Here is a 54,646-nt window from a genome sequence, read left to right on the forward strand (position 1 = left end):
AGTCCTTTGCACCCGAAGCTCTGGTAGGGACGCTGAATGGCTATGAACACCCCTTAGTCCACTAGCTCAAGCAACAACACAACCTTGATGTCATTGTCTGCAAGCTCGCCCTTCAAGACCGGGAGGAAACCTGTTTGGTGGGCAATCTCGATGCCTTCGCGATCGCGGATGAGCTGCCGCTAGAAACCTTTGGGCAGTGGTTGCCAGCTTGCCTCGATTGGAATGCTGGACAAGACCCAGACCGCTTCCCAACTGTGACGGCGGCTGAGGTGCTCTCTTTCCTCGCTCCCTACCACGACTAAAGCCACAGACAAGGAAAGTCTGGCTTGGGCAAGACATAGTTCAGATCTCAAGGTTGACCTGCTTGAGTTTGCAGAATCGCAAGGCACTCGTGCACAAACGCTTCTAGGGGTCAGCCCGATCGCTCCAAACACCAACTCGCTGTTGTCTCGCCCGCTGCTCGACCAGTGCGATCGTCTCCCAGGCTGGACAAGCTTTTGCTGTCGTCGGGTCTGCCAGCAATAATCCAGCTTCAACTAACGTTAGCTGAAGTAGCTCGCCTGAGAGCGAATGCACCAAGACGGTCTGTTCGCCATCCAAGTAGACCTGATTGCCAAGTTGTTGGAGCCTTTCAGTCAATTGCTGCTTCGCCCGATTGCGCCAGCGCTGCTGTTGGGGCAGCACAACACAAGCAAGACGCACCTGTCTCTTAACACTCTTTGCATCTGCCACGAGCATCGCATCACCCGCAAGCACCTGCATCACGTCATAAGCAGCCGGGTTTCGCTCCACCCTGGTTTCTGAAGCTTGCTGCCTTCGCATCCAGAGAGAGGCGAGAAAGAGGAGCAACAACAACGCAGGCAGTTTAAGACTGTGAAAGCTTTTTGATACCATTTTGAAGCCAGAAAAGGTCATTAAAAGATACAACCCTTAAACCATAGTGATACCCAATGGGGAGACATTAGAACACCGTTCTAACCGTCAACAACTGGCACCATGCTAGTATCACTCCGGTATCACTTAGATATTTAAATAATTATCGGAGTGATACCGCATTGATACCTAGATGGCATCATTACAACCCAGACTCTTCGCGCTCTAAATAAGAGAGCATCGCTTCCAGAATCCAATAATGCCTGCTAGTCTTCAGAGGTCGGTTCTGCACCACAGCATCGACCCGTGTTAACAGCGCTGTTGGCACCCTCAGCCGTAACGATTGGATCTCTTCCTCTTGGTCTTGTTTCGCTGAAGTCTGTGGCGGCTCAGCCTGTCCAACGACAGACCCACCCTTACTGATAAACGATTCTATGGGATCGACCGCTGTCACTTTTGGGGACGATCGGGACGCTCTGGGCTTAATTGGCATAACTACTACTTCCCCTTACGATACCGCCATGATACCTTAATGGCTTCATTTTGACTTCGCTTTGATTCCTTTGCGATTCCCTTTCGGTGCCTCTGTAACACCAAAAACATAGCGATAGAGCGCTTCCATTTCCGCGATCGCCTTCTTATCCTTTGCCTTGAGTTCCGAAACGGCTAACCCCTCCCCTCCTGTATTACGGAAAGCGCGACGGTTGACGATCGGCAGATCAACGTACTGGAGTTCTGGCGCTTCCTGCTTCGCCAGGTCTGCTGCCTGCTGGTTCTCTGATCCTCGCGCATCCGCCTTATTCAGAACGCAGTAAGCTACCAGGTCTGGATTAATCACCCGCGCCTCCCTCACAAGCTCCGAGAACGGTGCCAGCGTCCACACATCGTAGGAGCCAGGAAGAAACGGCACCAGATAGACATTGCCCACCAGCAACGCCGCTCTCTGACTGCCCGTATCCCGACCGCCCACGTCGATCACAATATCGTCATACTTTTCCTTGAGATTTAGCACCTCGGAGCGGACAGCCGCACCATAAAGCTGGACGGCTGTAAAACCAGCCCTACCTAAAAGCTCATTCCGTTGGAGCACGAAATCAGAAGCGCTGCCCTGCTCATCCGCATCCACCAGCATCACCTCATACCGTTGCCCCCCCGCTTTCGGCTCCAAAGAACGCAAAACAGTGAGGTTGGTCGCAATGGTCGTCTTACCAACGCCTCCCTTTGTCCCACCGACCACAATGATCATTTCTGCACCTTTGATACTATTGTGATACCGCGATGGTATCTTTTTTATCTATTTGACGTACCAGATTGGAGTCAAATATAGACCATAGCAAGCCGCACTGAAAGTTTTTACAGTGACACCAAGCAAAAAAGGAGTCCAGGCTATAGCTAAACTCCCCACACGAACTACTACCTTTTGCAAAGGAAAAAGCTCATCGATCCCTTGACCAGAGATCCCAGAGCGTTTGGGCTGTACGCGCTGGCACACCGAAGCGCTTGAGATTAGCAGCAGAGCCAAAAGCACCACAAACCCATCTAACAACCTGCCAGCGACCAGCAGACTGCTTGAGAATAGCTTGTCCACCTATATTCTCAGTAGACCAACTTAGGAGTGCATAACCATCAGACACAACAACACGATCCACCTTGACACTCCCCGCTCTAAAGAGACGGGGATTCTTAAGCAATCCAGAATCGGACTCTTAAAGGCGAAGTCAAAGCGCACTGGTTGGCATCCGTAACTTGTCATTCCCCTTTTGCCTCGTCTTCGAGTTGCTGGATATAGCGTTCGGTTTTTGGCTTCGGAAGTAGCCGCAAAAGCACAATGTCATGAATCTTTGCAGCGGAAATGAATTCTGGATGCGCTTGATGTGCGTAGAACTGTGCGGCGCTTAAAATCTCGCTGATTTCGTAAGGATCGTTTTGCAAATACGCGGGAACGTGCTGAAGGGTCTCTTGGGTTACTTGATACAAAACCGCCTCCAAATCTAAACCCTCACTAAGCAATTCTTTAACTCGTTGAGCCATCTCAGAACCTTCAATCATTTGTCGTTATCCTTGCTACTATCGACATAAGACTACTATAACAGCTAAAATGGAATTGTCGATATGTTGGTAGAAAACTACAAAGATTTCATGAGAAAGCAGAGCTTTGAATACCAGCACTACAACCATTCCGTAGGTTTAGCTATTGTCCATTTTGTCTTCGTGCCAAAGCGTCGTAAGCCTGTCTTGCGGGGTGAGGTCAGAAACAGGCTTACGACGCTTTGGCAAGAGTTAGCGATTGAGAAAAAATGGAATATCAGGGCTTGCGAGATTGCGCCTGACCACATCCATTTGTTTGTTGAGATTCATCCCACAGACCCGATTCACTTGGTTGTGAAGGCGTTTAAGGGTCGATCTTCTTTCTATCTACGGAAGGAGTTTCCTGAATTGTTGAAACTGCCTAGCCTATGGAGCAAAAGCTACTTCTTCAGCACGGCTGGCAACGTGAGTGCGATTACCATTCAGAAATACATCGAAGATCCACACCATCATTGAATACAGGCGGCTCAAGCCGCTAGTTGGGCTTTCCACCTCGCTCTAAAGAGACGAGGCTACCAGCCCTATCAGCTATTTCTGGTGTTGTTGATCTAGCTTCTTGCCACTCAACCGGGACGGCTTGGTGCTATGCAGCCTGAGCAATCAAAACCGCCATCACACTTGCTGGCAAGAGGTTTGCCTGCATCACCCCATCCCAGACTGTAAGCACAGGCGTTTCACCGTGACTCACAATAAAATTGCCAACCGCTCCAGAAAGAAGCAACTCTGCATTCAAGCCTGGGAAGGAAAGCGACCCAACCTCAAGAGCCGCCTCTAAAGCCGGGATGAGTAAGGCACTAGCAGACTCCAAATCCGCCTCGTAAATGGCTCTCAAGCGTCCCAACCGCGATTGCATTTCAGCCGTCAAACCGCCCACCTCACGCAAGGTACGATCGTCCACCTCATAGCCGTGATGTTGGAATTTAGCGATGAAATCGCCAATGCGTCCGAGTTTGTCAGTATCAAACGGTTCGAGCACGCTCACGATCGTTTTCCAGGTTCGCAGTTTGGAAGCCGTCAGACGATTGCGAAACGCGATAATATCCTGCGTTTCAGCCGTGTTAGGGGCAGGCACAAACTTCGATTCTGCCTGCGGTTTGGGAGAGTTGGCATAGCGCTCTTGCTTTTGGGCTTTTTCGTCCGCTGTCCGCTGCACCATGCGCTTAGTAGTAGCGGGACAGGTTGCCTCATAAAGATCGGGAGCAATCTCCCGCAGTCTCGCCCAGACACCTTCTTCGCGCTGAGGCGTATACATGAGCGCTGGGGCACAATGCGTCACATCAAGCTTGCTCAGTGTCTCTTGCCGAAAGTCATCCGAGATCTCCAACTCTAGACCTGCCTGGTCAATGAGACTCAATGCCGCTGCATCGTGGGGAATGTGGCGTTCAGAGCAAAATTGCTGCCAACCAAAGACATCCGTCAGCAAGGCATAGAAAGCCTCCCCGTTTGTACGCTGTACTTGCATTGACTTGTCCCCAACTATCTGATTTTTGGAGCCAAAAATACCGCGTACTGCCTGCTGGGACTTGCGGGCACTCAGTTGAGCGATCGAGACGGCTGTGAGCGTGAGCGCTTCCTTTTCGGGAGTAGCAACCATGATGTTTGATCCTTTGGGTAAGGTTAAGGTTAATTAGTGAGCAGAGAAAACCGGGTTCAAGTCGTTTTCGACTTCTTTGGGGCAGTTGTCCTACCAGGGGATTTGGTACTGGTAGCCTTGCTCCTACCAGCAGGCTTCGTTGCACTGCCAGCAAGCTTTTCGGTCATCGGTTCAGCTTCCAATTTGAAGCTCCAGAACCCACCCTTTTTACTTTGGAAGTAGACCGAAAGCTCCTTCTTTTGCGGGTCTTTGCCACAGTCGCCAGAGCAACGCAGCATGAGCTTGCTGGCACCCTCTTTGCTATAGGCAAACTCTTCTAGGGGCTTGCCACAACACTGGCAGACGAACGTTGTGAGCTTGCCTGGAGTCTTCGGCACACCGCTCGACTCACCCTTTTGCAGCCACTTAGCAGCCTTGTCATTCCAGAACATGACCAGATCGGCACAGGTCATGCATTTGAGGAAGAAGGGTTTGGAACTAAAGGTTTGAGCCTTGCGGTACGGCACCTGACTGAGCGGCTGGCTGCAACCGGGACAGGAGACATCAGACTTCGCATATGCCCTCGGTTGCTCCACGGCATCAATATCAATGCCAGCCTTGAGCAGCGCCGGACGAAAGAATTTGAAATCAAAGGCGATCAGGTATTGCTCCCATTCCTTCTCCCCTGCCGCAATGAGATCCAAATCGGTTTCCATCTTGGCGGTAAACTTGCTGTCAATCACTGCCGGGAAGACTTTAGCGAGGATATCAGTTGTCTTCATCCCCAAAGATGTAGGCACCATCGACTTTTTCTGAAAAGTGACGTATTCCCGGTCTTTCAACGTTTTGATGATGTTGGCAAACGTACTGGGTCGTCCAATCCCCAACCTTTCGAGGGTTTGCACTAACGAAGGCTCCGTAAACCGACCAGGGGGACTGGTCTTTTTCGCTTCGTGCCACACCTTCTGCACTGTCAAGGCTTGACCCTCTTGCACTGCCGGGAGTTGAGTGTCACCGCCCAGGTCAGAGAGGATTGTGGTGTAACCAGGTGCTTTGAGGATCGAGCCACGCGCTTCCCAAAACGTTGTACCCGACTGAATCACGATCCGGCTTTTGTCCAGTTGAGCAGGCGCACACTGAGAGGCAACCGCTCGCTGCCAGATCAAGGTATACAGCTTCAATTGGTCGTCGGAAAGAAAGGACTGCATCGCCTCTGGCGTAAACTTCACTTCCACCGGACGGATCGCTTCGTGGGCACCCTGAGAGCCTTCTTTTGCCTTGTGCTTGGTCGTTTTAGTCGGCACCAAAGCGGGATGTTGCTCACTCAACCAGTGGCGCACCTCCTCACAAAATTCAGGTGATAGGTCAACCGAGTCCGTCCGGTGATAGGTGATCGCACCATGCCGGGAACCATCGGGCAATGGCACCCCTTCAAATAACTCCTGAGCAAGGCTCATCGAGCGATCGCTACTAAACCCATACTTCACCCCTGCTGCCTGCTGGAGTGCTGAAGTAGTGAGTGCTGGTGGCGGTGCTTTCTGCGTGTTGCGACTGGTGCACTCGGTAATCCGGTGGGGGTTGGCACAAGCAATACCCACCAGTCGATCGGCTTCGGCTAAACTCGTCACCCGTTGCCGAGCTTCCGACGCTCCTGACTCTGCCGGATCAGCCGCATCATCAACGGCAGCGCTCTCCGCTTCGACTTCAGCGATCGCTTCCGAACCCAAATAGGAAGCGGTAAACCCCTCACCATACCGCGCACTCAGCGACCAGTAGGGCACAGGCTTAAAGTTTTCAATCTGCCGTTCACGCGCCACCAACAGTTGCAAAGCTGCCGACTGCACTCGTCCAGCCGACTTACCACCACCACCGTTTTGCACAATGCGCGATAGCTTGAACCCGACTCGCTTATCGAGACATTGCCGGGACCGCTGCGCGTTGATCAATGCCATATCCAGTTGCCGAGGATTAGCGATCGCAGCTTTGACGGCTGCTTCCGTAATCTGGGTGTAGGTCACACGATGGATGGGTTTTTTCCCACAGATTTGCTGTTGAAGGTGCCACGCGATCGCCTCACCTTCCCGGTCGGGGTCAGTGGCTAACCAAATGCTGTCCGCTCGACTGGCTAACCCCTTAAGCTTTTTGATCACGCTCTCACCACGTTCCCCATTGGCAACGTAGCGACACACCACACTTTTCTCTGTAATTTCAAACCCCAAGTTCTCGTTGCCATCACTGGCAAGCGTCGTAATATGCCCGACGCTGGCAGCAACTTCCCAATCAGCACCGAGAAACCCTTTAATCGACTTCACCTTGTTCGGTGACTCAACAATGAGTAATTTAGACATGATCTTTTCCAGTTTGTGTGCATGAATAACTGGAGAGGGGGCGACTCCGATTGAATTGACTTGAAACCTTTGCTGTAAGCCGTTTGGCGCTTACTTTATTCCTTTTAGTCTTCCCACCTGGAGGGCTTAAACTCGTGTGTGGGATTGCTTCACCGTGGCTTTACCGCTGTGCCAGCTCTTCTGGATCGTATTGATAAATAAGCTTTGCCATGACTGTCAACCAGTGAAAAATTTTACAGTGGACATGAACTAACGGGCATTTGCGACTTTTTGCGTCTGCGCGTGTTTTTGGAGCACAGCACTGAAAGCCTTGAAGGTCTGGTGATCCAGGTTGGTCACGGCTGAATTTTCGTGGTCTACCTTGCCTTTCACAATAGACAGAATCGTTTGATTCCGACTCTTATCAAACACCACCAAAGTTTGCGTTTTACGGTCTTCAGAGAGCCGAAAACGTCCCTTCTCACCACGATCGAAGACAACCTGACCACCAGGTTCCCGCTTACCGACTGACCGTAGAATCTGCACACTCATTGCCGCTACCTCTAGATTGCGGACTTGCGTTTGATCACGAGTCATCGCTTTCACCGCCGCCTCTGAGAGCGTAAATTCAGCATGGCTGAAAGTTACATCCCGTTCGGCAATCGGCTTGAACACTTCATCGCTATTTCTGAGCAAGTCATCACTCAGAGTGCGAATCCGATCGAGATAGGCACGATCACGCCCCAGATCTTTCGCATTGACCAGCCAATCCCGCATTTCACCCAGAGAAGGACTATAACGATCGCTCTTGGCTGGAGCTTGCCGCATCACGTTCACTGTCTCCGGATCATGCTGCTCCATCAACTGCTGTGTGACCAACAGCGCGGGTAGGGGCTGCTCCACGGTTGGCTGTAAAGGCTGGACTGCAACGATCAGCGCTGACTCCACTGCTTGAGATTCAACCGCTGGCTCCACAACAACAGCGATCGGCTCTGGTGTCGCCTGCACAGGTTCAACGGCTTCAGCTTCCACTATGGGGATGACTGGCGCTTGTGAAACTGCTAACTCATCGGTAAACAGCACGTTATAACCAGCCGCCTCCAAGCGTGGCACCACAACAGACAGATCTTCTTTGGGAAAGCCTGCCATCGGCACACAGAGATGGGCTGTCTCTGGTGTAGTGGCTCTAGTGGTAAGACTTGCACCAATCACATCAGCCACGATCGCCGCATCTTCAAAAAATCCTTCATAGAAAGACCCAATCGGCTTCAGCAAGAGGCTATCGGGATGTTGATCCTTAAAGGACAAATACTCTTGCAGTTCGGGAGAAAGTAGCGTCCGATCCACTAATTGCGAGTTGGTAAACTCAGGCTGTAGCTGCTGGCGACCAAAAGAGAACTGTTCGGCAACCCGTTTGGCATCCGCTTGCAGACTGGAAACAGGCTCAACTGCCTCAACGGTCGGCACTGGTACCGCTTCGACCAGTGGCGCAATCGCCTCAACCTCAGCCTGAATCGCCTCCACTGTGGGCACAGGTTCCAGTGCTTCATTACCCCTCAGCCTGTTTTGTGTCGGCGTATCGTAGGTAAGGTAGTCCAACGCAAAATGGGTCTGAGTCTCACCCTTTTCACCCGATCGCTTCTCCCAGGACTTGAGATAACTTGTCTCCGCTGTCAGTGCCAACTGCCCCGACGTGATCGCCTCTCTCACCGCACTGGTATAAGTAGGTAAGTAAAAGCTGTTAACAGAGTTTTGAGCATAGCCCTCTTCTAGAAGGGCAATCTCTGCCTGACAGAGTGACTGGATCTCTGCCTGAGACTGAAGTGGCTGCAACGCCTCCACAAAATGTTCAATCAGTTGTTGCCGCTCTGCCTTCGTCAACTTCGTGCGATCGCCATTCACAATCCGCTCACGATAGGTTGCAACCAGATCGTCACGGGACGGTTTTGATTCCTTTTCGGTATCAAATTGACTTATTTCTGATACCGGAATTGTATTAATTTGGTTTCTTTCTGGTATCGGAACAGTATCGATCTGATTCATGGCTGGTGCCACTTCAGGCACTTGAACACCACCGTCTTGAACCTGTACAACCGCTGGCACTGGAGACTCGCCAACCGCTTGCTCTGCGATCGCGGCAACAACCGCATCCACATCCACCTCAAGGTCAAGGTCTGGGGCAATTGCTGCCTCTGCAACTGTTTCGACTACAGGCTGTACGAGGGCAGCTTCAGCCTCCACAGCTTCAATCACTGCATCCACATCAAGCTCGTCCTCTACTGCCACAGGCTCAGCTTCCACAGCTTCAGCTTCCACAGCTTCAATCACTGCATCCACATCAAGCTCGTCCTCTACTGCCACAGGCTCAGCTTCCGCTGCCACGGCTACAGCTTCAGGCTGAATGACAGCAAGTAGCGCATAGGGCACTTCACTATCAAGCCAGTCTTGCAGATAGGCGGTCCCGCTTTTGGGTGCAAAGGCAGAGTTACCCTTAATGTCCGTGCCCACTAGCAGCAGTGTGTTATCGGGCTGAATCTGGAAGCGAAGCGACAGGGCATCAACCCCAACGCCATCGGCTAGAGACTGCTCAAATTGCAGCGTTTCACCCGTCCTGGAAACAACGAGCGGGTGTCTGCCCTTCGGGGTTTCAAACTCTAGGCGAAAATCCGACCCAAAGGATATCGCTGGGTCTGCCTTTTCATTGACCATTGCCAAAAATTGAGCGACCTTATCTGCCGTCTCTTCAGCCGCGTTCGCGTTGACTTGAGCCATGAAGCTTTCTGGACTGATAGCCTCTAGTCCTAACTCACGAATCGACGCATCACCTCGAACAACGCTGTATGTCTCCGTGGAGCCTAAAGCAGCGTCAAGTGCAAAATCAGCCGCCTCATCACGGCTCTCAAACTCACCGATCGCCTGTTCTTCCGCCCAAAGCAGTAGATAGTAAGCGTCAATGTTCTCCGCCGCTACTGCCACAGGTGACGGTTGCGCTTCAGCTCCAAGAGCTTCAATCACTGCATCGACATCAATCTCTTCCTCTACTGCCACCGCATCAAGGCTGGCTGCTTCTACTGCTGCCTGTTCTACGGCTTGCTGTTGCAACACGGCTGCTAGGCGCTGTGGATAGCCTTCGTCAATCCAGTCAGAAAGCGGTACAATCGCCACCCCAGGCGCATACTGCCGACTGCCATTGATAAAGGTAGCCGTCAAGTTGATGCCATCATCCAGCATTCTGAACTGAAGGGCGATCGAGTCACCCACACCAGCCGTTTGCTCCAGTGTCAGCACCCCATCGGTCAGGAAGGCTGACAGCGACACGCCATCACTAGCAGCCGGGATGACCACCGCAAAATTGGGCTGATCAACCAGGTTGGCTAGATCAATGCCACTTGCCGCAAAGAACTGTTGACCGAACTGTTGACCCAACGTGTCCGCGATCTTCTGTTCATAGTCAGCAGCCGTCAAACCAGAGGATGTAGTCACCGGAAGCTCAGTTCCAAGAGGCGTTGCAATTGTAAGCTGCTCAGCCGCAGGGATAGTTTGCCCTTCCGGTGTCACAGACGGCAAATCGAACATCCGTTGTAAATTCTTCGCCGCAACCACCGGATCACCCACCTCAATCGGTGGAGCCATCGACGCTAACATCTCATCCGTCAGCGCTTCCAGCTTGGGAATTTCCACGCCTAAGAACTGTCGAGCACCTTCCAATTCGCTGTAGGCACTGAGTCCAATGCCTTGCTGATAGAGCGCGTTCATCACGTCCGCTGCCCGCTCTGCGCTGACCGTCATCGCCATCTGATTGCCCATCGAGTAGAACTCATTTTGAGCCGCTTCCAGCACGATCGGGTTGTTGTAGTAGCGTCCACCTGTGTCCTTCGGTCTGGGTGTCGTGAGTACCAAATCGCCATTGCTGTAGCGCATCACGGTCATGTTCTGATCAGCCGTTTTGAGTTCATGCCGTGACGCGATCGATAGGAAGGCTAGAGCCTGTGAAGCCGATGGCATTTTGACGGGTGCTTTAGCCAACTCTTTCTCAATTTCAAAGCCTTTCCGCATCAGCAACCCCTGACGGACATTGCCCTGATAGTCCTTGTAATTGACCAGCTTCCCTTTGAAGTTAGAGAACGCACGAATGACATTACCCGTGAAGATCTGTCGTTTCTCGCGTGAGGCGTTCTGCCGCAAGTCAAAGGTGGTGTAAATGTCATTGCCGCTGTAGTCGGCAGCCTGCGCTTCCACGCGGATCGCGCCTCTGCTACTGGTATTAACCTTGGTGAAGGGCACCGTAATTTGACGCGCACCATCAGCTACCTGGATCTGGAGCCGCCAGTTGCCCGGAGTCGCAGGGTTGCCTTTGCCTTCTGACTTATCAACGACTTTCTGCACCACCCCGTAGTAGATCGTGCCGTCCTTCCCCACCACACGCACTGTTTTACCGATTTCAAAGTCCTGAAGAAGCTGACGAATAGCGCTGTACTGCCGTTTAATCTTGTCGTCAAACTTTGAGATCCGGGCTGCAATGTTGGCTTCCGTTTTCGCCTTGCTCTCCAGTTGCTCAGGGGTCAACGCCTCACCCTCTGCCACTGCGTAGGCTTTTAGCCCTGTCTCCTGACGCGCCACATAGCGACGGCGATAGTCATTCGTCCGCTCGGAGAAGCTACGAATCGTGGCGACCCGCCGCGCTTCGGCTGCATCTGCCAGCGCATTGAAGTCATGGTCATCCACAGAAGCGACAGGCTCTAACTCCAACTCAGACCGGATCAGATTCACGACTGCCAACTGCGGTAGGGGCATTCGGGGTGATTTACAATCCACCACATCCAGATAAACCGCACCCGCAAACGGTGAACTGTTGCCTTCGATCGCTGGGAGCAAATCCATCCGAGCCAGAGGCTTGGCATCCAGATCGAGCGTTTCGGCTTCCAGGATGGATTGCCCCATCGCCTGCTCACGCTCTACCAGGTCGTTATAATCCCGCTCAATCAGGGCATACAGCTTCTCTTGTTCAGCCACAGGGAGAGATGGAATCCGTCCCGTGACTTTGCGGATCGCGCCTTCTGCCTCCATTTGTTCAACATCAGAGTCTTCAGTCAAGCCGTCGATCGGGGAACCCAGGCGCATGTGCAACTCTGGGTTGTTGCCCATGATTTCCAGTACCACCTGATCGCCGTACTCATTCATGAAATCGGTGACACCATCCATCTCGAAATTACTGTCACGCGAGGCTGTCGTGTTGGCATTGAGCGATGCCATTTTCTTCATCAGGATGGCAGTCGGACGCTTTTCGGCTGGCACGTCACCAGTGAGGATGGTATAGCGCGGCTGTACCACCTGTCCGGTACGATTGACCCGCCCCAAGGTTTGCATGAAGGTATCAATGTTTAGCTCTGGCTGCGCGACGATCAACCGTCTGGGACGTTGATCCGCCACTTTTTCAGAGGCATGAAGACTAATACCTGTGGAGCCAGAACGGTTGAGAATCAAGACATCCAGCTTGCCATCGTTAAAGCCATTGATCGATTGAATATCCTTAAATTCAGACTTACTACGCTTCTGATACGTCTGAGTGCCATCGGCTTCGTACTGAATGCAGTCCGTGCGACCCGTGATTTCATCAACAACCACTCCTTCCTGCTGCAACCGCTGTTCAATATAGTCGATCGGTGAAACAGGCAGACCACTCCAGTCCATGTCTGCAATCATCTCCATCGTCTCGTCATACAGCGTGACGGCATCATAACCAAGCTCTCCATTGGTGAGCTGTCGTCGTTCCGTGGTGCCAAACGCATCCTTAGTTCGCACATCCCGCGAGCGCTCCAGGTATTTCCGCATCAGGTCGCCAAACGAGATATCGATCGCGTCCCCAACTTGCAAATTCTGGTCGTCGGCTGTATCGCCAATAAAGCTACCCATCGTATTGGAGAGGGCAAGGACAGGCTTTTCACCATTACGGACACTTTCTAATGCCTCCTGCACCGATGCTTCTGCCTTGATGGACAACAGCGATTGACCAATGACGTTGTGCATCAAGCTGGAAAAGTTAGTCGATTCTGCGCCCGCACCGCCTACAGAGGAGTCACCCGCAAGCCGCTTAGCATCATTTCTGATGTCTTTCTTCAAGGTTTTAACCGCCGACTGCTTGAGTTCATCAAACTCCAAGATCCGGCTCATCACGGATGCCAGATTGTCTGCCATCTGGTGCTCTACGGGTGCCACCTTCACCTTGAACTCAATGCCATCAAACGAGCGTTCCCGACGAATGTATTGCCCGGACTCCGCAAGCTTGGCAGCAATCATCTGTTGGAGCGGTACACCGCCCTCTTCAATCATCTCCGTCAGCGATTTAGCACTGTTCTCATCCTGCGCGAACCGCATTCCTGTCTTGCTGGCATACAAGCCCATGACATGTGGATTCTTCGCATAGGTCGCTGACGAAAAAATCACCCCACCCGCTGCCTTAGCCACCAACGAACGAGTGAAATCCGATCGATCCAGCGGACCCGCTGACCCAAATCCCTTTGCCGACCCACCCGCATTGTGGCTTTCATCCAGCACCAACATGCAGCGCCCAGCCGCCCAGGACAGAAACTCACGCCGGGGCGTGTCTTCACCTTTCACGGTCTGCAACTGGCTGTAGGTCGTAAAAATAATGTCCACATCTTTGAGGTCATTACCCGCCATTAGCTCTTTGAGCTTGTCTGACTGGTTCGCACCCGTTCGTACAATATCGCCGTTAGGCAACAGAATCTTGGCGCTATTGGCAGTGGGCAGAATGTTGTAGTGTGCGCCCAGATCAGTCAAATCCCGCACGATATCTGCTAGAAGTTTCGGCTTCTCCGTGCAAAAAATGACGGGATACCCCCGCTCTCTGGCGTACTTGATGGCACCAGCCAGCTGAAAACCTTTACCAATCCCGGTTTGATCGCCCAGGATAAAACCCTCACCTTTTTCCAGGTTGGCAATCCCCAGCGCAATCCCATCGACCTGTTCCGCCATGAACTGCTGAGGCATGTCTTCGGGCTTGATCCGCAGGCGATCGTACACATAATCATCCAACGAACCATACTGCGCTTCGAGACGTTTGAGCGCACTGGTGACAGACGTTTGCATATTGACAGGTAGGAGCGTTCCACCTGGTTTTGCTCGGCTCACAGCCTGATACGCAACTTGTTTCGCTTGTGGTCTTTCGTCTGCCATGCTGATAACCCTATCCTTCGGTGGTGTTTCAAAAGTTGTGAATGGTGTTTGTCGCTCTAGTCCGTCCGGCTCAGGTCTACCATCAGATCCAGCCAAGCGCTCAGCGTCGTGGTTTGAATCACGTCCTGTACCTGCGCCACTTGCTCCAGTTCGCTGGTCGTCGGACTCGGAAAGTTGAAGAGGTAATCCTTCGCGTCTAAGGGCTTCACTGCTTGCAATGCCTCCTGGAACTCCAGGTTGTGCAGTGTCATTGCTTCTGCCCATGCCGTCGATCCCGGCAACTCGTCCGGCTCCAACCCCGCTGTCTGTGGGAGTTGAATCGCGTCCAGTTGTGCCCGTCGCACGGCGTTCCGCATCAGCTCCCAGGCTGCTTCCTGACTCTCTTCTTGCAGAATCAGCCAGTCCACTCGCAGCAGCAGCAGGTTCATGTAATGCTGCCAGCGTTGGATCGACTTCAGATCGTTCGGCACCAGGATCGCGGCTACCTGCATCGTCGCGCTGTCCTCGGTCGCTGGTTGCCACACGGTTTGGGTTGCGAGGTAAAGAGACATTGGGTACTAACTCCTTTAAAGTTTCATAGGATGAGTAAACTTGGGGCAATTCAGCAGCAGGAAGCCGTCTTGAGGACTTACCCCGACCGTCAACGACAATTACATCAACGGGATAGCTCGTACCCTGACGGGCATACAAGTTGCCCGTCAGGGTGAAGTGCTGCGTCACGTTGTAGTTGTCGTACAAGCTTTTATAAAACGCGACATATTGCCCTCCGTTGTAGGTCGTAGCGGCTGCTTCCTGATTGCCAGTCTTTTGACCCATCGGAGCACCCAACACCAGCACTGCCCGTCCCTCGTCCTTCAACGACTGAAGGGAATGCAGCGCGATCGCGTGGTCAATATTGGTGGTTCTGTACGCCGGAGTTGCAGCCCCACCCCGTACCAGCCACTCTTTTGAAACACCACCGATACTCACCGCACCAAAAGGCGGATTCATGACGATGACATCCACTGGTTGCTTCGGTTTATAAGACGACGCATCCTGCTCCGTCACCTGAAAACCCTGCGCTCTTAAATCAGCCGCACGGACTGGATCAATTTCATTGACGATCGCTGTCTCTCGATTCGCCTCGACCAGCAAGGCACCATGCCCACCCGTAGGCTCATAGACCACTGACTCAGGCGTAATGCCAGCTAATGCCGACACCAGATAACCCAACGGCACCGGGGTACTGTACGCCTGGTTCTGAATGCTGGTAGACGAACGAGTCGAGAGGTTGGGTTGACGTTCGTACAAGTCCACTAGCCGCTCGTAGGCTTGTCCTGGTGTTTCTGCTGTGTCCACCAGCAGACGGGCAGTACGCACCAAACTCGCCTCAATGGTTTCCTCGGTTGCCTTTGCTTCCTTTGTGCCCCGCTCCACCGTGGCACCAAGCAGTTCAGACGCATAGCTTCGCGCCTCCACGATCGAGTTGAAACGCCCACCCTTGAGGAAGTAGTCAGAAAAAGCATCAATCAGGGCAGCATTCGACATTTTATGCACCCACTGCTTGCGCTTGAGGCACTACTTCTGTGATCACCAGCGACTCAAACCGCAGACGAATTTGATTCACTTCAACCACACCATCCCGCAGGGCATAGACAAGCTGGTCATCCCAACAGATTTCCAGCAAGCTGGGGGACTTAGACACCATCACCCCATACACGACTCCATCGACAATCCGCACAACTTCGCGTCCATCGTGGCGGATTGATACTACTCTCGGTTCGACAAATTTAGTTTCCATGACTCCCAATCACTGCGTTGACCGTTAACAAGCGAACCAGACCTAGCGACCAGCCGCAGTTTTGCCAGCTTTTTTAGTCGCTGCCTGCGTTTTAGCTAACACCTTGCCGCTACTGGTGAAATCGTTTAAATCCTTGTCGGTCAGCCTACTTTGCGTCCCGCTTTGATCTTTCCGAAACACTTCACCTTGACCATCTTTGCCAAAAATGCGCGTCACACCGAGGGCTTCAAAGAACTGATACCGTGCCCCACGAAAGGTTTTGCCAGCAGGCGATTCGACTGCACCTTGACTGTTGGTTAACGCATGGGCGATCGCTGCCACTTGCTGATGCTGCCACTCTCGCAACTTTTCTTTGGTGCCTTCCGGAGCCAGGTTTGCGAGTCCTTGCGCCATTTGCTGCAACCGATCGCCTGTCGTTTTTGCCGCCGCTACGGTTTTGTCTGCGACCACCTGACCACCCGCTCGGATCACGTCATACTGCTGATTGAGCGGCATTTGATTTTTGGTAATTTCAACACCACGAATGCCATTGTGTTGAAACTCCAGCAGCGCTTTCCCGTCACGGTCTTCCATGACATAGGTATTCATCTTGTTCACATCTTGCAGCCGCAAAGCCTTGTCGTCTTGGGGTTTCAAGCGCATAGTGAAGTCTTCAGTCTGGTAAACGGTTTCGACCTTACTCGCGTTACCTTGCACCACACCAAACTCTTTCACCAGCGTCATGACGCTATCGCAAAGTGCGCGCTCGCGTGTCTGCCGGGGTAGTTGCTGCAATGCCTTCAATCCCTCACGAGCCGCCGCTGCACCTTTGGTCTTCAGCTCTTCACCCAGTCCCGATGCAGCGACTTCCTGAAACCGATCGCGTAGCCAGTTGCGGGTTGGCTCCTTGAGCTGCTCGTGCAACTCAATCATGGCGATCGCCATTGCTGGAACTTTAGTGGTCATGTCTTCCACAGCCTGAGCAACACCATCCTTGAGTCGCTTAGCCGTTTGAGACGGCTTCGCAGCAGGTTCAGTCGCTGGGACTGGGACTGTTATCGGCTCTGGTAAGTACTCAATCAGAATTAATTACACAAATAGACATTATAATCAATAAGACCATAAAGTTGTGTAGTGAATGAGGTCTTAGATGCTTTTCATTCGAGAAATAAACCCACTGTCGTTGAAGCTGCTGGAACGGATCTACCGCCAAAGCCGACATCATCAAGTACGGCAAAGAGCGCCTTGCTTAATGTTGGCTTCGCAAGGCATCAAGGTGGAAAAACTTATGACCACTTTAAATGCGAGCTATAAAACAATCTACAACTGGCTCAAGCGCTGGGAAACTGAGGGCATGATAGGACTGTATAACAAACCCGGTAGAGGGCGTAAGCGCACCTTTAATCAGGCACAAGAAGAAACCATTAGAGCATGGGCTAAACAAGAACCAAGACCATTAAAGCAAGTGCAACAGAAAGTCAAAGCAGCATGGAACATTGAAACCAGTACCGAAACGATTAAAAGAATACTTAAAACCTTCTCGATGAGTTGGCATCGGCTGCGGCGTGCTGTTGGTGGAGAGCCAGAACCGAGACAATACGAGGAGAAGAAGGCACAGCTAGAAGCCTTGAAGCGGTTAGAAAATGAGGGCAAGATCAACCTCTATTTCTTAGATCAAACAGGCTTTTGTTTAAGTCCTTCTGTACCCTATGGCTGGCAAGATAAGGGTGAATACTTAACCATTAAGAGTCGCCGTAGTCCACGCTTAAATGTCTTAGGTCTGATGAATCGAAAAAATCATCTTGAAGCTTATGTTTCCACTCAAAGTATTAATTCTGATGTCGTGATTACTTGTATCGATACGTTCTTCCCCGTCGTCAATAAGCCAGCCGTTATTGTTGCCGACCAAGCCTCGATTCATACAAGTCATGCGGTTCCATTGAGTTTTGAGAATGAGAGAGTGGGTGGAAAGGGAATTTTCTGGGCATCTCATCATCTCATCACCTCAAAATAGGTTGATTCACCTTTCGGCTTCCTATTGCTCAATCAACTGCTCTCCTTTTTCTATATTGCGATCGGCATGTTCCCAGATCGCGTCGAACGCTGTTTTTTCCTTGGCTGATTCGAGTCTAACTGCCAAACCTTTCCTGGTAAGCTCCTGATTAGCATGGTAGAAATCACTCAACTTTCTGTAGAACTGATGAGAAGTGGGGAGCAAATACACATCGTTATCCAACACGCCAGTGAAGCACTCATTCGATGTCTCACAGATAGTCAACATAATTAAAAGTCTTTGACTAAATTGATAATCCGTTAGAGCCTCCTGAAAGTATCTGAGCGCGGGATGTTGGCTAGTATTTGATGCTTGCTGAAGTAGCTTTAACTCGTTTCCGATACTGTCAATACTAGAAGCAAACTCCGCAGTAGACATGCCTGATTTTAGGGCACTCGAAAGTTGATTGAAACTGGTGGCAAAGTTGCGTAACTTTTGCTTTACGGGTTCATTTATAAACTCATCAAGTGCTTCATTGTAGGTTTTTCTAGTCTTGATTGCCTCTGCGGAAACGGTTGTTCCTTCCGTTGGGATTTTTCTCAGTCGATCAATTGCGCCGCGCAGGTTGGCTTCAGCATCTTTGCGCTTTGTCGCATCTGTGGTGCCTTGATTCGCTGCAAACTGCTGATAGAGACCCTTTGCGTCATTGAAGTTTTGCACCGCAGTATGCTCACGATCACGTTGATTTTGAGCCACTGTGAGGATTTGCTGGTATTCTTTCAGGCGATTTTGGGCATCGCCGAAAATTGGTAACGATGCTTTCAGGTCAACAGGATTGCCGAAACTGTTTTGAATTAGATCTAAATGCTCGATCGCAGCTTCCAGTTTAACTACATGATCTGCCCACTCTTCCTCAGGAAGGACAGGCAATCGCTGAACAGCATCGCGGGCCGCTTCACTCATTGTTGCTGCTTCCTGAAACAACTTCGTCGCATCAATGTTGGTTTTGCAGAGAGCATATTTTGAGGTTAATGCCTGAGCATCCTTAACACCAAAGCCGGGAAATGGAGGAATTCCTTGAAGCTGAGTGGTCGCCTTGTTCCAACCAGCCTCAGCCGTGTTTAAGGCTTCTGCGTCTGAAAGGGTTGTTGTATTACAAGTCTCGCGCAATAAGGTTTCAGCTTGAGCAATTTTATTGTATTGCTCGGTTCTGAAATAGTTGCCTGCGATCGCGCTTCCCACAATAGCGACTGTAATTCCAGAAGCAATAATTGCCATCTTGAGACTGAGCCGATGCTTTGGAACTGTTCGCAGCGCTGGCGCGATCGTGATCTCGGAAGGTGCTTCAGTTACCTGCTCTGCTTCAATTGATGGAGACTGCACAGAGGTGGGAAGAGACCCAAGGGCTGGGCCTGGAGCCAGAGGTGGTAGCGGTGCAACGTCGTCTGGCAATTTAGTCGAACCTTGCGGTTCTAAAGCTTGAGGAACATTCTGACGGTCCGAGTCAAGCGTTTTGTGAGAATTATTAGAATGGATGGTGGCCATGGTGATGCCCTTCCCTGATTTAAGATGTGATACGGGTAGATACGGAAAACGGAAAATATAGCACGTTAAGGAATTGGGGGCTGAGTAGCAATGGAACAGTGGCAGCACTTCCTGTAGCGATGAAATATGGGCGTTACGACACAGTCTGTTGGTGCTCAGAGAGTTGTTGGGGCACCTTCTCTCGGTGGCAGATTAGGACATGTGGATTCATAAGGAATATCATCTCCCATAAACTTTTGCCATTCATCCATTGTGAGATTACGCCATACCTTCTGGCAAACCATCTCAGCCAGCCTATCGGTAGATACAAGCCAGAGGCGAACAGTATTGTCATAGCTACCTGAAGCTAAATATTTGCCATCTGGAGTAAAGGCAACGGATGTGATACTTTGATTATGATTTTCCAGGACAATGGGAAGTACATTGATTTTGATTTTGCCTGACTTCCAATCAATCTGGTTGATGCGCCACAGCCGGATACTGCGATCGAAGCTGCCCGAAGCTAATGTTTTCCCATCTGGACTAAAGGCTACCGAACTTACCCAAGCGCTGTGTCCTTTCAAACGAACATGAACTGGATACTTCGGATCAAGGTTCTCCAAATTCCATACTTGTAGCTCCCAATCATCACTGGCTGAAGCCAGCAACTTTCCATCTGGGCTGAATGCAATTGACCAGACTCTACCATTGTGATTTTGTAGAACAATCGGATCCGTATCGGGTCGTTCTACATTCCAGAGACAAATTTTGCGATCGTTGCCTGCCGATGCCAAGGTCTTGCCATCTGGACTAAATGCAACGGAGGTGATGCCATCTGTGTGCCCTTTTCCTTTGAAAGAGATTGGCTCAGGCTCAAGTTGATTCAAGTTCCAGAGCTTAACCGTGCCATCGATTTTCCAACTGCCCGATGCCAACCATTTTCCATCTGGGCTAAAGGCAACAGAGCTGACCCCATCTCGGTGTCCTTTCAATTCTCTGAGCCAAACATCCGAAGGCTTTCGTAAATCCCACAGACGGATGTTGTTGTCGGCACTGCCTGCGGCTAGTAACTGAGTTTGGCGATCGGCGCTGACAAACAGCGCGACTCCAAATACCTTACCGCAACGCTTAAAGATTTCCAGTTCAGTGATTTTCGGTTCAGTATCAAGTTGGCTGAGCTTCCACAACCGCACCGTACCATCTTCACTCCCCGAAGCTAGCAGTTGATCCGGCCCATCCTGGGAACTGATAGCGATCGAGCGTACTTTTTCTTGATGCCCTTTCAGAATCCTAGGCTGAGCAATGGGGGGATTCAAATCCCAAAGTCGCACAGTATTGTCCGCACTAGCTGAAGCCAAAAACTGACTGTCTGGACTGAAGGCCACTGAGAAGATATCAAAAGTATGTCCGCGAATAACCTGAGGTGCTTTTTCAAATTCATGAGCATCCCAAAGTCGAATGGTTTGGTCATCGCTGGCGGAGGCTAACATTTTGCCATCAGGGCTAAACGCCAGGGTTCGGATCTTTTCTGTATGCGCTGTGAGGACTTCGGGTACGGCTCGATACTGACTCATATCCCAAAGGCGAATGGTACGATCATCGCTGGCAGAAGCCAATGTCTGTCCATCGGGACTAAAGGCGAGAGCATTAACCTGCTCCTCATGACCATAGCGAACAGTGGGTTCTTTATCTGGTGTTTGAGCAGGCTCTTGCACATCCCAAAGCCATATAGATCGGTCAAAACAGCCCACAGCCAACTGAGATCCATCTGGAGATGTATCGGGGCTAAAGGCAAGAGAACAGACACTTCCCATTTCTCCCTTCAAACTATGTTCCTTTAGCACGATAGGGAATTGATCCGGCTGATGCCAATGCTGCCATAGCTTGACTGTTTTATCCTCGCTCCCAGATGCCAGGAGGTTTCCATCTGGACTAAAGGCAATGCATCTTACTCCTTGGTCATGATTTCCGATCACGGTGCAGACGGCATCTTCGTGATGTAAATCCCACAGCCTGATGGTCGTGTTACCGAGATTAGCAGAGGCTAACCAGTGTCCGTCGGGGCTAAAGGCAAGTGAGTAGACCTCTTTTTCGCAAGCACTATTCTCATGCTGATTATCCAGGGTTTTGGGTTTAGAACCATGCTGCGATCGATTCCAGTTCCATAGCCAAATTTTGCCATCTAGGCTAGCCGCAGCTAGTTTTGTGCCATCTGGACTAAAGGCGATCGAGGAAAATGCACTGGTATGCGCTTTCAATATGTTGCTGAAATGAGACGCACTCAGAACTTTTCTCAGTGCATCATCCACCCGATCTAACACTTGAAGTTTATCCTGCTGATTGAAGTGATATGCTTGCCGCGCTAGCAATGCGGCTACTTCATGTTGTTGCAGCAGTTTTTGCTGTAGTGATTGAGCTGCTAATTCTTTTTTAATTGTGTGGGTTCGATTCATTATTTCCTTATTTATTTTTTGTTCATGTTGATGGCGCTCTTGTTCAATGTCTTGCTGATCTTGCTCACGTTGTCGCTGATCTAAATGGCGTTTTTGCCAATCTAGAATTGGCTGAGCGAGAACATCATGACGAATTTCAAATCGTTCCTTGATTGGTTGATTAGGCAACGGATCGACCGTTTTCAAAATACGATAACCTTCACCAGCCAGAAGATTCAATAGATCAATCATCTCAGTACTATCACAATGAATACGCCCTGCTAAATCAGCAGCAGAATGAACACATTTAGTTTTGGAAGGTGTTACCAGATAGTTAAAGACTTTAAAGATGATATCTTTCTGTTTCTCCCCAAGTTTTCCCATAGCTTGATTCAAGTGCTCATTAACAATCTTTTTTACACCACCTAGGTTATTCAAGGTTTGTAGGCACAGGAACTTTAAATCACATTTTATTTTCTCTGCCCAAATGTACTGCATTACCAATTGGAGCAAAGGGGCTTCAAATTCTTCGTTTCCGGAGTTCCCGGAGGTAGATGAGTCGCTAGTTTCATCCTGAGTACCCTCAAGATCCTTTATGGAGAGGGGCCCAAGCTGATCCAAGACCGCCTCAACCAGTTCAGGGTCGATATCGATTGCCTTGGATGGCTGGTGGGTGGGTTCCTCAATGGGTTTGACCAGATCCGCGATCGTTGGATTTTCTCCCAGTTGCTTCATCTGCAAGAGATGGTCGAAAATACTCGGGATATATGCCTCAAAATGTTTGAGTAAATCCCTTGCCTCATCGCGAATAGAGATCAGGAAATGAACTGGCAGTTCAGAATGATTTACTGCACGAGCAAGTTCAGCGACAAAACTGTCCTCTTTCATACTCGGCTGTTGGTACTGGAAAAATTCCTCAAACTGATCGAGAATGATAAACAAGTGTACGTTTTGCTCGTCTCTGGCAAGGCGCTCTGCCCAGCCCTGCAAGGTTTCAGTCAATGAAGCTCGCGGTTCTGGGGCTAAGATATTGGGAAAGCGTTCTTTGAGATCTGTCTCAATCTGCTGAACTAAGTCAGTCACTGGATTGTTTTGCCAGGACTTGAAGGTAATCACCTCGCTGAGGTTACCCGTCCTCTCCCGAAAGACACGCGCGATCTCCTGGAGAACACGACTCTTGCCCGTACCGTTACCAGCGGATAGTACTGTTAGTCGGGAGGTTTGGAAATAGTCGGCGACAATCTGCTGAAGGTTGTATTCCCCAATAGGTTTGACAATTGCATTTTTTGCTGATACGCGATCCAGGTGCTTGAGTTCTAGTCGATCGTCAAGGATATTGAGGATGCGCTCATGGAAACGATCAAGTTTAGCAAGGGCATCTTGGCGCATGGCAATCAGGAAATTGACTAACAGGTCAGATCGGTTGACCCAGCGAGGGAATTCATCAGCGAATGTTCCCGCCCCAGCTTCTCGGGCGTGATACTGGAAGTATTCCTCAAACTGGTCAAGAATGAGGAACAGTTGTCCAAATCCTTGCCCTCCCCCCAACTTTTTCGTCCAAACTTGCAGGCTTTCAGTCGGTGTTGGCTCCATTTGCAAGTGAGTCGGGTTCATGTTCATTGCTTCGGCAACCGAATCCCGAATCTTCTCCAATAGCTCTTTTAAAGGGTTTTGTTGATGCCAGTCCCTAAAGACGACAACCACTAAGTGAGGTTTACCCGCTTCACGCCTCTGCTTGGCATTTCGGTGGACTATAGGTAGAACACCAGCCTCTAGAATTGAACTCTTCCCTACTCCACTTTCCCCCAACAAAACTGTCAGGCGAGAGACATACAAGCTTCTAGCAATCTTTCTTTCTTGCTCTTCTCGTCCAAAAAAGAACCGTGCTTCTTCTTCTGAGAAGGGAGTCAATCCTGGGTAAAGTTGAGGATTCATATTATTATCTCCAATGATTGTAAAGGGATCTCTTCTCCAAAGCTTCTATCTGCTTGGCTAACTCCAGTCGGTACCTTTCCAAGTCGCTGTCGAGTAGCTCTACGTTCCGCCCACTCCAGAACCCTTTATCTAGAGATCCGATTCTTGACTGATGGATCATCCAAGATTTCTGACCTAAAAGCTTCTTGCCCCAAAGCCGATTGACAATGATCCGCAAATTCACATCACTGGGACTATAGCCCATAAACAAAATATTACTGCTTCTCAAAATCTGCAAAATATCTTTTGGAAATGCTCTTTCGATCTCTTGATTGACCAAATAATTAATGTGTTGATCTTCGGTAATGACAAAGTTATTAGTTACGCCATAGAGCTTAAGAATAAGAGGACGATTGCCGTGTAACACTACTTGATCAGAGGTGATGAGACGAGACTCTTCTCCAGAGGGTGTATATCGAAAACGCCCCTGTGTATTTTCTCCATCTGTCTCCGCCACATAGGATAACAAATCAAATAATTGATTGTTTTTTACAAAGGCACTTTCCAACATGTTATCGTAGTTGGTAGTTACTAACAGTTTATAGGGAAGGGGAAACTCTTTCTTTAGCATTTCTCCTGGAAGGGTAGCAAAAAATTTGTGAAATTTGTTGGTGTGAGATCTTTCTCGAAAGAGTCTATCCAACTTTTGATAGACATTATGGAGACTAGACTCAAACGCGATGTGTTGGGCGAGGCATTGGAGCTTTAACTGTGCAACTGCTAGCGCCTGTTCATGTTCCGGACAAGCTATTGCCGCTCCTTCTAGCAAGGTTTTTCTGAGAGGGCAATCTGCTGGAAGATTCTCGTTACTAACTAGGCAAACTGAACAGGGAGATCCCTGTAAATATTGATAGTTATTAGCAAGTTCCAGATCTTGTGCCAAGTAATCTACTAACTCGATGTTACTGATTCTCTCATTCGATGGCTGCCCGTCATCCAAGTTTATCCCCGAACCAAGAAAAGGAATGACTTCACCATTTTTGAAAGCATTAATAACTGAATTGTAGTGAAGGGAATCCGGTAAATCTAGACTCTTTCTTGGCGGAATGGTTGGTTTTTCCAAAAAGATTGGCAGTAAATCGCTCTGTATTCCCTGCAATTCAAGAGCAATGCGACCAAAATTAAAAGCTTCTCTATAGGAACGTTCTGTGATCAGGGTTGCATAAAAATTGGCGGCAAATTGAATAGCTGCGTCGTCTGTAATATCACCTTTCATACCAATCACATATTGGATATGTTTGTGAATTGCCTTAGCCTGATCTTCGCTATGGCAAGCATTCAAGAAAACACACTCAACTGTATCCTTGAATTGCTCAAATAGCCTTCCTAATGTACTTACCTCCACGGATTGAGAGTTTCCAGACTCATTCTCAAAAACCAAACCCCCTTCTTTTCCATGTCCGCAGAAATGGACAATTTGAGGTTCTTTTTCCTGTAGAAGTGGAATTAAATCGTCAGGTTGAACAGCCAATTCAGGGATAATTTCAAACCGATCTCGGTTTTTAGATCGCTCTATTTTTTCTTTGATTTCTTTGATTTCTCTGTCGGCACGCAATTTTACGTTGTCGTTTGGGTTTGATGTCAAAATCAGAATTTTTTTATGCAGCATTGTCATTTCCTCTTTGCTTTCTTATCCGCGCATTGTCTTTCTAGTGGCAGCTTTATTTTTTGATTCCCCTTTTCCCAAGCTAGGCTGAGGTTCTTCCGTTTCCCCTCGCATTATCTTTTTTGTGATGCCTTCTTTTATTTTTATAGAGTCTTCTTTATTTAAAGAAGATACCATTTCTTCTCTTGTGAGAATGGGAACAAGGGCAACTTTTATAGTATGAATATCTTGCCGTTGTGACTTTCCAGACGATTTACCAGTCAATTCTCCTTCACCTAATTTGAGAAGATCAACACCTAAAACATTGATTTTTAAATCGACCTTACCCTTAGCTTGCCCCTCCAGTGAACTTTCCTGAGAAACTGTTACGTGAATCTCTAATTCCACCTTTTCTAAAAAAAAGATTGGCGTTCCTTCCATCGGTTTTAAGTCTTCTTTGACTTTAGCAATGAATTCACCTAATCCAATTTCATTTGACATTTTAGTTCTCCTAAAAATGCGAATAATGATGCGTTTGTCTTTTCACTTATTAGTCTAGAGTTCTCTGTTTTAAAAGACTGCTTCCGAAACAAAAGCACTCCCTTTTACGATGAGATCTCTGTTCTTTGCAGAAAAATTTATTGCTTCAATCACTGCCGATATGGCGATCGGCGATTCATACCCTAACTCAGCAACGCCTGATTTTCAACTTGCGTTTGCCTGACTACTATTGTCATCTTACGTAGCGAGATAATTTCTTTCCTTTATTATTCTGAATGACTACCGTTTGATTTGCTGCTTGAGTTGATTGATTACGGTACAAATCGTAATCAAAAGGAAAAAACCTGAAGGCGCAAAGGCAATCCGCGATCGCAGATTTTTGCAATAGATTCTTTGATCCTCTGACAGTGCCTAGTTTTACTGGGTTGCCCACCGTTTATGCTGATCGGTGATGAACCCCAAAAGAAGCTTAGCGTTGGAGGAAGAATTCTTTCATGGCACGATCGCCTCGTGATGCAAGCTTACGGCTTCAGCGATAGCGACGCTATCCTGGAGAAACTCCTCACCCTGAATCTGGAACTGTCAGAGAAAGAAAAACAGGATGAATCTGTCATTAGTCCCTGGGCACCTCAAGAGCGGTGATGGGTATAGCCCGTGGGTGGTTCATAATGCTACAACCCCAAGCAGTACCTGACGGCATTTTCAACCTCAATCATTTTTTCGTTTGAGAGTTTACCCGCTGGCGCGTCAGGAAATCGTTTTGCATCCAGTGATCGCACCTGAAACCCTAAAAAGACTGTTTCAAGCGGTAAACCACTATCTTCTGGCAGCACCCGCACATTTGTGGAGTAATCTTTCGGAATGTTGCTGCCCTTCGTACCAACTACAACCGTGATGACAAGGGGTAAGCGATTAATCGCATTGATGGAGAGGACAAGTACAGGTCTTTGTCCAGCTTGCTCTCTGCCTTGAACTGGATTCAAATTAACAAAGTAAAGCTCAGACCGCTCTATACTCATGCGCTCTGCAACCCATCCATCTCCGTCAAGGCAAACTCCTGCTCAATTGCGATAATCTCAGCCTGTATTGCTAGATCGCTGGCCATATTTGATAATTCAACTTCATCCGGTTCTCTAAGCTGGCGGGCAATCCGTTCCAGAAGCCAGAGCTTTTCCCTGCTAGATAAAGTGGCGATCGCTCGTTCGATCTCTAATAGGTGCTTTGAAGCCATGACAACAATATCGGATTTTGGCACATACCATAACGATAACACGGCGGGAAGGCAGCAAACAGTGGACTTAAACTTGATGGGTCGCGCCGTCTTCTTGAAGGTGAATCGGCATCAATTTAAGTGTGCTCCTTGCGGTAAGCCGTTCAGTGAGACCTTTACTTTTTTGGGTCAGCAACGCAAGCAGACAGATCGCTTTGCCGCCATGATTGTGGAGCAAGTGATCCATCGCGACTTGCACAATGTCGGGCAACAAAATGACTGAACGGATGAGGCAGTGAAACCCAACGCTGGTCTCTTGGTCGGAAATGATTACCTGAAATCGCTAACACCAGGATTGCTCTCCGGGCGGATTGTGCAGCAACTCCTGGATATTCGCTTCGATCACGCGGTAACCCACGTTGCCATTCAGCCGTTGCCGTCCCTCATTAAAAATCAGGGTAGGGCTAACAGACACCGTATGTTCCTTTACCAGGTCAAAATCTTTGGCGAGCTGGGCATAAGCCTCACCGCGATCGATCTGCTTCTGAATCATGGAAACTGGCAGTCCTAGCTTCTCTGCAATGGCAAATTGTACGGTGCGATCGCTCACATTTGCCAGTTTGGTAAAAAATGCTTCTCGAAATGCCCAGGTTGCCTTTTCAAACACCTTGTCGTGTGGTTCGACAATTCCCTTGATTTCCAGCAATTGAATCGCATGGAGAAACAAATGACAGGACATGGATGAGGAGGGAATGGCTCCCATCCAAATATCGGGATGAACGGTGATGTGTTCAAACTTTTTGGCAACGTTCTGAACGTGATCGCTATAGCCCTTTAAGCTCCCCTTATCGCGCCAATTCTTCTCTAACTTTTCATGGGCATTGCCAAAAACTGAGACGAAGTGATAATCGATCGCAATCTTGTCTTGAAAAGTCGTTTTCAACTCATCTAGCCGAATTTGAGCAATATATGCCCAGACGCAGAGAACATCAGAAAAGTAGGAGATATGAATAGGTTGCATTGTTACTTCAGTAGTTGCTAATACGAGGAAATTATTCACCCTTTTACAATCCTATATCTTTGCCTCACTTAATACCTAGCTGCCAAGGCTTCATGCAATCCCTATCACAATCAATAGTCAGTTCACAAGGAAGTTTCGTGTTACAAATTTTAGCCTTCTTTAGCTGATCAATAGTAATTTTTGTTTCAATAAAAATGGTGTTAAATAGGTTGGTTCCAGTTAGATTAATGTTATGCCAACTGGAGCCACTGAGATCGGCATTAGAAAGATTAGCCTCATTGAAATCAGCATTATTAAGATCAGCATTTCTAATATTAGCAGAACCTAGTTTTGTGAAGTGAATAATAGAATCACTCAAATCAGCATTGGCTAGATTTACAGCGTACAAGCTAGCGTGACTGAGATTAGCATGATTAAGGTTTATATCACTCATGTCTGCCCCAGAAAAGTTACTTAATTGGAGCAATGCGCCGCCGAGATTGGCACGATGAAGATTTGCTCCTTTGTACTCTTCATTTTGAGTTTTTAATGGATCAAGCTTTCCCCAAGATTTTCTGACATATCTCTCTATTGCTTCGCTAATAGGCTCTCCGTCAAGAGTTGTATGATTGATTCTAGCTTCACGAAAATCAGCCACTCTAAGTTTTTCTCTATAAAGCTTAGTAGAATAAAAGGCATCATCAATATCAGCTTTTTCAAGACCAACACATTCTAGAAACAAAGAAGAATCGCAGCCCTCTAGAAATGACAAAATAAGGGCTTCAGCGCAATTAAGTGACTCTAACTCTCCAGCAGAGAGGTCAGCTACTCGAAGATCTGAATTTTTCAGGTTAGCATCACGAAGATCAGCTTGGCGTAGGTCTGCAAGTCTAAGATCAGCCCCATCTAAATTTGAGTCACTAAGATCTGCGTTGCATAAATTGGCGTAACGTAAATTAGCACAGTGGAGGTTAGCTAAGCTGAGATTAGCGTTGCAAAGGTTAGCATTATGTAGGTCTATCCGGCGAAGATCTGCACGGCGTAAATCTGCTCCATCAAGATTTGCCCCACTTAAATTTATGCCACTTAGATTAATTAATCCTAAATTTGCTCCACTCAAATCTGAATAACTTAAATCAATTTCATTGATAATAGTAGAGTCTTTTAAAAACCTGATTAATAAGCCCTTGCGAAATCCATCAAGTTCCTGTAACGCTACCAACGTTCTAGCGCGTATAATTGCCCGCTGTTTAACTTTATCTTCTTCCAGCCCATTCATATCTAAAAACAACCTTGCTATTTGCTCTATATATCCTTTAAGTGCTTCTTGATGTAAACGATTCAGTGCAATCTCCTCTTCTTGCCTTCTTCTTGCTTTCTCTTGTTCCTCTATCAATTGTTTACGCTTCTCCTCCTTTACGTTTAAATATTTCTCATGTCTCTTTGCTTGAAACTCTAAGAATCTTTTGATTGCGAAACCACCGCTAGCTAGTAGAAGAGGGACTATTAAAAGTTCCATCCAATCCCAAATTGATTTTCCCAAAAATTCTATTTTTGTTAAATCTGCTGATCTATTTGCATTCAAGATTGTGATCCAAGTCCAGTTCCGGAAATCATTTTTAGTTAGAGTTAAAATGATAAATGCAACCGAGATAAATAAAGCTGTAAGCCATCTTAATTTTCTTCGTCCGATTTTTGAAAATAACATCTCAATACTTCTCCCATATAGGACTGAAATTTGATTCCGAATAAATCCAAAGAGCATTATTAGATCATCCCATCACTCGTTATCTTGGCGACAGATTCTTCTACTTCAACTTTAGAGTTTTTCTGATTCCCTTTGCGGTTACGCCAGAGTTTGTAATAGAGAATGGGCACCGCCGATCGCGACAGCAACAACGAAGCCACTTCACCTGCCATCAGCGAGATCGCTAACCCCTGGAAGATTGGGTCAGCCAGGATAATGGCCGAACCAACCACCACAGCCGCCGCAGTTAAGAGCATAGGACGGAAGCGCACCGCTCCGGCATCAATTACCGCTTCTTCTAGGGGCATGCCTTCCTTCAGGCGTAACTCGATGAAATCCACCAGGATGATGGAGTTCCGCACCACAATGCCTGCTCCAGCGATAAAGCCGATCATGGACGTGGCTGTAAAAAATGATCCCATCAGCCAGTGAGCGGGCATAATGCCGATGAACGAAAAGGGAATCGCTGCCATAATCACTAACGGCGTGGCAAAGGACTGAAACCAACCCACCATCAGGACATAAATCAGCAACAGTACCACCGCAAAGGCAATCCCCAAATCACGGAAGACTTCATACGTCACCTGCCATTCGCCATCCCACTTGATCGCGTAGGTTTCAGTCGTTGGGGGTTGTTCAGTGAGATAGGTTTGAATGGTAGCTCCCGTGGCTGGAACGAGTTGATTGATCTGTGGTTGCAGATTGAGCATGGCATAGACTGAGCTTTCGACTCTGCCAGAAACATCACCCAAGACATAGACAACGGGCTGTAGGTTTTTGTGGTAAATGCTCGTGTCTGCTGTTGTTGTGTCTGTCTTCACCAGGCTGCTCAAAGGGACTAAATTACCATTGGTGCCCTTGAGGTTCAGGGCTTTCAAATCATCCAGGCTGGTGCGGCTCGACTGACTGAAGCGTAGATTAATGGCGACATCTTCCCGCGCGTTTTCGTCATGTAACAGTCCCACATTTTGTCCAGCGAGTGCCATTTGCAAGACTTGTGAAATCTGAGTCGGGCTGATGCCGTTCAGCGCTGCTTTCTCGCGATCGATAACCAATCGGTAATCAGTCTGTGGCGCTTCCATATACCAATCCACATCAACAACACCATCGGTTGACTGATATAACTGGCGAATTTTGGTCGCGAGGTCAATCTGTCCTTGATAATCGGGACCATACACTTCAGTCACCAGGGTTTGCAGCACCGGAGGACCAGGAGGGATTTCGGCAACCTGAATCCGGGCACTGTAGCGATCGCCAATTTCCTTCAGTTGGGGACGAATCGCTTTGGCAATCTCATGGCTCTGACGATGGCGATCGCCCCTGGGCAAAAAGTTCACCTGAATATCGGCAACATTAGTACCCGATCGCAAAAAGTAATGCCGCACCAAGCCGTTGAAATTGTAAGGAGAAGACGTGCCGATGTAACTTTGATAGTTAATGACTTCGGGAACCGTCGCCAGATATTGTCCCATCTCGCGGGTGGCTCTAGCCGTCTGCTCCAGGGTCGTACCTTCTGGCAGATTGACGACGACCTGCAACTCGCTCTTGTTGTCAAACGGCAGCATTTTGAGAATCACCAGCTTAAAGCCTGCGAATCCACCGACAATGAAGATCAGGGCTAACACCGTGGCGACCAGAAACGTGGTTCCTCGACGTGGATAATGCACGAGTGGAAGCATAAACCGACGATACAGGCGGCTCAGGGCATCCTCGCCGTGATCATGGGCAGCGTGGCTGGCACCACTAAAGACTCGCATCGTTGTCCAGGGAACGACAATAAAGGCGACCAGTGCCGAAAAGATCATGGCAGCAGAAGCACCGAGCGGGATGGGCAGCATGTAGGGGCCCATCAAGCCGCCGACAAACGCCATGGGCAGGATTGCCGCAATTACCGCTAAGGTTGCCAGAATGGTCGGATTACCTACCTCATCCACTGCTTCCAAGATAATCTGCTGTAAGGTGCGCCGCCGATTGGTCGAGAGTTGCAAGCGGGTTTTATTTTCTGGCAATTGCAGATGACGACCGACATTTTCGACCACGACGATCGCGTCATCTACCAGAATCCCAATGGAAAAAATCAGCGCAAAGAACGTGACGCGATTTAGCGTGAAGTGATAAAAGACAAAGCTGGCAAGCGTGAGTGCTAAGGTCACGGGAATTGACACCGCCACCACCATTGCCTCTTTTCTACCCATCACAAACCACATCAGCAGGGTCACAGAACCGACTGCAATCAGCATGTGAAACAGCAGTTCATTGGAACGTTCGGCGGCAGTTTCACCATAGTCCCGTGTAACCGTCAGATTGACGTTGTTAGGAATGTAGTTCCGTTTAATTTGGTCGAGCTTATGCAGCACATGATGAGAGACTTGAATCGCATTGGCTCCAGAGCGTTTGGCGATCGCGATCGTCACCGCTTCGGTTTCTCCAACAGGCGTTCCTGATTGGCGCTGATTATTTTCGCGTTGTTCTCCCTGCCCAAAAAACACATAACTGGCAGGTTCTTCTGAACCATCTATAACGGTTGCCACATCGCGCAAGTAGACAGGTTGATTGTTCGCAACCGCAACCACAAGTCCTTTCGCATCTTCCGCCGATCGGATAAAACTTTGGGTTCTGACTAAAAACGATTGATTGTTTTGATTTAAGGCACCGCTAGCCAGTTCAGTATTCTGAGCTTGAAGCGCTTTAGAAATTTCTAAAGGCGTGATGCCAAAGGCATTGAGTCGGGTTGGATCAAGATCGACTCGCAGTTGCCGTTTCTGTCCACCAATCAGTGTCGTTTCTGAAACATCTGGTACTTGCTTAATTTGTTCATCTAATTGCGCTGCAATTTGCCGTAATTCTGCTCCCGTACTGTGTTCACCCCATAAGGTCAAAGTGAGAATCGGAACATCATCAATTGACCGTGATTTAATCAGGGGTTGAGAAACACCGGGTGGAATCTTGTCAAAGTTAGCATAGAGCTTGTTGTAAAGCTGAACAATAGAGGTTTCTGTGTTTTGTCCTACGAGAAAACGCACAATCACCAGGGAGGAACCGGGACGCGAGGTGGAATAAACGTATTCCACTCCTGGAAGCTCTTTGATCAGCTTCTCCATTGGCGCAGTAACACGCTGTTCCACGTCTTTTGCAGACGCTCCCGGCATTTGCACAAACACATCGGCCATCGGTACGGTGATTTGCGGTTCCTCTTCCCGTGGCAAAATCAGGGTCGCGCCAATCCCCAATAGCAGCGACACCAGAATGATCAGCGGTGTCAGCTTGGAATCGATGAATTTCTTGGCTAGATTGCCGACGAAACCTAGTCTGTGAGGTTTTGCAGGATCTCGGTCAGTATGTGCGCCATTGTTCATGTCTACCTCATCCTCCCGTTCATCATGGCAGGCATTCCTTGCTCTGCAAACTGGGCCACTTCCCGCGCGTGTTCTCGAATGACGGCGACCAGCTCAGGATTGTCAGATGTTTCTGTGACTGCAATGCCTTTAGCGGTAAGCTGAATTCGCCGCTGATATTTATTTGCCGACTGGGACAGGGTCGGCAACGTAGAACTCATCCCAATCATGGGAATGGGTTGATTTTTATTGACGCGATCGTACATTTTAGAGGCATGGGCTTGAATCAAAGCCACAACTTGAGGGCTATCTGATTCAGTCACAGCACGAATACCACCAGAAATTTCTTCTACAGTGCGATGAATTTGATTGTGGTAAGCAAAGAGTTGATGAATTGTTTGGGCATCGCCACCCCCTCCCATGCCCGGATTGCCCATCATTCCTGGAGATCTTCCCATCTGACCATTCACAACTTGGGGAATTGCTAAAACCACAACTAAAGCCAGAATGGAAAGCCATACTAAAATTCTGCGTTGCATTGGAAACCTCCTGAAGAATTTAAGGCTGTGTTGTAATGGGCTGTCCGTCGCTCAGTTGCTCGATGTGATTCGTAATGATGCGATCGCCTGTCGTCAAGCCTGAAACAATCTCGACTTTTCCATCACGTTGTTGCCCTGTTTTGACCCAACGCAAAACAGCAGTCGATTGATTCGATGTATTTGTGTTCACAACATACACTCCCTGTAATTGCCCCCGCTGAATTAGCGCGGTCGAGGGAATGAGAATCGTGTCTTGTTTTCCATTGACTGGTAAGGCAATCCGTCCAAACATGCCAGAGATCAAGCGACCAGAATTATTTATGGGAATCTTGACCAGAAAACTCCGAGAGTTAGCGTCTGCGGCTGGAACAATCTGCTGAATCGTGGCTTTTAAGGTTTGACTGGCGGACTCCACCCGTACCTGAACCGATTGACCCACCCGCACGAAGCGTAAGTTCGCTTCTGGCACAGAGATCTCTAGCTGGAGCCGATCGGGATTTTCAATCTTCAGCAAGGCCGTACCGTTCATGGAGTAGGGATTCGTCGTCTCACCCAAAGATGCCAGCTTTTCAGTCACGATGCCATCAAAGGGAGCGATCACAGTGCCGTAGCTCTCATTCATTGAAGCGGCTGTGACCCCCGATTTTGCTTGATTGATCGCCGCCTGGGACTGAGCGATCGCCGCCTGGGACTGCTGGATACCTGCTTCTGCCTGGGCGACTTGTGCTCTAGCTTGATCCAGCGCCGTATTGGTCTCATCCAGGTTTGCTTGCGAGACGGCTCCCGCTGCTCTCAGTTGAGCAGACCGAGTTTGGTTAATTTGTGCCTGTCGGAGTGCTGCCTGAGCGGACAACTTCTGAGATCTTAATTGGCTTAAAGATGCCTGGGAGCGCGCCAATTCGGCTTGCGCTTGGGCAACGCCCGCTTGAGCCTGATTAGTCTGAGCCGCGATGTCCTGCACATCAATGCGGGCAAGGATATCTCCTTGACGAAAGCGATCGCCCGCCTCCAGGGGAAAGTAAATGATGCGTCCGCTGACCCGAGTTGACAGGGTTGCCTGGTCAACTGGACGGATCGTACCAGAGAGTTCCAGTGTATTGGCAAGCGCTTGAACCCGAATGCTCAGGGTTTCAACGGCGATCGCAGGCGCTGATATAGCTTCTGGCGAGTGGGTCGAACGGGTGAGTTGCAAAATACCCCAGGTTCCCCCTGCCAGTAGCAAGGCACCGCCCAGCAACAGTCCCCACCCCTTTTGAGAAAGCCCTGGTGGAGGAGACCGTTTGGGCTGCACTGATCCATCTATGGTTTCATCAAGCGATTCATTCAGCGGTTCATCTGAGGTGGTATGAGTCATTGCTGTTCTCCTTTAAGGGCGATTACCGCGTTGCACGGGATAGCCTGCACCTTGCCATGCCAGTAGTCCACCTTGCAGGTTGTAGACTTGACGGTAACCTTGAGTCACTAACCATTGCGCTGCGATCTCACTGCGATGACCCGATAGACAAGTGATGGCGATCGCCTGCTCTTTGGGAATGTCTTTCAAAATTCGGTTGCGGCTGAACCGTTGCGCGGTTGGAATATGCCCCATCCAGTATTCCAGCCACCCTCGCACATCAATGATCAGCAGTTGATGTGCCTGTGACTTTAGTTGAGCAGGAGTCAGCAAAACTGGATTCATCGCTTGTTTCTTCTGTGCTTTCATTTTCATCTTGTTATCCTTCTCCAACTCTGCTCATGACCGAAAATGATTTAATAAATGGTCCTGCCATGCGCGGATCTTTAATCATGGCGGTGTAGTCTCCGACCCGAAATTGCAACTTCCGGCTCATATACGCCATGCTTAAGCCCATCATGTTCAGTCCTTTTGTCTTCCACCGCTGCCAGTGGTCGCGATCGGCTCGTAAATCCCAGTTCAGCTTCTGTCCGTCATATGCCCCCGCAGAAATCACCCGTCCTGCTTCAACGGTGAGTACGCCGAGCGGGGTTGGATCGTTCTCAAGACCGTAACCAATGACTGAATTAAAATGAATCTTGGCAAGAGCCTCTGCCAAGTCGGGTTCTGCGTTCCACCGGTCACCAAATGCGCGCATCCATTCGGGTGAAAATAAGTCTGCCATTGCATTCTCTCCAGGTCGCTTTTTATAGAGTTGGTCAATGAAATTGAACCTTACTTATGGCGGGTAACTTGTCGATGAGTACAGAGTGCTAATAATTCGGTATCAATCACCCGGTAATAGCGCCAAATCCCTGCCCGACGACAGGCTACGACTCCAGCATCTTTCATCAGTCGTAAGTGCTTGGAGACATTGCCCTGCTGTAAGCCTGTGCGATCACAAATATCTTGCACGCTGCGTTCCTGATGGCAGAGTGCCGCTAGAATTTGCAATCGAGCGGGTTCTGCGAGGATCTTGAAGCGGCTTGCGAGTCCTTCTAGTTCATCAGGACTCAAAATCATTTCCATAAATCAGGCTCCATCGAAGTGATGAGAGTGGGGAAGGGGAAGCCATCCCATCACCTCAAACGGTCGGAGTCAAAGGGCGATTCTGTTCTACTGGTAAGGGTAAAGGTTCCACCAGTGGCAGCCCGATCGCCCGAAAAGCCCAACGCTCAAACCAAGGAATCGTCCAACCCAGGCGCATTTTTGTGAGGAAATAACGCTCAAACCCTGCCTTCATCCAAGCCACCCAGATGCCGTGATAGGTGAGAGCACGGTGGCGATGTCCTGCCTCATCCGGTAGGAGTGGATCAGCTAAAAAGAGCGCTCCGGTATCCCCAAAATCCGCGAAGCAAACTGCCTGTAGCGTTGGCCTGAGCTGATCACCAGACGTAACTCCTAACTCCAGGGCAATATTATGGGCAACCGCCAGCGCCATTTCTTCGCTCATCAGCCCCACCTTGGGCGCACCCGTAGGAATCGAGGTTTGCTCTGCGGCTTTAAGTTGGGTGATCACCCCCACGGCGTAAATCGACTCAAAATCAGGATGACGATAGGTCGGCAAGACGGGTACAAACCCCTTGGTATCGGTTAATCCTAGGGCTTCGCGCAAGAAGCGGGGGCCCCGAAAGGGCGGCAAGACCATTGTGTACTTTGATGGAATCTTCCGTCCATCCGCCAGATGCACCGCATCCGCTTCAAAATGTGAAATCGCTGTATTTTCCATCAGCTCAATTTCCCGCGCTGCCATGAATTTCCGCATCAGCCAGCGGGAGTTAGCCATCCCACCAATACCCAGATGTCCGGCGTAGGGTTCTGAGGTAATGAAGGTAATGGGAACTTGCGATCGCAATCCCTTCCGCTTCAAAAGGTGATGGATCAAAAAGGCAAACTCATAGGCGGGTCCAAAACAACTGGCTCCCGGTGCCGCACCGACCACAATCGGTCCTGGATCGGCTAAGAATTTCTCCCAGGCTGCCCCCGCCAATACGGCATGATGAGGATTACAGACCGATTGGGTATAGCCTCCCTCCGGTCCCAAGCCTGGGATTGCATCTAACGCCAGTTCTGGTCCAGTAGCGATCACGGCATAGTCATAGTCCAAGGTGCGATCGGTCATCGTCATCTGACGAGACTTCGGATCAATCGCCGTGACGGCAGCATGAATGAACTCAATACCATGCTGCGGCACGATCTTAGCCAAATCCAACTGGATTTGATCGAGGGACTTTAGCCCTAAACCGACCCAAGGCAACGACGGCACAAACGTAAACTTCGGTTGATTTGAAATGAGCGTGATCTGATGTTCACGCGGTAACACATGCCTCAGTTCGTAGGCGGCAGGCAATCCTCCCAGTCCAGCACCAATCACAACAACACGAGCCATAATCGCGACTCCTAAAGATTAAGTTTTAAAGTTGAGTTTTGAAATAACCCTTCGATACGCTGAAGCACTGATGGGTCAACTCGTGTTCACCCTACGGCTTCACCCTCTTACTCCCAGCCTTTGCAGTAATACAATCAACGGACACCAGTTGGTAAACGCCGATTGCAGCAGGTTCAGTCCCACAAAGGCGGTTAACCATAACCAGGCTGGATTGCTTAACGCTAACGTTAAGCTCACGAGTATAATGCTGCCCGCAATCAAACGTAGCCACTGATGCTGAGTCCAGGATCGCTGGCGGCTGTTCATCGGCTTTAGCATAAGGTTCTCAAGGAATTTGATTAACTCATTATATAACTATTCAGTAGTATAATTGATTAGTTATTTGAAATATTTCAAAACTTTTACACACGACCCTAGTGGTCTACCAAATCAACTTTACCGGGTTCAAAAGTAGGATATAATCGCCCTGATTTATCTCGCGCATCGGTCGTTGCGAAACACCAATTCACCGTTGCTTTTTGCTCATTCCGTGGCTGCTGCCAAGCGTTCACTTCGTCGGTCAATTCCCATTTGGTCGCAATGCGTCGGTCGAGACATTGACGCACTACCCCGCTGAGAAGCTTGGCGCTGGGGTTACAAAACTAAACCAGATTCACCAAGCCACGCAAGCGTATCTTGATGGGCGGGGAATTTCTCAGACTACTTGGCAGCAGATGCAGGATGATTTGCAGCAGCAGAAACAGCAAAGAATACGATCAAGACAAAAAGATCTTGGATTGGAGATGTAAGCGATAAACCCTGGCTGAATTAGAGGCGATTAAGGGCACAGGCGGACAGGCTCCAGTGTTGGGAAGTACTTGAGCAGTTGTTTGGCCGTGGGGAATTTTTTATGGGAGAGCCTCTACTTTCTCGCGTTGACTTTAAACTTTCTGTTGTCTGTCGCGACTGGCTTAGCCTGCCGTAATCCTTCCAGTTGCTTGAGTTGCTGGGACTGTTCTCCCAATCGAATTGAGAGGCGATCGCCCACCAGTTCACACAGCTCAAAGATGAACGGTTCCGCAATCTCGTAATACACACTGACGCCTTGAGGCGTGCGGGAGACAATGCCTGCCTGCGCGAGAATCTTCAGGTGCTTTGAGACGTTCGCTTGCCCCAATCCAGTTGCTTCCATGATTTCGGTGACATTCTTCGAGCCTGTCTTCAAAGAACATAACACCTGCAAGCGGCTGAGTTCGGACAGCACTTTGAAGTAATCAGCCACTTGTGCCAGGGCGGAAGGAGGTAAAGACATAGGGACAGAAAATTGCTTTTAGAAGGGTCTTAATTCATTCTATACTATATCAAATATATTGCTATATGGTAGTATAGTTAACAAAAAGCATCGAATGATCGTCAGAATTCCTAGTCCCAAACTCAGAAAGCTGTATTCTAATGTACTGCTGGTTCACTGGCAGCAACTCGCAGATTTGAAGGATGGTTTACTGTTAGATGTTTGGAATGTGGATGAGCTTGAAGCAGGGCACATCGAAGGCGCAGTCAACATTCCCCTGGCTCAATTGCGCGATCGCCTGCCTGAACTGAACCCCGAGCAAAAAATTTGGGTCTATTGCCAGGTCGGGCAACGAGGTTACTATGCCACTCGTGCATTGCGGCTGAATGGGTTGAATGCCTATAACTTGAGTGGTGGATTCAAAACCTATCAGGCAATCTCGTCCAATTAAGCTGACAGAGAACTAAGTCATGGTGTCTGGGGCACTAACCCCCGTCGGGGTTTGGGAGCTGATTGTTGTGCCTTGTTGTGCCTTGTTGTGCCTCGTTGTGCCTCGTTAGGCTCATGGGTCTATGTCTGCCTAGGTCAACTTGCTTGAGCTTTCGTCTCTGTTCTCAACCCTAAGCGACGCCATTCCACCATGCCGCCAGTGATGTTATAAACCGCTGTGAAACCAGATTTCACCAGCTGCTTGGCCGCGATAGGGCTGCGGTGGGCAGTTAAGCAGACCACCGCCACGGGCTGATCGTGCGGCAGTGCTCGAAACCACTGGGGTAAAAATCCTCGCCATATCCCCAGGCCAAGTAAGAGACGAGGCAGGCTTAAATTGCGGGCTCCTGGGGCGTGTCCGGTAAAGTATTCCAGTCCGCTGCGCACATCAATGAGCAGGGGAGCATTGGCCGTTTGGGACAGGTCTGTGGGGGATAGGTCCACCACAGTTGAGTTGGATGAGGAGGGCTGAGTCATGGGGCACCAGAAAATTGGGGGATGGTTTGAGCGGGCGATCGCACCGTCGAACGGACAACTAGCGACCACCACAAACGAAGTGGAATTGCGTCATACCCTGTCCGTTCAAGCTATGAAAGGGCAGGGCCAGCGTTTACTCTGGGCTGTGTTCGGGTTTCCCGTGGCGGTGCCCAGGGGCATCACCATGTTCGCGTTGATGATGTTCTTCTGGGGTCATCACGACGAGCGTATCGTCCAGATAGGCCATAACGGCTGCATCCAGGTCAGTTTCAGCGGTAATCAGTGGCTGAATGCCCTTGGACTGTAGACGACGGGCTAATCCCCGTCCTATACCACCGCTAATCAGCACCTGAACGGTGTCTAGGGGATGAGAATCTTTCGGAGAACTCTCGTGGAAGCTCTGGTCTTTGGTGATTCGGAGCAGTTGTTTAGTCTGGATGGTGGTGTCATCCACGTCATAGATCCAGAATTTCTGACAATGTCCGAGGTGGGCTGTCACATTGGTCTGGTTTTGGCTAGACACGGCGATCTTCATAGGATTCCTATTGATTAAGATTGAGGGAATTGATTGAAATTGAGGGAGTTTTTCGGGTGTTTGGCAATACGCATCTGGTGGGTCAGACCCACCAGGGGGTTTCCCCAGTGCGGGGATCAGTCTCTGTCCACGGTGAAATCAAAATGTTGTTATCGACGACAGCAACGTGGAAGATCTTGAGTGGGAGGGGCGCTGGACCGCGAACCACCGTCCCATCTGGCGCATAGCGGGAACCGTGACAGGGACATTGAAACTGTTGATCCATCGGATTCCAGGGGAAGGAGCAGCCTAGGTGGGTACAGTTATCCAGAATCCCAATGCTGTCCAGGGTATTATCTTCTTTGACAATCAAATAGGTGGGTTCACCGCTCACACCTGCAACCAGGGCACGGCTTCCCGGTGCTTCTGCCAGGATCTGGGTGGCTGGGATTGGGTTTCCCAGAATATCTTTGGCAATAATGGCTCCCCCCGCTCCCGTTTTTTCTGCGGGAGGAATGAAGAATTTGCCGACAACATAGAGCGCGGCACCAGTGGGAACAGCAAGAACTGCTCCGGTAATGAAGTTGAGAAGCTGCCGCCGCGATATGGATGGACTTTCAATCGGAAGATATGGACTTTCAATCGGAAGATTAGCGTCCATGATAGAACTCCTGGATTTAGAAGGTGTATTCAGTTTGCAAAGTACTTAGCTTTGTTTCAAGCAGGCGATCGCTCACCTGTCATCGTTTCTAGCTAGTCGCGCTTAAGTTTTTCTAAAATTGCTCGTTGGCTGATTGGTATGAATTCCCAAGAGGCGATAAAGACCGCAAAAGCCTACCAGGGCTGTCACCAGCAGGACACCACCAGCAACGACTAGCCCAATACCTAACGCAGAGCCGCTGTAGGAAAACAACCCCAGATAGAACAAGGCAGAAGCCAAAAATAGGCGGATCAGGCGATCGAGTGAACCAACATTCGTTTTCATGGCTGAAATCTCCAATATTGAGCGGATTACAAAAACCTTGCTGCATAGCTGCATGAAGCGACTCTCAAGGTGATTGCAATTTTTTTGTAACTTTACCTTCATATTATAACTAATTGGTTATAGAATAGTAAAGTAATTTTTAGTGGATGATACGTACTCCGCACAGGCAAGCCAACACTTGCAAGATAACCATTATCAGAACAAGATGGGCGATCCTCTAGCGAGTCGCTAGAGGATTGACTTGAAACTTTAACTAGCGTTTTATTAATAACTTGTTTTTCTTGCGATTTGTATCGAAGTCAATCAAATCAATCGGGGAATAACCCATCAGCCTGTCAAGGTAGAAGCGGATAGCAGAGCCGTTAATTCAAATCAAGCCGTCCTCCTTTTGACAGATTGACTAGGTAGTAAGAACTCAACTATTGATTAGACGTAAGAAAATTTCTGGAGGTTCACATGATTTTACTTCGCCAAGTTCGCAAGATTTTACTGATCATAGGATTAGCAGTATTTATTTCAACTGCTTCAACCTTTGGCTTTGCATCTGGAGAAAGTTGGGCTGTCACTTTATCCTCACCAGGCATTAGACAACTGCCTGTTCCAATCGCAACCATGAATCAAGCTAAAGCGATGACTAAGAATATTGAAGGCAAAGCTCAAGAAGAGATTGGCAGCATGACAGGTGATCTGAAAACCCAGGCTACTGGAAAAGCCAAGCAGCTTGAAGCTAAGACCCGAAAGGGAACCAATAGAAGCATTGAGAACCCCAACTACCAGCCTGGGGGAACAAGCAAGCAAGCAGAAGAACAAAGCCGTGATGCAAGAAAAGCCATAGAAGATGAGGTTCGTGATGCCTTCCAATAAGGAGGATGGATAAAGAGCATCAGCGAAAAAGCGTAGAGTGTTTTAAAGGCAAACAGCAGCGTAATGGGCTGAATTCTAGCTAGATATAGTAACGCCTATCGCATTCTACGTTGATTTTGTGTTCAGGCAAGCAGTCCTCATATTCAATCAGGAGTGCATTAGGCACTCGTAAATATGAGGTTAAGGCAACTGATAAGAATATTGAAGAAAATTCATAAAGGAAGACGATGATGAATAACGAAAATGATTCCCAAGCTTCTGTCCCTCAATATGACGCGCACATCACCCCTGCTGAATCTATCGCACGGCAGCATCGGGAAGGCAAGTACTTTGGACACACCTCTCATGAGGAACCGGATGGCGAATCGAGCCACGCCACAGAAGGTTACACGGTCGATCAAGAGGGGTTGCTCAATAACTACGCGATCGAGCCAGAAATGTACGTTGATGTTCCCGGAGATATGCGAGAGCAAGCAGCCCAGGAAGCAGCAGAACATGCCCATGAGATGCAGGAGTTATCTGAGGATGAGGACGGTAAGCTGACAACAGAACACGATTGGCGGCATAAAGGACCAGGCTTGATTTAGCGCACGCAAGAAATCCAACCAGGATAGAGAACTGATGTTTATACCTCGTGGTTTTGGCGAATGCTCGATCACAACTAAACTGGGCAGGATGGTCTACTATACGGCTCAAGGAGAACCGTGGGATGAATGTAGATCAAAAGAAACATTAGTTTTCCTGCACGGCTTTGGTGGTGGTTCCTCGGCTTACGAATGGTCAAAAGTTTATCCCGCTTTTGCCGCAGAGTATCAAATCTTGGCACCCGATTTGATTGGCTGGGGGCGATCGGATCATCCTGCCCGTAGCTACCAAGCCGAAGATTACATCGCGATCGTCATAGAATTTATGGAGCAGACCTGTCTTGTTCCGACGACTGTCATTGCCTCGGCCTTGACGGCGGCATTTACAATTCGTGCTGCGATCGAACGCTCTGACTTATTCAAGTCATTAATTGTCACGACCGCCGCTGGTTTAGCTGAGTTTGGGCAAGACTATCGCCGCAGCGGTTTTGCCCAGTTTGCTCAGTCTGTGAATATCCCATTCCTCAATCAACTACTTTACGGTGCAGGCGTGGCAAACAGTTTTGGCATTCGTAGCTTTTTAGAGCAACGCCAGTTTGCTGATGCAGCGCAAATTTATCCTGAAATTGTTGAGGCGTATCGACAATCGGCTCAACGCCCCAATGCGGAGTATGCGGCACTTTCATTTGTGCGGGGAGATTTGTGCTTTGATTTGTCCCAATACATCACCAAATTGACGGTACCTACCGCCATGATTTGGGGCAAGGGCAGTGAGTTTACCAGCCCCGATATCGGTCGTAAACTGGCTGAAATGAATCCTCAAGCCATTCGTCGCTTTTACTATCTGGATAATGTGGGATTTACGCCGCAGCTAGAGCAACCTGCGGTGACGATCGGGCTGATTCGCCAGATATTACCCTTACTGGAGTAGGGGTTTAACTAACCGGATGCCACGAGAGATCCCGAACTAGACCTGACATAACATATGCCATTCAATCAACTTATTTCAGGAGCAAGAACCGATGCACAAGTTATCTCAGCCTGTTCTGAACCTTGTACTGATGATCAGTGTCAGTCTGCTGCTGCTCAGTTGGAGTACCGCGAATGCCTCAGCCGCTCCAGCTATTCCCCATCCCAACGAGTTGGCGCAAGCAGTCCAAGAGATTGAAGCTTTGGATACCATGCGTTCTGGGCTGGCTTCTTCCCTGGAAGGGAGTACCGAAGTACCCACCATGCAAACCATGAAAGAAGTCTGCCGTCCGGTCGGAATGCGCGCCATCCAACTCAGCCAAGAGAATGGCTGGCAGGTCAAACAGATTGCTAAGAAATATCGCAATCCAGACCATGCTCCAGACAACTTACATGCTCAGATCGCGTTAGCAAAATTTGAACAGGAACCGGAGCTAATCGGTTTTTGGGATCGAGAAACTCTGAATCAACAGACAGGAACACGCTATTACCGCCGCATCAATGTGGAAGCCAGTTGTCTCGCCTGTCATGGTTTGAAAGATCGCCGTCCCCAGTTTGTTAAAGATGGTTATCCTCAAGATTTAGCCTATAACTTTCACGTTGGCGATTTGCGCGGTATGTATGCCGTTTTCATTCCAGATGCGATTCAAAAAGCAATGCAAAATTCAGTCGATCAACAATAACCCTAATAAATGCAAACAGCATGAAGATAAATTCCATTTTACGTTTCATCGGAGCATCACTCATCCTCGCAACGCTAGTTTGGACGTTGACGGCTAATCTGGCGATCGCCCCAGTTCAGGCAGCCATCCGACAATTAGAAGAAGCCCCAGGGCAACTGGTGTGGCAGTCTCGACAGACGCTCAAAGACGAGCATGGCGGTAGTTGGCAAGCGATCGCCTTCAAGCGCGTTCGTCCCGATGGCTCAGCCCATATCTATTTGCGTTTAGTTGGGTTTCCAGGAACAGCAGACCTGGATCATTCGCAACCGCTAACGCTCACCAACTCACTGGGCAAAACATTGACCGCAGCAGATATATCCTCAGATATGTTTACTGATAAAACCCAGATAAAAACCGATATGGGGCAGTATGATTTACAACCGATCTTGATGCAGCTAGAGCCAGCGATGCCGTTGCAACTAACACTTCCCACCCTTGACCAGGAAAAGATTAGCCTCAATGTTTCTCCTACCGTGGTTGAAGAGTGGCGATCGCTGACTGACCAAAAATGATCACCTTATAACTAAATAGCTATAAGGTGAGGAAAAGATTTTAAGACATGCAAATACTTTGGAGATAACCATCATGAGTTTAGACAGTCTAGCCGCTCTCAAGCCCTATCTCAGCTTTTTCCACCCGATTACGATGTGGATCTTGCTGGCCGTGGCGCTCTATGCCATGTATTTGGGTGTGCAGGTGAGGCGAACGCGGTTGGCAGAAGGAGAGTCTAAGAAAGAACTGGTGAAGGGTCGATTCGCCATTCGCCACCACCAAATTGGCTCCATCCTTCTAGCGCTAATGGTAATGGGGGCGATCGGCGGCATCACCGTGACCTACCTGAACAGTGGCAAAATTGTGATTGGACCCCACCTGTTTGCGGGTTTAGGGATGGTGGGGCTGGTTTCCACGTCTGCGGCACTGGTTCCCTTTATGCAAAAGCATGACTGGGTGCGCAGCATCCACGTTTCGCTGAACCTGATTCTGCTGGGATTGTTTGGTTGGCAAGCCGTAACCGGGGTACAAATTGTGCAAAAGATTGTCAGCCAGATGATGCAGTCTCCTGCGTAACTATGGTCACAAAGCTTCTGCTGGATCGCGCATTAATATCAACGCTTTGATAGTGTCTGAATGTACAGCTAAGAATTATGGATTTAATAAGATCTGGAATTTGATTGCTGGTAGGGGCGAACGGCCGTTCGCCCCTACCGAAGAATCGCGGAGTTATTTAATTCTCATTCCTAACCTACTTAATTTCAATTACCTGATTAATTTGGAGACCAACGTTATGCAGACCATGCCAATCAACATCGGAATTGAGGAAAAGGATCGTCGCGAGATTGCTCAAGGGCTTTCCAACCTACTGGCGGATACTTACACCCTGTACTTGAAGACCCATAACTTCCACTGGAACGTCACAAGACCAATGTTTCGGACATTGCATCTTATGTTTGAAGAGCAATATACCGAACTGGCTTTGGCGGTGGATCTAATAGCTGAACGCATCCGAGCGCTGGGGTTTCCGGCTCTAGGCACCTATAAAGAATTTGCCAAGCTCTCTTCAATTGAGGAGCTTACTGGCGGAGTAGAGCCGATTAGCTAATCGGTCATAGTCCATTGGAAGATTGATAGAGCTGGCTAATGTCATTTCTCCAATGTTCTTTCTAGCCTTCCTTTGCTGGCGCAAATTTTTTAAACTGCGATTTTGGAGGCACTTGAAATGAAAAAATTACGAACCGTTTTTGCATTGTTGCTCAGTATTGCTCTCTTTCAAGCACTTGTGTTTACGTTGCCATTTCCTAGTTCGCCTGCAATGGCCACCGATTCTCTAAGTGGAGCAAAAGTGTTTAAGAACAACTGCGCCATGTGCCACGTTGGGGGTAAAAACGTCGTAATGCCAGATAAAGCCTTAAACCAAGCTGCCCTTGATAAGTACGGTAAGAATTCGGTAGTAGCCATTACGGCTCAGATCAAGGCTGGAATGAATGCCATGCCAGCCTTTAAGGAAAAGCTAACCGACGCCCAAATCGAAGACGTTGCCGCCTACGTACTCGACCAAGCTAAGAACGGTTGGCAATAATTTTTGACTAGGTGAAATGCGACGGATCTCAGTTGCAAAATTCGTTAAAACCCTGATGAAGACCTCGTTAGACTGTATTCCCTGTCTCTTGCGCCAATCTTTAGAAGCGGCCAGGTTGGTATCAACAAATCCATCGGTTCATGAGCACATTATCCGGGATGCGCTGAGTTGGGCGGTCGAGATGGACTTAAATCAATCACCTCCTGCCATGGCGCAACGTATTCACCGACGGTTGCGCGAGATCACCGGGGTGGATGACCCTTACCGTGAGACGAAAGACTGGCAAAATCGCGTCGCGATGGAGTTGATCCCAGCGCTCCGGGCTGAGGTTGAATCTGCCAGAGATCCATTGTTGATGGCCGCTCGTCTGGCGATCGCCGGAAATGTGATTGATATGGGTAGTAATGGCAATCTGACAGAGGCAGATGTGCGACAGGCTTTGAACCAAGCCCTGACAGAGCCATTTTTCGGAGAACAGAACGAGTTTCGTGAGGCGATCGCCCAAGCAAAATCAATTTTGTATTTAGCTGACAATGCCGGAGAAATCGCCTTTGATCGACTTCTGGTTGAACAACTTTTACCAGTGCGGATTACCTTTGTCGTGCGCGGTGCGCCAGTCCTTAATGATGCCACACTTGTCGATGCGCGAACGGTAGGGCTGGATCAAGTTGTCAAGGTGATCGACAATGGCTCAGACGCTCCAGGAACCATCTTAACCGACTGTAATCAGGATCTTCGCGATCGATTTGCGACCGCCGACCTAATTATTGCTAAGAGGCAGGGGAATTTTGAGACTCTCTGTGGCGAACCCGGCAATATTTTTTTCCTATTCAAGGTCAAATGTCTGGTGATTGCCAGTCTCGTTAACCAACCGATCGGGACACAAATGTTGGTACATTCTAGATTGGGTACAGCTTATGGGTTGTAACCATCGGGTTTTAGAGCGTACCGATCGCATCATTTCTGATTGAAAGCCATGGGTCAGCTATGGCATGAACTGGGCGATCGCTGTGTCGATTGCCGGACAGGGACTCAGTTAGTGATCGCTTAACAAGAAAGCTAAGGAAGTAGTTACTTGACGATCGCCTCCCCTGCTGCTTTCCAGCCCGCAAAGCTCGGCGGAAATCCCCGTACATTGTCATAATTCAACAGATGCAGCGTCATTACTCCCATCGCTGAGCGATAGCCAGTGGAACAATACAGCACCACAGGGCGATCGGTTGGAATTTTATTTAAATTGCGAGCCATCTGCTGGAGCGGAATATTGGTTGCACCAGGGATATGACCCGACCGATACTCAGAGGGCGATCGCACATCAACTAATAACGGCTGACGGTCTGCCATCAGACTTTTCAACGCTTCGACGTTGCCGATCGTGTAATATCCCGATGGCATCGACATGAGATACTGATCCACGGCTGATTCCAACTTGGGAAAACCTTGTGGATCTGACAGAACCTTGGGGTCAGTTATTACAGCTGACGAAGTAAGATTTGCCGCCATGATCGGGTTTTGCCCAGCACCAAACAAAAGGCAAAGCCACAGGGCGAATCCCAGCACTATAGTCTGAATTGACTTCTTGAATAACATAGATTTCTCCCGAAATGGGTATTTCTCATCATGACCCAGCGCCTCTGTTATCGGGCTGCAACTTCGGCAATATGAGGGCTGATAATCGGAATAGATAGCCAAAATGATTGATAATGAACAGATTCAAAGCCTGCTTCTTATTTATACCGTCTTATTATGTGTGTGTAGGTACGTCTACTTGTGTTCAATCACTGAAGCTCTTTCAATAAAACCAGGGGATTAGCTTTTTGACCTGCAATTGATACGAACTATAGTCAGAGAACTTATCTTTTAGCCATGACTCTTCTTTTCTGGCTTTGATGTCAAAAAATAGCAGCAAAATCACTGCACCAATCAGATGCGTTAAACTCCATTGCCAAATACCATAGGCGATCGCCAGGAAAATCACGCCACTATAAATAGGATGCCTGACTACGCCGTAAGCTCCACTGGTGACTAATTTTCCGGCGTCTTTAGGATGGGGTAAGGGAGTAAGATTTGCACCTAACCCTAGTCCTCCCCAAAATAGCAATAACGCGGCAATTAGGCTGAAAAGACTCGCTAATCCCCAAGTCGTGTATGTCCAAATGTGAGACAACCGATCCAGCCTGATCACTGGATATACGGGCAATAGGATAAAACCAACAAAGAGGATTATTTGAGCAAGAACCCAATATTCACCTCTCGCACCCTGCCACCATTGGGCTGAGAATCCTAATGCTTTAAGTCGGTTCATGTCCTAGCCTCCTCTGTCTATGCTAGCTCGTTTTATCATTCGGAAATCATGTGGGGTATTGTCATCATTAAGCGACTAACTCTGCCATCAGTTCGGCAACAGGCATCAGGCGCTGAGCACGTCCGGCATTGCTCCCCGAAAACACCAGTCCATTTTCAATATCTCCTCGTGCCGCTTTATCTAAAGCCTGAACAATGCAGAAGGATTGCTGTTCATCCCGGCATTTGCAGGCATGGAGACAATTAAACAAACATCGTTTTTCCAAGTCTGGGGAACCTGCGATCGCCTTTTCCACAAAGGCATTTCGCAGTGCCCGTCCCGGCATGCCCACTGGACTAGAAATGATCACCACATCGTCTGGTTGAGCATGAAGGTGAAATTCTTTGTAACGAATATTGGCATCACATTCATCAGTGGTGATAAAGCGAGTCCCAATTTGTACACCACTGGCTCCTAATGCCAACATTCGGTCAATATCAGCTCGATCCCACACTCCCCCTGCGGCAATCACTGGAATCGATTGACCCACTTCCTCGTGCAAATAAGCCACTAATGCTGGGATGACCTGTTCGGCGTTTAGGGCGCGATCGCCTAACTCCTCTAATTTCGCACCGAGATGTCCGCCTGCTGTATTGGGATTTTCTACGACAAACGCATCGGGTAGCCGCCCGTATTGACGTTCCCACTTCCGGCACATAACGCGAGCCGCACGAGTACTGGAGACGATCGGTACCAGTGCTACCTCTGGAAAGGCTGCGGTATAGGACGGCAATTGCAGCGGTAATCCTGCACCTGAAATAATTAGATTCACGCCTTCTTCTGCCGCTGTCCGCACCAGGGTTTCGTAATCTTGAGCAACAACCATCGCATTGATGCCCAGAATTCCCTTGGGACTTAAGGTGCGGGCGGCTCGAATTTCATCAACCAGCGCCAACCGGTTGGCTTCAAAGAACTGTTCTCGGCGCTTGCGACCATTGGTCTGAGTGCTATCAAAGTAGGTTGAGTTTAGCCCTAGAGCAACAGCAGAGATGATCCCAATGCCACCTGCATTGGCAACGGCAGCGGCAAGTTGTGCCCCAGAAATCCGAATGCCCATACCGCCCTGAATAATGGGATAGCGAGCCATGTATTGACCGATTTGGAGCGAGGGGAGTGGTGTCATAGATTCCTTTGGATTAGTTCGTTCAAAAAGCAGGATTCGGTGCAAATGATACGTGTATTGTTCTCGCTATCCCGCTCCACGGCCTTTTCCAGATCTGAACATCTATCAGTAAGGCGAGAGACAATAATGACTTTTACTTTCCTCCTTTCCCTGTAGAACTTCTGCTGCCTAGACCGAAAGCTGCAGTTCGCCGCAATCCTTCCAACTGCTTTAACTGCTGAGACTGTTCTTCCAATCGACTGGTGAGGCGATCGCCCACTAGTTCACAAAGCTCAAAAATGAACGGTTCCGCAATCTCGTAATAAACGCTGACACCATGAGATGTGCGGGAGACAATCCCCGCCTGAGCTAGAATCTTCAGATGCTTTGAGACATTTGCTTGCCCCAAGCCTGTTGCTTCCATATGTTCAGTAACATTCTTCGAGCCTGATTTAAGCGCACACAACACCTGCAAGCGGCTGAGTTCAGATAGCACTTTGAAGCAATCAGCAACTTGAGCAAGGGCAGAAGGAAAGAGGAACATGGTGCGAGTGCTGGATTTTTAACTGTTATGATTGATTCATTGTATGCCTATATAGCAATATAGCAGGGGTTAAGGTGAAAAGAAACCGATCTTTACGGTTATCCACTCATTGTCCTGTCATCCTTCCATTCTCAGAACCAGAGAATCAGACCATGATGGTTTGTCCATTGATCTAGGGAGGTTTTGCCGATGCGATTGTTCCGATCCATTCCCCGTAATGTTTGGATCTTGGGGTTGGTCAGCCTGCTCACCGATGTTGGGGTTGAGATGATTTATGCACTGTTAAGTACTCAATCAGAATTAATTACACAAATAGACATTATAATCAATAAGACCATAAAGTTGTGTAGTGAATGAGGTCTTAGATGCTTTTCATTCGAGAAATAAACCCACTGTCGTTGAAGCTGCTGGAACGGATCTACCGCCAAAGCCGACATCATCAAGTACGGCAAAGAGCGCCTTGCTTAATGTTGGCTTCGCAAGGCATCAAGGTGGAAAAACTTATGACCACTTTAAATGCGAGCTATAAAACAATCTACAACTGGCTCAAGCGCTGGGAAACTGAGGGCATGATAGGACTGTATAACAAACCCGGTAGAGGGCGTAAGCGCACCTTTAATCAGGCACAAGAAACCATTAGAGCATGGGCTAAACAAGAACCAAGACCATTAAAGCAAGTGCAACAGAAAGTCAAAGCAGCATGGAACATTGAAACCAGTACCGAAACGATTAAAAGAATACTTAAAACCTTCTCGATGAGTTGGCATCGGCTGCGGCGTGCTGTTGGTGGAGAGCCAGAACCGAGACAATACGAGGAGAAGAAGGCACAGCTAGAAGCCTTGAAGCGGTTAGAAAATGAGGGCAAGATCAACCTCTATTTCTTAGATCAAACAGGCTTTTGTTTAAGTCCTTCTGTACCCTATGGCTGGCAAGATAAGGGTGAATACTTAACCATTAAGAGTCGCCGTAGTCCACGCTTAAATGTCTTAGGTCTGATGAATCGAAAAAATCATCTTGAAGCTTATGTTTCCACTCAAAGTATTAATTCTGATGTCGTGATTACTTGTATCGATACGTTCTTCCCCGTCGTCAATAAGCCAACCGTTATTGTTGCCGACCAAGCCTCGATTCATCCAAGTCATGCCATGCTTGATAAGGTTGATGAATGGCAAGCACGTGGTATTACCATTTTCACATTGCCATCTTATTCTCCACCGTTGAATTTGATTGAGATTTTGTGGCGGTTTATCAAGTATGAATGGCTTGAGATCGAGGCTTATTCTAACTGGCAAACTTTTGTTGATTCTGTTGAGAAAATTCTTAGAGAGTTTGGAGAGAACTATGTAATCAATTTTGTTTAACTACTTATCGCTGTTTGACGTAGCTGATCGACTCGTGCGGTTGTGTTTTCGCGCATCCAGGCAGGTTTTACTGCAACTGGCTCACTGTAAAAACTTTCAGTGACGGGTTCGTTAAAGGCGACTTCATCAACCACATCAACCACTGAATCAAAGCCAAAAGCATCTAACGCCTCCGCTTGGACTTCCGGTGTGCTTTCTACGGGTGTTTCCATCGCTACAGCAACGATCGACTCGACCGTAAGGTGTTCGCCATTGTGCATGAGCATCGGCTGCGTAGTGCCTTCAACCCCATCAGCCAGTTCCTCTGAAGAAACTCCAAAGGCTTCCAGCGCTGCCGTCTCTAGTTCAACCTGCTCTACTGGCTCTACTTGAGGGTTGAAAACATCCAGATCAACCTTGCCGCCGCTATAGCGAAAGATCGGCTCACCACCCAGCTCGATGTTGATCGTGCCTTTTACTGGTGCTGTCTCCGGCTGTGGCTTCAGCCCGACCTCTTTCAAGAAATCATGTGCAGCTTTGTGGGAGTGGTCGGGATATTCAAAAGAGTCGATACCATGCTGAGACTCATACGCCTGAATCGCGGTTTCAAGCGGGACTGTCAAATAATCGCCGCCGATAACTTCATAGATGTCTGCGATCGTCTTCCCGGCTAAAGCGTCGTAGTCGGCGCGTGTAATCGCTGGCGGCATAGCGCTTATGTCTGAGCGCAACATGGCGGCACCAATCAGTATCATGTGAGAATCGGTCAGCTTGTCTACGATCGGCTCTGACCCGATCTCACCGCGAAAGACAATGCTACGTCCCATCTTGATCGTAATCGGCAAATCGGGTGTGTTTGCGCTCAAACCACCTTCAACCCAGCGATCTCTAAGAGCGGTTAAAAAGATGTACTGATCAGTTTTCATAGCTCGTCCAATCCGCTTTGATAAAGTTTTCTGGCAAACGATTGACGAGAATGTCTTGACCCACTTTCACTAACAGCAACTCCTGGTCGCCATAGAGCGTAATCACAGCCGGAACATAGTCAGGATCGAAAAACAGTTGATGCACAATCACTCCATCTGTTTTCAGGAGGACGGACACATCTTCAAAAAAGAATTCAAGGCTGCGAGGGTTGTAGTCACAAGGCATAGACGGCAAAGCTGCTGCTTGGATTGCTTCTTCTGCCAGTGCCGGGAAGTCGCGCAAAATGCCTGCAATCGCCTGTTTTTTTCCGTGTTCGAGTGTTTGAATCACTAGCGTTCTCCAATTTCAAGTGAGGAAACATTTTTGACGGCAGCAGCAACTTTCACAGGTTGAACCGCTGCTAGTTTGTCGAACATGCCGTTAAAGTTTTGGCGGTTTTGGGGTGATAAAGCTGCCTCTGATGCCTGGATCGCACCATTGCGATCCATTTGAAAGAGGGGTGCCTTTGTTTGGCGATCGGTGATTGTGATTGCACCATCCTTTTGGCGCTTGAAGGCATAGCGCTGACCCTCTAACGACTCCACATCACCGTCCCGCATGAGGCGATCGGCAACCAGCACAGCCTTAGAGCCATACGGAGCCATCTCACCCATCTGATCTAAGCGCTGCTGCACCACTTCAGCACCCTTCAGCCCTTTGGGGACGGCTAAACCATCTCTGGACTGAGCCAACTCGGGGTTGAGCCGACATACGACCAAAAAAGTGTAAGATGAGGCTACAAATCTTTCTCGGTCGGGCTTCTGAATAAAGGCTCAAACAGGGAGGAAAGCATCAAAATTTAACGACAGAATCAGGGTTTTAGCCCCCTGTTGCACTAAATTAGGCGTATGTCGGCTCAACCCCTAGCACATCGCCCGCTCGCAACGCTTTCACCTGCCCCACCTTCAGTGACAGCAACTCATTAGACCGATAGGCCGTGTTAATGCCCAGCGTGAACAAACACAGATCACGGGGACGATCCGCCAGGATTTTCTTAATGCGGTGGATCGCCTTCTTGTCCCGAATCGGCTCCACCTTAATCGCCTTTGTATAGTAGTGGAGAAATTTTGGTCGCCAAGGCTGAAACTCCTACCCAGTAGATCTTCTGGCTGTAGCCTTGATTGAACGCTTAAAGAGTTAAACTGTCCCACTATCGCCTCTAAACGGGACAGTTAAGGCTGCAAACCCCTGGCTTTACGCTGATATAGCCTTCCGATTGCCAACAGCCCAGGTATCGAAAATGGGACAGTTGCTCTTAGCGACCATTTTTTCTCCATTGCTAAACAAAGGCGATCATTGCGCCTCATGACAACCTAACATTGCCGAAAAGAGTCATTTTCGGCAATGATTGAACATGCTCTTTGTAGAATTAAATTCTAAAGAAGATTTGACTCTATAGGAGGCATCACCAGTGAAGTACAAAGCTAACAGTAGGTGAGAAACTCAAAGGTGAGATTGTAGAGCAGCAGCACTGTAGAAATTTAAGGGGCAGGATCTTTAGGCAAACTAGAGGCGGGTGGAGCCACTTCGACTGGGGCAGGCAGTGGGGTCACTTCCACGGGAAGTGGTTCCGAACCTAGAGGAGCAGGGAGAACCGTTTCAACGGGCGGACGAACAGGGGCGGGGAGATCTATAGGGGCGATACCCTGCGGGTATCGCGGAGAGAGCGTCTCTGTTTTTTTCGCTGGCGTAGATGCAGGTTTAGCCGGAGATTCATTAGCGGCAGCGGTTGGCTGACGTTGAGGTGCAGTTGGTTGGGGTTGTTCCTGGTCTGCTACCTGCCGCCGTTGCTCATTTTGACGTTGATAGTTAGAGCCTTCTTCTTCAAAGGTGACGCGCACTCGGGGTTCCTTGACGCAAAGGTACGTAAAGCGACATGCCCCTGCGAGGAAAGGCGCTAAGATCCACCGTTTACATGGGT

Annotated in this window: 54 protein-coding genes and 2 pseudogenes; 16 read left to right on the forward strand and 40 right to left on the reverse strand. The window is 48.9% G+C overall.

Going from position 1 to position 54,646, the window contains the following annotated elements; translation table 11 throughout:
* Positions 1-134: 134 nt before the first annotated feature.
* Complete coding sequence (locus tag C7B82_RS32015; protein ID WP_181357378.1) at positions 135-302, forward strand: hypothetical protein; 168 nt, start codon at positions 135-137, stop codon at positions 300-302.
* Positions 303-405: 103 nt separating this feature from the next.
* On the opposite strand, the gene C7B82_RS07115 is transcribed toward C7B82_RS32015, so the two are convergent.
* The 4 genes from C7B82_RS07115 to C7B82_RS07135 all read right to left on the reverse strand — a co-directional run bounded on the left by C7B82_RS07115 (position 406) and on the right by C7B82_RS07135 (position 2,922).
* The gene (locus tag C7B82_RS07115; protein WP_146141076.1) at positions 406-894 is read right to left on the reverse strand and encodes a thermonuclease family protein; all 489 of its coding nucleotides are present in this window, start codon (positions 892-894) and stop codon (positions 406-408) included.
* Positions 895-1,075: 181 nt separating this feature from the next.
* Positions 1,076-1,366 (reverse strand): hypothetical protein, encoded by a 291-nt coding sequence (locus C7B82_RS07120; protein WP_146141077.1) that lies wholly within the window; start codon positions 1,364-1,366, stop codon positions 1,076-1,078.
* Positions 1,367-1,411: 45 nt separating this feature from the next.
* On the reverse strand, positions 1,412-2,119 hold the full coding sequence (locus C7B82_RS07125) for a nucleotide-binding protein (protein WP_106255617.1): 708 nt from the start codon (positions 2,117-2,119) through the stop codon (positions 1,412-1,414).
* Between the two features lie 503 nt (positions 2,120-2,622).
* Positions 2,623-2,922: a hypothetical protein gene (locus C7B82_RS07135; RefSeq protein ID WP_106255619.1), complete on the reverse strand. Its 300-nt coding sequence runs from the start codon at positions 2,920-2,922 to the stop codon at positions 2,623-2,625.
* 90 nt (positions 2,923-3,012) lie between these two features.
* Here C7B82_RS07135 and tnpA point away from each other — a divergent pair, with 90 nt between their 5' ends.
* A complete protein-coding gene (gene tnpA / locus C7B82_RS07140) occupies positions 3,013-3,417 on the forward strand; it encodes an IS200/IS605 family transposase (RefSeq protein ID WP_106255663.1) in 405 nt (134 codons plus the stop codon).
* Between the two features lie 127 nt (positions 3,418-3,544).
* Here tnpA and C7B82_RS07145 read toward each other — a convergent pair whose 3' ends face one another.
* The 5 genes from C7B82_RS07145 to C7B82_RS07165 form a co-directional block, all read right to left on the reverse strand.
* Positions 3,545-4,555, reverse strand: a complete 1,011-nt coding sequence (locus tag C7B82_RS07145; protein ID WP_106255620.1) for a hypothetical protein — start codon at positions 4,553-4,555, stop codon at positions 3,545-3,547.
* Positions 4,556-4,611: 56 nt separating this feature from the next.
* A complete protein-coding gene (gene topA / locus C7B82_RS07150) occupies positions 4,612-6,882 on the reverse strand; it encodes a type I DNA topoisomerase (RefSeq protein WP_106255621.1) in 2,271 nt (756 codons plus the stop codon).
* Positions 6,883-7,131: 249 nt separating this feature from the next.
* Complete coding sequence (locus C7B82_RS07155; protein WP_106255622.1) at positions 7,132-15,585, reverse strand: strawberry notch C-terminal domain-containing protein; 8,454 nt, start codon at positions 15,583-15,585, stop codon at positions 7,132-7,134.
* 1 nt (position 15,586) lies between these two features.
* Positions 15,587-15,838 carry a hypothetical protein gene (locus C7B82_RS07160; protein WP_106255623.1) on the reverse strand — a complete coding sequence of 84 codons (252 nt, stop codon included), beginning with the start codon at positions 15,836-15,838 and terminating at the stop codon, positions 15,587-15,589.
* Positions 15,839-15,880: 42 nt separating this feature from the next.
* Positions 15,881-16,783: a hypothetical protein gene (locus C7B82_RS07165; protein WP_106255624.1), complete on the reverse strand. Its 903-nt coding sequence runs from the start codon at positions 16,781-16,783 to the stop codon at positions 15,881-15,883.
* Between the two features lie 184 nt (positions 16,784-16,967).
* Here C7B82_RS07165 and C7B82_RS07170 point away from each other — a divergent pair, with 184 nt between their 5' ends.
* Positions 16,968-17,831 (forward strand): IS630 family transposase, encoded by an 864-nt coding sequence (locus tag C7B82_RS07170; protein WP_219904113.1) that lies wholly within the window; start codon positions 16,968-16,970, stop codon positions 17,829-17,831.
* A gap of 21 nt (positions 17,832-17,852) precedes the next feature.
* Here C7B82_RS07170 and C7B82_RS07175 read toward each other — a convergent pair whose 3' ends face one another.
* The 5 genes and pseudogenes from C7B82_RS07175 to C7B82_RS07190 form a co-directional block, all read right to left on the reverse strand.
* Positions 17,853-19,088 (reverse strand): hypothetical protein, encoded by a 1,236-nt coding sequence (locus C7B82_RS07175; protein WP_146141078.1) that lies wholly within the window; start codon positions 19,086-19,088, stop codon positions 17,853-17,855.
* Positions 19,089-19,510: 422 nt separating this feature from the next.
* Positions 19,511-22,768, reverse strand: coding sequence for an nSTAND1 domain-containing NTPase (locus C7B82_RS07180; protein ID WP_181357380.1), 3,258 nt, complete (start codon positions 22,766-22,768; stop codon positions 19,511-19,513).
* A 258-nt stretch (positions 22,769-23,026) separates the two neighbouring features.
* Positions 23,027-23,701, reverse strand: a pseudogene (locus tag C7B82_RS35025) (nSTAND1 domain-containing NTPase); the annotation flags it as partial.
* A gap of 4 nt (positions 23,702-23,705) precedes the next feature.
* Positions 23,706-25,349, reverse strand: coding sequence for an SIR2 family protein (locus C7B82_RS07185; RefSeq protein WP_181357381.1), 1,644 nt, complete (start codon positions 25,347-25,349; stop codon positions 23,706-23,708).
* Positions 25,350-25,370: 21 nt separating this feature from the next.
* On the reverse strand, positions 25,371-25,826 hold the full coding sequence (locus tag C7B82_RS07190) for a trypco2 family protein (RefSeq protein ID WP_106255628.1): 456 nt from the start codon (positions 25,824-25,826) through the stop codon (positions 25,371-25,373).
* A gap of 438 nt (positions 25,827-26,264) precedes the next feature.
* On the opposite strand from C7B82_RS07190, the gene C7B82_RS07195 reads away from it, so the two are divergent.
* A complete protein-coding gene (locus tag C7B82_RS07195) occupies positions 26,265-26,468 on the forward strand; it encodes a hypothetical protein (protein ID WP_106255629.1) in 204 nt (67 codons plus the stop codon).
* 29 nt (positions 26,469-26,497) lie between these two features.
* Here C7B82_RS07195 and C7B82_RS07200 read toward each other — a convergent pair whose 3' ends face one another.
* Together C7B82_RS07200 and C7B82_RS07205 are read right to left on the reverse strand one after the other, a co-directional pair.
* Positions 26,498-26,845, reverse strand: a complete 348-nt coding sequence (locus tag C7B82_RS07200) for a type II toxin-antitoxin system PemK/MazF family toxin (RefSeq protein WP_106255630.1) — start codon at positions 26,843-26,845, stop codon at positions 26,498-26,500.
* Positions 26,842-27,057, reverse strand: a complete 216-nt coding sequence (locus C7B82_RS07205; protein WP_106255631.1) for a hypothetical protein — start codon at positions 27,055-27,057, stop codon at positions 26,842-26,844. Before C7B82_RS07205 ends, C7B82_RS07200 begins: the two co-directional genes overlap by 4 nt.
* On the opposite strand from C7B82_RS07205, the gene C7B82_RS07210 reads away from it, so the two are divergent.
* Positions 27,056-27,319: a hypothetical protein gene (locus C7B82_RS07210; RefSeq protein ID WP_106255632.1), complete on the forward strand. Its 264-nt coding sequence runs from the start codon at positions 27,056-27,058 to the stop codon at positions 27,317-27,319. The genes C7B82_RS07205 and C7B82_RS07210 overlap by 2 nt on opposite strands.
* A gap of 60 nt (positions 27,320-27,379) precedes the next feature.
* Here C7B82_RS07210 and C7B82_RS07215 read toward each other — a convergent pair whose 3' ends face one another.
* The 11 genes from C7B82_RS07215 to C7B82_RS07270 form a co-directional block, all read right to left on the reverse strand.
* The gene (locus tag C7B82_RS07215) at positions 27,380-28,057 is read right to left on the reverse strand and encodes a DsbA family oxidoreductase (protein ID WP_106255633.1); all 678 of its coding nucleotides are present in this window, start codon (positions 28,055-28,057) and stop codon (positions 27,380-27,382) included.
* Positions 28,058-28,121: 64 nt separating this feature from the next.
* Positions 28,122-29,744, reverse strand: coding sequence for a pentapeptide repeat-containing protein (locus C7B82_RS07220; protein WP_181357382.1), 1,623 nt, complete (start codon positions 29,742-29,744; stop codon positions 28,122-28,124).
* A gap of 59 nt (positions 29,745-29,803) precedes the next feature.
* On the reverse strand, positions 29,804-33,139 hold the full coding sequence (locus tag C7B82_RS07225) for an efflux RND transporter permease subunit (protein WP_106255635.1): 3,336 nt from the start codon (positions 33,137-33,139) through the stop codon (positions 29,804-29,806).
* Positions 33,140-33,141: 2 nt separating this feature from the next.
* Positions 33,142-33,657 (reverse strand): hypothetical protein, encoded by a 516-nt coding sequence (locus C7B82_RS07230; protein WP_106255636.1) that lies wholly within the window; start codon positions 33,655-33,657, stop codon positions 33,142-33,144.
* 19 nt (positions 33,658-33,676) lie between these two features.
* On the reverse strand, positions 33,677-35,011 hold the full coding sequence (locus C7B82_RS07235; protein WP_106255637.1) for an efflux RND transporter periplasmic adaptor subunit: 1,335 nt from the start codon (positions 35,009-35,011) through the stop codon (positions 33,677-33,679).
* Between the two features lie 12 nt (positions 35,012-35,023).
* Positions 35,024-35,365 (reverse strand): rhodanese-like domain-containing protein, encoded by a 342-nt coding sequence (locus C7B82_RS07240; protein WP_106255638.1) that lies wholly within the window; start codon positions 35,363-35,365, stop codon positions 35,024-35,026.
* A 4-nt stretch (positions 35,366-35,369) separates the two neighbouring features.
* Complete coding sequence (locus tag C7B82_RS07245) at positions 35,370-35,774, reverse strand: SCP-2 sterol transfer family protein (RefSeq protein ID WP_106255639.1); 405 nt, start codon at positions 35,772-35,774, stop codon at positions 35,370-35,372.
* A gap of 50 nt (positions 35,775-35,824) precedes the next feature.
* Positions 35,825-36,118, reverse strand: coding sequence for an ArsR/SmtB family transcription factor (locus C7B82_RS07250; RefSeq protein ID WP_106255640.1), 294 nt, complete (start codon positions 36,116-36,118; stop codon positions 35,825-35,827).
* Between the two features lie 55 nt (positions 36,119-36,173).
* On the reverse strand, positions 36,174-37,478 hold the full coding sequence (locus C7B82_RS07255; RefSeq protein WP_106255641.1) for an NAD(P)/FAD-dependent oxidoreductase: 1,305 nt from the start codon (positions 37,476-37,478) through the stop codon (positions 36,174-36,176).
* A 99-nt stretch (positions 37,479-37,577) separates the two neighbouring features.
* Entirely contained in the window at positions 37,578-37,796 is a 219-nt protein-coding gene (locus C7B82_RS07260) for a YgaP family membrane protein (protein WP_106255642.1), read from the reverse strand.
* 583 nt (positions 37,797-38,379) lie between these two features.
* Positions 38,380-38,769 (reverse strand): ArsR/SmtB family transcription factor, encoded by a 390-nt coding sequence (locus tag C7B82_RS07270; protein ID WP_106255644.1) that lies wholly within the window; start codon positions 38,767-38,769, stop codon positions 38,380-38,382.
* Between the two features lie 94 nt (positions 38,770-38,863).
* On the opposite strand from C7B82_RS07270, the gene C7B82_RS07275 reads away from it, so the two are divergent.
* Positions 38,864-39,199, forward strand: a complete 336-nt coding sequence (locus C7B82_RS07275; RefSeq protein WP_245939775.1) for a rhodanese-like domain-containing protein — start codon at positions 38,864-38,866, stop codon at positions 39,197-39,199.
* A 134-nt stretch (positions 39,200-39,333) separates the two neighbouring features.
* On the opposite strand, the gene C7B82_RS07280 is transcribed toward C7B82_RS07275, so the two are convergent.
* The 4 genes from C7B82_RS07280 to C7B82_RS07295 form a co-directional block, all read right to left on the reverse strand.
* Positions 39,334-39,786, reverse strand: a complete 453-nt coding sequence (locus C7B82_RS07280; protein ID WP_245939776.1) for a rhodanese-like domain-containing protein — start codon at positions 39,784-39,786, stop codon at positions 39,334-39,336.
* A 61-nt stretch (positions 39,787-39,847) separates the two neighbouring features.
* Positions 39,848-40,249 carry a NifB/NifX family molybdenum-iron cluster-binding protein gene (locus tag C7B82_RS07285; RefSeq protein ID WP_106255646.1) on the reverse strand — a complete coding sequence of 134 codons (402 nt, stop codon included), beginning with the start codon at positions 40,247-40,249 and terminating at the stop codon, positions 39,848-39,850.
* A gap of 82 nt (positions 40,250-40,331) precedes the next feature.
* On the reverse strand, positions 40,332-40,889 hold the full coding sequence (gene petC, locus C7B82_RS07290; protein WP_181357383.1) for a cytochrome b6-f complex iron-sulfur subunit: 558 nt from the start codon (positions 40,887-40,889) through the stop codon (positions 40,332-40,334).
* A 102-nt stretch (positions 40,890-40,991) separates the two neighbouring features.
* Positions 40,992-41,213 (reverse strand): YgaP family membrane protein, encoded by a 222-nt coding sequence (locus C7B82_RS07295; protein ID WP_106255647.1) that lies wholly within the window; start codon positions 41,211-41,213, stop codon positions 40,992-40,994.
* Positions 41,214-41,669: 456 nt separating this feature from the next.
* On the opposite strand from C7B82_RS07295, the gene C7B82_RS33655 reads away from it, so the two are divergent.
* The 9 genes from C7B82_RS33655 (at position 41,670) to C7B82_RS07340 (ending at position 47,357) form a co-directional block, all read left to right on the forward strand.
* A complete protein-coding gene (locus tag C7B82_RS33655; protein ID WP_181357384.1) occupies positions 41,670-42,077 on the forward strand; it encodes a CsbD family protein in 408 nt (135 codons plus the stop codon).
* A 230-nt stretch (positions 42,078-42,307) separates the two neighbouring features.
* Positions 42,308-42,664: a hypothetical protein gene (locus C7B82_RS07305; RefSeq protein WP_106255648.1), complete on the forward strand. Its 357-nt coding sequence runs from the start codon at positions 42,308-42,310 to the stop codon at positions 42,662-42,664.
* Between the two features lie 34 nt (positions 42,665-42,698).
* On the forward strand, positions 42,699-43,592 hold the full coding sequence (locus tag C7B82_RS07310; RefSeq protein WP_106255649.1) for an alpha/beta fold hydrolase: 894 nt from the start codon (positions 42,699-42,701) through the stop codon (positions 43,590-43,592).
* A 91-nt stretch (positions 43,593-43,683) separates the two neighbouring features.
* Positions 43,684-44,313: a Tll0287-like domain-containing protein gene (locus C7B82_RS07315; RefSeq protein ID WP_106255650.1), complete on the forward strand. Its 630-nt coding sequence runs from the start codon at positions 43,684-43,686 to the stop codon at positions 44,311-44,313.
* Between the two features lie 20 nt (positions 44,314-44,333).
* A complete protein-coding gene (locus C7B82_RS07320; RefSeq protein WP_245939777.1) occupies positions 44,334-44,864 on the forward strand; it encodes a DUF3122 domain-containing protein in 531 nt (176 codons plus the stop codon).
* 73 nt (positions 44,865-44,937) lie between these two features.
* On the forward strand, positions 44,938-45,420 hold the full coding sequence (locus tag C7B82_RS07325; protein ID WP_106255651.1) for a DUF4079 domain-containing protein: 483 nt from the start codon (positions 44,938-44,940) through the stop codon (positions 45,418-45,420).
* A gap of 217 nt (positions 45,421-45,637) precedes the next feature.
* Positions 45,638-45,952: a Dps family protein gene (locus C7B82_RS07330; protein ID WP_339375110.1), complete on the forward strand. Its 315-nt coding sequence runs from the start codon at positions 45,638-45,640 to the stop codon at positions 45,950-45,952.
* A gap of 117 nt (positions 45,953-46,069) precedes the next feature.
* The gene (gene petJ / locus C7B82_RS07335; protein ID WP_106255652.1) at positions 46,070-46,429 is read left to right on the forward strand and encodes a cytochrome c6 PetJ; all 360 of its coding nucleotides are present in this window, start codon (positions 46,070-46,072) and stop codon (positions 46,427-46,429) included.
* Positions 46,430-46,484: 55 nt separating this feature from the next.
* Complete coding sequence (locus tag C7B82_RS07340; protein WP_106255653.1) at positions 46,485-47,357, forward strand: damage-control phosphatase ARMT1 family protein; 873 nt, start codon at positions 46,485-46,487, stop codon at positions 47,355-47,357.
* 143 nt (positions 47,358-47,500) lie between these two features.
* Here C7B82_RS07340 and C7B82_RS07345 read toward each other — a convergent pair whose 3' ends face one another.
* The 4 genes from C7B82_RS07345 to C7B82_RS07360 form a co-directional block, all read right to left on the reverse strand.
* Positions 47,501-47,845: a rhodanese-like domain-containing protein gene (locus C7B82_RS07345; RefSeq protein WP_245939778.1), complete on the reverse strand. Its 345-nt coding sequence runs from the start codon at positions 47,843-47,845 to the stop codon at positions 47,501-47,503.
* Between the two features lie 376 nt (positions 47,846-48,221).
* Positions 48,222-48,734 carry a methyltransferase family protein gene (locus C7B82_RS07350; protein WP_106255655.1) on the reverse strand — a complete coding sequence of 171 codons (513 nt, stop codon included), beginning with the start codon at positions 48,732-48,734 and terminating at the stop codon, positions 48,222-48,224.
* Positions 48,735-48,801: 67 nt separating this feature from the next.
* On the reverse strand, positions 48,802-49,896 hold the full coding sequence (locus C7B82_RS07355; protein WP_106255656.1) for an NAD(P)H-dependent flavin oxidoreductase: 1,095 nt from the start codon (positions 49,894-49,896) through the stop codon (positions 48,802-48,804).
* Between the two features lie 133 nt (positions 49,897-50,029).
* Entirely contained in the window at positions 50,030-50,419 is a 390-nt protein-coding gene (locus C7B82_RS07360; protein WP_106255657.1) for an ArsR/SmtB family transcription factor, read from the reverse strand.
* A 365-nt stretch (positions 50,420-50,784) separates the two neighbouring features.
* On the opposite strand from C7B82_RS07360, the gene C7B82_RS07365 reads away from it, so the two are divergent.
* The gene (locus tag C7B82_RS07365) at positions 50,785-51,780 is read left to right on the forward strand and encodes an IS630 family transposase (protein ID WP_106255658.1); all 996 of its coding nucleotides are present in this window, start codon (positions 50,785-50,787) and stop codon (positions 51,778-51,780) included.
* On the opposite strand, the gene C7B82_RS07370 is transcribed toward C7B82_RS07365, so the two are convergent.
* The 5 genes and pseudogenes from C7B82_RS07370 to C7B82_RS07390 all read right to left on the reverse strand — a co-directional run.
* Positions 51,777-52,685 carry a hypothetical protein gene (locus C7B82_RS07370; protein WP_106255659.1) on the reverse strand — a complete coding sequence of 303 codons (909 nt, stop codon included), beginning with the start codon at positions 52,683-52,685 and terminating at the stop codon, positions 51,777-51,779. The genes C7B82_RS07365 and C7B82_RS07370 overlap by 4 nt on opposite strands.
* Positions 52,675-53,016: a hypothetical protein gene (locus C7B82_RS07375; RefSeq protein ID WP_106255660.1), complete on the reverse strand. Its 342-nt coding sequence runs from the start codon at positions 53,014-53,016 to the stop codon at positions 52,675-52,677. The genes C7B82_RS07370 and C7B82_RS07375 overlap by 11 nt, the downstream gene beginning before the upstream one ends.
* Complete coding sequence (locus C7B82_RS07380; protein WP_146141079.1) at positions 53,016-53,444, reverse strand: hypothetical protein; 429 nt, start codon at positions 53,442-53,444, stop codon at positions 53,016-53,018. The genes C7B82_RS07375 and C7B82_RS07380 overlap by 1 nt, the downstream gene beginning before the upstream one ends.
* A 121-nt stretch (positions 53,445-53,565) precedes the next feature.
* On the reverse strand, positions 53,566-53,760 hold the full coding sequence (locus tag C7B82_RS07385) for a site-specific integrase (protein WP_181357385.1): 195 nt from the start codon (positions 53,758-53,760) through the stop codon (positions 53,566-53,568).
* Positions 53,761-54,206: 446 nt separating this feature from the next.
* Positions 54,207-54,646, reverse strand: a pseudogene (locus C7B82_RS07390) (hypothetical protein); the annotation flags it as partial.

The organism is Stenomitos frigidus ULC18 (assembly GCF_003003795.1).
In the GTDB taxonomy this organism is placed as follows: Bacteria; Cyanobacteriota; Cyanobacteriia; order Leptolyngbyales; family Leptolyngbyaceae; genus Stenomitos; species Stenomitos frigidus_A.

Excerpts from the sequence above, each read along its gene's own strand:
- C7B82_RS07115 (WP_146141076.1), bottom strand. The coding sequence starts at position 894 with ATGGTATCAAAAAGCTTTCACAGTCTTAAACTGCCTGCGTTGTTGTTG.
- C7B82_RS07120 (WP_146141077.1), bottom strand. The coding sequence starts at position 1,366 with ATGCCAATTAAGCCCAGAGCGTCCCGATCGTCCCCAAAAGTGACAGCG.
- C7B82_RS07125 (WP_106255617.1), bottom strand. The coding sequence starts at position 2,119 with ATGATCATTGTGGTCGGTGGGACAAAGGGAGGCGTTGGTAAGACGACC.
- C7B82_RS07135 (WP_106255619.1), bottom strand. The coding sequence starts at position 2,922 with ATGATTGAAGGTTCTGAGATGGCTCAACGAGTTAAAGAATTGCTTAGT.
- tnpA (WP_106255663.1), top strand. The coding sequence starts at position 3,013 with ATGAGAAAGCAGAGCTTTGAATACCAGCACTACAACCATTCCGTAGGT.
- C7B82_RS07145 (WP_106255620.1), bottom strand. The coding sequence starts at position 4,555 with ATGGTTGCTACTCCCGAAAAGGAAGCGCTCACGCTCACAGCCGTCTCG.
- topA (WP_106255621.1), bottom strand. The coding sequence starts at position 6,882 with ATGTCTAAATTACTCATTGTTGAGTCACCGAACAAGGTGAAGTCGATT.
- C7B82_RS07155 (WP_106255622.1), bottom strand. The coding sequence starts at position 15,585 with ATGTCGAATGCTGCCCTGATTGATGCTTTTTCTGACTACTTCCTCAAG.
- C7B82_RS07160 (WP_106255623.1), bottom strand. The coding sequence starts at position 15,838 with ATGGAAACTAAATTTGTCGAACCGAGAGTAGTATCAATCCGCCACGAT.
- C7B82_RS07165 (WP_106255624.1), bottom strand. The coding sequence starts at position 16,783 with ATGACCACTAAAGTTCCAGCAATGGCGATCGCCATGATTGAGTTGCAC.
- C7B82_RS07170 (WP_219904113.1), top strand. The coding sequence starts at position 16,968 with ATGCTTTTCATTCGAGAAATAAACCCACTGTCGTTGAAGCTGCTGGAA.
- C7B82_RS07175 (WP_146141078.1), bottom strand. The coding sequence starts at position 19,088 with ATGGCAATTATTGCTTCTGGAATTACAGTCGCTATTGTGGGAAGCGCG.
- C7B82_RS07185 (WP_181357381.1), bottom strand. The coding sequence starts at position 25,349 with ATGCTGCATAAAAAAATTCTGATTTTGACATCAAACCCAAACGACAAC.
- C7B82_RS07190 (WP_106255628.1), bottom strand. The coding sequence starts at position 25,826 with ATGTCAAATGAAATTGGATTAGGTGAATTCATTGCTAAAGTCAAAGAA.
- C7B82_RS07195 (WP_106255629.1), top strand. The coding sequence starts at position 26,265 with ATGCTGATCGGTGATGAACCCCAAAAGAAGCTTAGCGTTGGAGGAAGA.
- C7B82_RS07200 (WP_106255630.1), bottom strand. The coding sequence starts at position 26,845 with ATGAGTATAGAGCGGTCTGAGCTTTACTTTGTTAATTTGAATCCAGTT.
- C7B82_RS07210 (WP_106255632.1), top strand. The coding sequence starts at position 27,056 with ATGACAACAATATCGGATTTTGGCACATACCATAACGATAACACGGCG.
- C7B82_RS07205 (WP_106255631.1), bottom strand. The coding sequence starts at position 27,057 with ATGGCTTCAAAGCACCTATTAGAGATCGAACGAGCGATCGCCACTTTA.
- C7B82_RS07215 (WP_106255633.1), bottom strand. The coding sequence starts at position 28,057 with ATGCAACCTATTCATATCTCCTACTTTTCTGATGTTCTCTGCGTCTGG.
- C7B82_RS07220 (WP_181357382.1), bottom strand. The coding sequence starts at position 29,744 with ATGTTATTTTCAAAAATCGGACGAAGAAAATTAAGATGGCTTACAGCT.
- C7B82_RS07225 (WP_106255635.1), bottom strand. The coding sequence starts at position 33,139 with ATGAACAATGGCGCACATACTGACCGAGATCCTGCAAAACCTCACAGA.
- C7B82_RS07230 (WP_106255636.1), bottom strand. The coding sequence starts at position 33,657 with ATGCAACGCAGAATTTTAGTATGGCTTTCCATTCTGGCTTTAGTTGTG.
- C7B82_RS07235 (WP_106255637.1), bottom strand. The coding sequence starts at position 35,011 with ATGACTCATACCACCTCAGATGAACCGCTGAATGAATCGCTTGATGAA.
- C7B82_RS07240 (WP_106255638.1), bottom strand. The coding sequence starts at position 35,365 with ATGAAAATGAAAGCACAGAAGAAACAAGCGATGAATCCAGTTTTGCTG.
- C7B82_RS07245 (WP_106255639.1), bottom strand. The coding sequence starts at position 35,774 with ATGGCAGACTTATTTTCACCCGAATGGATGCGCGCATTTGGTGACCGG.
- C7B82_RS07250 (WP_106255640.1), bottom strand. The coding sequence starts at position 36,118 with ATGGAAATGATTTTGAGTCCTGATGAACTAGAAGGACTCGCAAGCCGC.
- C7B82_RS07255 (WP_106255641.1), bottom strand. The coding sequence starts at position 37,478 with ATGGCTCGTGTTGTTGTGATTGGTGCTGGACTGGGAGGATTGCCTGCC.
- C7B82_RS07260 (WP_106255642.1), bottom strand. The coding sequence starts at position 37,796 with ATGCTAAAGCCGATGAACAGCCGCCAGCGATCCTGGACTCAGCATCAG.
- C7B82_RS07270 (WP_106255644.1), bottom strand. The coding sequence starts at position 38,769 with ATGTCTTTACCTCCTTCCGCCCTGGCACAAGTGGCTGATTACTTCAAA.
- C7B82_RS07275 (WP_245939775.1), top strand. The coding sequence starts at position 38,864 with ATGATCGTCAGAATTCCTAGTCCCAAACTCAGAAAGCTGTATTCTAAT.
- C7B82_RS07285 (WP_106255646.1), bottom strand. The coding sequence starts at position 40,249 with ATGAAGATCGCCGTGTCTAGCCAAAACCAGACCAATGTGACAGCCCAC.
- petC (WP_181357383.1), bottom strand. The coding sequence starts at position 40,889 with ATGGACGCTAATCTTCCGATTGAAAGTCCATATCTTCCGATTGAAAGT.
- C7B82_RS07295 (WP_106255647.1), bottom strand. The coding sequence starts at position 41,213 with ATGAAAACGAATGTTGGTTCACTCGATCGCCTGATCCGCCTATTTTTG.
- C7B82_RS33655 (WP_181357384.1), top strand. The coding sequence starts at position 41,670 with ATGATTTTACTTCGCCAAGTTCGCAAGATTTTACTGATCATAGGATTA.
- C7B82_RS07305 (WP_106255648.1), top strand. The coding sequence starts at position 42,308 with ATGAATAACGAAAATGATTCCCAAGCTTCTGTCCCTCAATATGACGCG.
- C7B82_RS07310 (WP_106255649.1), top strand. The coding sequence starts at position 42,699 with ATGTTTATACCTCGTGGTTTTGGCGAATGCTCGATCACAACTAAACTG.
- C7B82_RS07315 (WP_106255650.1), top strand. The coding sequence starts at position 43,684 with ATGCACAAGTTATCTCAGCCTGTTCTGAACCTTGTACTGATGATCAGT.
- C7B82_RS07320 (WP_245939777.1), top strand. The coding sequence starts at position 44,334 with ATGAAGATAAATTCCATTTTACGTTTCATCGGAGCATCACTCATCCTC.
- C7B82_RS07325 (WP_106255651.1), top strand. The coding sequence starts at position 44,938 with ATGAGTTTAGACAGTCTAGCCGCTCTCAAGCCCTATCTCAGCTTTTTC.
- C7B82_RS07330 (WP_339375110.1), top strand. The coding sequence starts at position 45,638 with ATGCAGACCATGCCAATCAACATCGGAATTGAGGAAAAGGATCGTCGC.
- petJ (WP_106255652.1), top strand. The coding sequence starts at position 46,070 with ATGAAAAAATTACGAACCGTTTTTGCATTGTTGCTCAGTATTGCTCTC.
- C7B82_RS07340 (WP_106255653.1), top strand. The coding sequence starts at position 46,485 with ATGAAGACCTCGTTAGACTGTATTCCCTGTCTCTTGCGCCAATCTTTA.
- C7B82_RS07350 (WP_106255655.1), bottom strand. The coding sequence starts at position 48,734 with ATGAACCGACTTAAAGCATTAGGATTCTCAGCCCAATGGTGGCAGGGT.
- C7B82_RS07355 (WP_106255656.1), bottom strand. The coding sequence starts at position 49,896 with ATGACACCACTCCCCTCGCTCCAAATCGGTCAATACATGGCTCGCTAT.
- C7B82_RS07360 (WP_106255657.1), bottom strand. The coding sequence starts at position 50,419 with ATGTTCCTCTTTCCTTCTGCCCTTGCTCAAGTTGCTGATTGCTTCAAA.
- C7B82_RS07365 (WP_106255658.1), top strand. The coding sequence starts at position 50,785 with ATGCTTTTCATTCGAGAAATAAACCCACTGTCGTTGAAGCTGCTGGAA.
- C7B82_RS07370 (WP_106255659.1), bottom strand. The coding sequence starts at position 52,685 with ATGAAAACTGATCAGTACATCTTTTTAACCGCTCTTAGAGATCGCTGG.